At 38.4% G+C, this 57,671-nt stretch carries 55 protein-coding genes and 1 pseudogene; 19 read left to right on the forward strand and 37 right to left on the reverse strand.

Features of this window, described 5'->3' with window-relative positions; translation table 11 throughout:
- Both AC5KOD_RS00005 and AC5KOD_RS00010 read left to right on the forward strand, forming a co-directional pair.
- A pseudogene (locus AC5KOD_RS00005) lies at positions 1 to 663 on the forward strand (IS5/IS1182 family transposase); the annotation flags it as partial.
- Positions 664 to 970: 307 nt separating this feature from the next.
- On the forward strand, positions 971 to 1,336 hold the full coding sequence (locus AC5KOD_RS00010; RefSeq protein WP_496912497.1) for a hypothetical protein: 366 nt from the start codon (positions 971 to 973) through the stop codon (positions 1,334 to 1,336).
- A gap of 22 nt (positions 1,337 to 1,358) precedes the next feature.
- On the opposite strand, the gene AC5KOD_RS00015 is transcribed toward AC5KOD_RS00010, so the two are convergent.
- A complete protein-coding gene (locus AC5KOD_RS00015) occupies positions 1,359 to 3,023 on the reverse strand; it encodes a metallophosphoesterase family protein (RefSeq protein WP_496912498.1) in 1,665 nt (554 codons plus the stop codon).
- A 241-nt stretch (positions 3,024 to 3,264) separates the two neighbouring features.
- On the opposite strand from AC5KOD_RS00015, the gene AC5KOD_RS00020 reads away from it, so the two are divergent.
- The 8 genes from AC5KOD_RS00020 (at position 3,265) to AC5KOD_RS00055 (ending at position 10,707) form a co-directional block, all read left to right on the forward strand.
- The gene (locus AC5KOD_RS00020) at positions 3,265 to 3,555 is read left to right on the forward strand and encodes a hypothetical protein (RefSeq protein WP_496912499.1); all 291 of its coding nucleotides are present in this window, start codon (positions 3,265 to 3,267) and stop codon (positions 3,553 to 3,555) included.
- A gap of 200 nt (positions 3,556 to 3,755) precedes the next feature.
- On the forward strand, positions 3,756 to 4,085 hold the full coding sequence (locus AC5KOD_RS00025) for a PTS lactose/cellobiose transporter subunit IIA (protein WP_496912500.1): 330 nt from the start codon (positions 3,756 to 3,758) through the stop codon (positions 4,083 to 4,085).
- A complete protein-coding gene (locus AC5KOD_RS00030) occupies positions 4,078 to 5,472 on the forward strand; it encodes a glycoside hydrolase family 1 protein (protein WP_496912501.1) in 1,395 nt (464 codons plus the stop codon). Before AC5KOD_RS00025 ends, AC5KOD_RS00030 begins: the two co-directional genes overlap by 8 nt.
- Before the next feature lie 12 nt (positions 5,473 to 5,484).
- Positions 5,485 to 5,775: a PTS sugar transporter subunit IIB gene (locus AC5KOD_RS00035; protein ID WP_496912502.1), complete on the forward strand. Its 291-nt coding sequence runs from the start codon at positions 5,485 to 5,487 to the stop codon at positions 5,773 to 5,775.
- Between the two features lie 2 nt (positions 5,776 to 5,777).
- Complete coding sequence (locus AC5KOD_RS00040) at positions 5,778 to 7,070, forward strand: PTS sugar transporter subunit IIC (RefSeq protein WP_496912503.1); 1,293 nt, start codon at positions 5,778 to 5,780, stop codon at positions 7,068 to 7,070.
- Positions 7,071 to 7,112: 42 nt separating this feature from the next.
- Positions 7,113 to 8,960 (forward strand): BglG family transcription antiterminator, encoded by a 1,848-nt coding sequence (locus AC5KOD_RS00045; RefSeq protein WP_496912504.1) that lies wholly within the window; start codon positions 7,113 to 7,115, stop codon positions 8,958 to 8,960.
- A gap of 663 nt (positions 8,961 to 9,623) precedes the next feature.
- Positions 9,624 to 9,992, forward strand: a complete 369-nt coding sequence (locus AC5KOD_RS00050; RefSeq protein ID WP_496912505.1) for a helix-turn-helix domain-containing protein — start codon at positions 9,624 to 9,626, stop codon at positions 9,990 to 9,992.
- A 121-nt stretch (positions 9,993 to 10,113) separates the two neighbouring features.
- Positions 10,114 to 10,707, forward strand: coding sequence for a CPBP family intramembrane glutamic endopeptidase (locus tag AC5KOD_RS00055; protein WP_496912506.1), 594 nt, complete (start codon positions 10,114 to 10,116; stop codon positions 10,705 to 10,707).
- Positions 10,708 to 10,862: 155 nt separating this feature from the next.
- Here the strand turns inward: AC5KOD_RS00055 and mgsA are convergent, their stop codons facing one another.
- Positions 10,863 to 11,288 (reverse strand): methylglyoxal synthase, encoded by a 426-nt coding sequence (gene mgsA, locus AC5KOD_RS00060; protein WP_496912507.1) that lies wholly within the window; start codon positions 11,286 to 11,288, stop codon positions 10,863 to 10,865.
- A gap of 305 nt (positions 11,289 to 11,593) precedes the next feature.
- Between mgsA and AC5KOD_RS00065 the strand changes: the two genes are divergently transcribed.
- The gene (locus AC5KOD_RS00065; protein WP_496912508.1) at positions 11,594 to 12,697 is read left to right on the forward strand and encodes an ABC transporter ATP-binding protein; all 1,104 of its coding nucleotides are present in this window, start codon (positions 11,594 to 11,596) and stop codon (positions 12,695 to 12,697) included.
- Between the two features lie 112 nt (positions 12,698 to 12,809).
- Here the strand turns inward: AC5KOD_RS00065 and AC5KOD_RS00070 are convergent, their stop codons facing one another.
- From AC5KOD_RS00070 to metG, 5 genes are all read right to left on the reverse strand, one after another.
- Positions 12,810 to 13,388 carry a hypothetical protein gene (locus tag AC5KOD_RS00070; protein WP_496912509.1) on the reverse strand — a complete coding sequence of 193 codons (579 nt, stop codon included), beginning with the start codon at positions 13,386 to 13,388 and terminating at the stop codon, positions 12,810 to 12,812.
- Positions 13,389 to 13,528: 140 nt separating this feature from the next.
- Positions 13,529 to 14,404 carry a 16S rRNA (adenine(1518)-N(6)/adenine(1519)-N(6))-dimethyltransferase RsmA gene (gene rsmA, locus AC5KOD_RS00075; RefSeq protein WP_496912510.1) on the reverse strand — a complete coding sequence of 292 codons (876 nt, stop codon included), beginning with the start codon at positions 14,402 to 14,404 and terminating at the stop codon, positions 13,529 to 13,531.
- Positions 14,394 to 14,975: a ribonuclease M5 gene (rnmV, locus tag AC5KOD_RS00080; protein ID WP_496912511.1), complete on the reverse strand. Its 582-nt coding sequence runs from the start codon at positions 14,973 to 14,975 to the stop codon at positions 14,394 to 14,396. The genes rsmA and rnmV overlap by 11 nt, the downstream gene beginning before the upstream one ends.
- A gap of 2 nt (positions 14,976 to 14,977) precedes the next feature.
- The gene (locus tag AC5KOD_RS00085) at positions 14,978 to 15,745 is read right to left on the reverse strand and encodes a TatD family hydrolase (RefSeq protein ID WP_496912512.1); all 768 of its coding nucleotides are present in this window, start codon (positions 15,743 to 15,745) and stop codon (positions 14,978 to 14,980) included.
- Between the two features lie 74 nt (positions 15,746 to 15,819).
- Positions 15,820 to 17,829 carry a methionine--tRNA ligase gene (gene metG, locus AC5KOD_RS00090; RefSeq protein ID WP_496912513.1) on the reverse strand — a complete coding sequence of 670 codons (2,010 nt, stop codon included), beginning with the start codon at positions 17,827 to 17,829 and terminating at the stop codon, positions 15,820 to 15,822.
- Positions 17,830 to 18,082: 253 nt separating this feature from the next.
- Between metG and AC5KOD_RS00095 the strand changes: the two genes are divergently transcribed.
- Both AC5KOD_RS00095 and AC5KOD_RS00100 read left to right on the forward strand, forming a co-directional pair.
- Entirely contained in the window at positions 18,083 to 18,805 is a 723-nt protein-coding gene (locus AC5KOD_RS00095) for a gamma-glutamyl-gamma-aminobutyrate hydrolase family protein (RefSeq protein ID WP_496912514.1), read from the forward strand.
- A 99-nt stretch (positions 18,806 to 18,904) separates the two neighbouring features.
- A complete protein-coding gene (locus AC5KOD_RS00100; protein ID WP_496912515.1) occupies positions 18,905 to 19,588 on the forward strand; it encodes a metal-dependent hydrolase in 684 nt (227 codons plus the stop codon).
- 69 nt (positions 19,589 to 19,657) lie between these two features.
- Here the strand turns inward: AC5KOD_RS00100 and AC5KOD_RS00105 are convergent, their stop codons facing one another.
- Entirely contained in the window at positions 19,658 to 20,512 is an 855-nt protein-coding gene (locus AC5KOD_RS00105; protein ID WP_496912516.1) for an aldo/keto reductase, read from the reverse strand.
- A 200-nt stretch (positions 20,513 to 20,712) separates the two neighbouring features.
- On the opposite strand from AC5KOD_RS00105, the gene add reads away from it, so the two are divergent.
- Complete coding sequence (add, locus tag AC5KOD_RS00110) at positions 20,713 to 21,732, forward strand: adenosine deaminase (RefSeq protein ID WP_496912517.1); 1,020 nt, start codon at positions 20,713 to 20,715, stop codon at positions 21,730 to 21,732.
- A 108-nt stretch (positions 21,733 to 21,840) separates the two neighbouring features.
- Here the strand turns inward: add and AC5KOD_RS00115 are convergent, their stop codons facing one another.
- From AC5KOD_RS00115 to AC5KOD_RS00135, 5 genes are all read right to left on the reverse strand, one after another.
- Entirely contained in the window at positions 21,841 to 23,097 is a 1,257-nt protein-coding gene (locus AC5KOD_RS00115) for an ABC transporter permease (protein ID WP_496912518.1), read from the reverse strand.
- Entirely contained in the window at positions 23,090 to 23,989 is a 900-nt protein-coding gene (locus tag AC5KOD_RS00120; RefSeq protein WP_496912519.1) for an ABC transporter ATP-binding protein, read from the reverse strand. Before AC5KOD_RS00120 ends, AC5KOD_RS00115 begins: the two co-directional genes overlap by 8 nt.
- A gap of 135 nt (positions 23,990 to 24,124) precedes the next feature.
- Complete coding sequence (uvrC, locus tag AC5KOD_RS00125; protein ID WP_496912520.1) at positions 24,125 to 25,918, reverse strand: excinuclease ABC subunit UvrC; 1,794 nt, start codon at positions 25,916 to 25,918, stop codon at positions 24,125 to 24,127.
- 181 nt (positions 25,919 to 26,099) lie between these two features.
- The gene (locus tag AC5KOD_RS00130) at positions 26,100 to 26,981 is read right to left on the reverse strand and encodes a hypothetical protein (RefSeq protein ID WP_496912521.1); all 882 of its coding nucleotides are present in this window, start codon (positions 26,979 to 26,981) and stop codon (positions 26,100 to 26,102) included.
- A gap of 319 nt (positions 26,982 to 27,300) precedes the next feature.
- Complete coding sequence (locus AC5KOD_RS00135; protein ID WP_496912522.1) at positions 27,301 to 28,209, reverse strand: hypothetical protein; 909 nt, start codon at positions 28,207 to 28,209, stop codon at positions 27,301 to 27,303.
- A 142-nt stretch (positions 28,210 to 28,351) separates the two neighbouring features.
- On the opposite strand from AC5KOD_RS00135, the gene AC5KOD_RS00140 reads away from it, so the two are divergent.
- Positions 28,352 to 29,071 (forward strand): prepilin peptidase, encoded by a 720-nt coding sequence (locus AC5KOD_RS00140; RefSeq protein WP_496912523.1) that lies wholly within the window; start codon positions 28,352 to 28,354, stop codon positions 29,069 to 29,071.
- 52 nt (positions 29,072 to 29,123) lie between these two features.
- On the opposite strand, the gene AC5KOD_RS00145 is transcribed toward AC5KOD_RS00140, so the two are convergent.
- The 10 genes from AC5KOD_RS00145 to baiCD all read right to left on the reverse strand — a co-directional run bounded on the left by AC5KOD_RS00145 (position 29,124) and on the right by baiCD (position 41,081).
- Entirely contained in the window at positions 29,124 to 30,398 is a 1,275-nt protein-coding gene (locus tag AC5KOD_RS00145) for a C40 family peptidase (RefSeq protein ID WP_496912524.1), read from the reverse strand.
- A gap of 147 nt (positions 30,399 to 30,545) precedes the next feature.
- Positions 30,546 to 31,052 carry a rod shape-determining protein MreD gene (gene mreD, locus AC5KOD_RS00150; protein ID WP_496912525.1) on the reverse strand — a complete coding sequence of 169 codons (507 nt, stop codon included), beginning with the start codon at positions 31,050 to 31,052 and terminating at the stop codon, positions 30,546 to 30,548.
- Between the two features lies 1 nt (position 31,053).
- Entirely contained in the window at positions 31,054 to 31,917 is an 864-nt protein-coding gene (mreC, locus tag AC5KOD_RS00155) for a rod shape-determining protein MreC (protein ID WP_496912526.1), read from the reverse strand.
- A 184-nt stretch (positions 31,918 to 32,101) separates the two neighbouring features.
- Complete coding sequence (locus AC5KOD_RS00160; protein ID WP_496912527.1) at positions 32,102 to 32,989, reverse strand: ROK family protein; 888 nt, start codon at positions 32,987 to 32,989, stop codon at positions 32,102 to 32,104.
- A gap of 138 nt (positions 32,990 to 33,127) precedes the next feature.
- The gene (adhE, locus tag AC5KOD_RS00165) at positions 33,128 to 35,716 is read right to left on the reverse strand and encodes a bifunctional acetaldehyde-CoA/alcohol dehydrogenase (protein ID WP_496912528.1); all 2,589 of its coding nucleotides are present in this window, start codon (positions 35,714 to 35,716) and stop codon (positions 33,128 to 33,130) included.
- 222 nt (positions 35,717 to 35,938) lie between these two features.
- Complete coding sequence (locus tag AC5KOD_RS00170; RefSeq protein WP_496912529.1) at positions 35,939 to 36,223, reverse strand: post-transcriptional regulator; 285 nt, start codon at positions 36,221 to 36,223, stop codon at positions 35,939 to 35,941.
- Positions 36,224 to 36,471: 248 nt separating this feature from the next.
- The gene (gene yajC, locus AC5KOD_RS00175; RefSeq protein WP_496912530.1) at positions 36,472 to 36,861 is read right to left on the reverse strand and encodes a preprotein translocase subunit YajC; all 390 of its coding nucleotides are present in this window, start codon (positions 36,859 to 36,861) and stop codon (positions 36,472 to 36,474) included.
- An 83-nt stretch (positions 36,862 to 36,944) separates the two neighbouring features.
- The gene (gene tgt / locus AC5KOD_RS00180; protein WP_496912531.1) at positions 36,945 to 38,090 is read right to left on the reverse strand and encodes a tRNA guanosine(34) transglycosylase Tgt; all 1,146 of its coding nucleotides are present in this window, start codon (positions 38,088 to 38,090) and stop codon (positions 36,945 to 36,947) included.
- A gap of 267 nt (positions 38,091 to 38,357) precedes the next feature.
- Positions 38,358 to 39,119, reverse strand: coding sequence for an SDR family NAD(P)-dependent oxidoreductase (locus AC5KOD_RS00185; RefSeq protein WP_496912532.1), 762 nt, complete (start codon positions 39,117 to 39,119; stop codon positions 38,358 to 38,360).
- Positions 39,120 to 39,152: 33 nt separating this feature from the next.
- Positions 39,153 to 41,081, reverse strand: coding sequence for a bile acid Fe-S flavoenzyme BaiCD (gene baiCD / locus AC5KOD_RS00190; protein WP_496912533.1), 1,929 nt, complete (start codon positions 41,079 to 41,081; stop codon positions 39,153 to 39,155).
- Positions 41,082 to 41,265: 184 nt separating this feature from the next.
- Between baiCD and AC5KOD_RS00195 the strand changes: the two genes are divergently transcribed.
- Entirely contained in the window at positions 41,266 to 42,474 is a 1,209-nt protein-coding gene (locus tag AC5KOD_RS00195) for a helix-turn-helix domain-containing protein (protein ID WP_496912534.1), read from the forward strand.
- Between the two features lie 608 nt (positions 42,475 to 43,082).
- Here the strand turns inward: AC5KOD_RS00195 and queA are convergent.
- The 9 genes from queA to rhaB form a co-directional block, all read right to left on the reverse strand.
- A complete protein-coding gene (gene queA / locus AC5KOD_RS00200; protein WP_496912535.1) occupies positions 43,083 to 44,117 on the reverse strand; it encodes a tRNA preQ1(34) S-adenosylmethionine ribosyltransferase-isomerase QueA in 1,035 nt (344 codons plus the stop codon).
- Positions 44,118 to 44,200: 83 nt separating this feature from the next.
- Positions 44,201 to 45,058: a formylglycine-generating enzyme family protein gene (locus tag AC5KOD_RS00205; RefSeq protein ID WP_496912536.1), complete on the reverse strand. Its 858-nt coding sequence runs from the start codon at positions 45,056 to 45,058 to the stop codon at positions 44,201 to 44,203.
- Positions 45,059 to 45,179: 121 nt separating this feature from the next.
- Complete coding sequence (ruvB, locus tag AC5KOD_RS00210; protein WP_496912537.1) at positions 45,180 to 46,187, reverse strand: Holliday junction branch migration DNA helicase RuvB; 1,008 nt, start codon at positions 46,185 to 46,187, stop codon at positions 45,180 to 45,182.
- A 15-nt stretch (positions 46,188 to 46,202) separates the two neighbouring features.
- Positions 46,203 to 46,817 (reverse strand): Holliday junction branch migration protein RuvA, encoded by a 615-nt coding sequence (ruvA, locus tag AC5KOD_RS00215; RefSeq protein ID WP_496912538.1) that lies wholly within the window; start codon positions 46,815 to 46,817, stop codon positions 46,203 to 46,205.
- 165 nt (positions 46,818 to 46,982) lie between these two features.
- Complete coding sequence (fucO, locus tag AC5KOD_RS00220) at positions 46,983 to 48,134, reverse strand: lactaldehyde reductase (RefSeq protein ID WP_496912539.1); 1,152 nt, start codon at positions 48,132 to 48,134, stop codon at positions 46,983 to 46,985.
- Positions 48,135 to 48,313: 179 nt separating this feature from the next.
- Positions 48,314 to 48,628: an L-rhamnose mutarotase gene (gene rhaM / locus AC5KOD_RS00225; RefSeq protein WP_496912540.1), complete on the reverse strand. Its 315-nt coding sequence runs from the start codon at positions 48,626 to 48,628 to the stop codon at positions 48,314 to 48,316.
- 27 nt (positions 48,629 to 48,655) lie between these two features.
- Positions 48,656 to 49,477 (reverse strand): rhamnulose-1-phosphate aldolase, encoded by an 822-nt coding sequence (rhaD, locus tag AC5KOD_RS00230; protein WP_496912541.1) that lies wholly within the window; start codon positions 49,475 to 49,477, stop codon positions 48,656 to 48,658.
- A gap of 30 nt (positions 49,478 to 49,507) precedes the next feature.
- Positions 49,508 to 50,761 (reverse strand): L-rhamnose isomerase, encoded by a 1,254-nt coding sequence (gene rhaA, locus AC5KOD_RS00235; protein ID WP_496912542.1) that lies wholly within the window; start codon positions 50,759 to 50,761, stop codon positions 49,508 to 49,510.
- Between the two features lie 21 nt (positions 50,762 to 50,782).
- Positions 50,783 to 52,189, reverse strand: a complete 1,407-nt coding sequence (rhaB, locus tag AC5KOD_RS00240) for a rhamnulokinase (protein ID WP_496912543.1) — start codon at positions 52,187 to 52,189, stop codon at positions 50,783 to 50,785.
- A 179-nt stretch (positions 52,190 to 52,368) separates the two neighbouring features.
- Here rhaB and AC5KOD_RS00245 point away from each other — a divergent pair, with 179 nt between their 5' ends.
- Positions 52,369 to 53,229 carry a helix-turn-helix domain-containing protein gene (locus AC5KOD_RS00245; protein ID WP_496912544.1) on the forward strand — a complete coding sequence of 287 codons (861 nt, stop codon included), beginning with the start codon at positions 52,369 to 52,371 and terminating at the stop codon, positions 53,227 to 53,229.
- A 122-nt stretch (positions 53,230 to 53,351) separates the two neighbouring features.
- On the opposite strand, the gene msrB is transcribed toward AC5KOD_RS00245, so the two are convergent.
- The 3 genes from msrB to AC5KOD_RS00260 all read right to left on the reverse strand — a co-directional run bounded on the left by msrB (position 53,352) and on the right by AC5KOD_RS00260 (position 54,955).
- Positions 53,352 to 53,780: a peptide-methionine (R)-S-oxide reductase MsrB gene (gene msrB / locus AC5KOD_RS00250; protein ID WP_496912545.1), complete on the reverse strand. Its 429-nt coding sequence runs from the start codon at positions 53,778 to 53,780 to the stop codon at positions 53,352 to 53,354.
- Positions 53,781 to 53,796: 16 nt separating this feature from the next.
- A complete protein-coding gene (locus tag AC5KOD_RS00255; RefSeq protein WP_496912546.1) occupies positions 53,797 to 54,354 on the reverse strand; it encodes a Maf family protein in 558 nt (185 codons plus the stop codon).
- Positions 54,355 to 54,502: 148 nt separating this feature from the next.
- Positions 54,503 to 54,955 (reverse strand): GNAT family N-acetyltransferase, encoded by a 453-nt coding sequence (locus tag AC5KOD_RS00260; RefSeq protein ID WP_496912547.1) that lies wholly within the window; start codon positions 54,953 to 54,955, stop codon positions 54,503 to 54,505.
- Between the two features lie 170 nt (positions 54,956 to 55,125).
- On the opposite strand from AC5KOD_RS00260, the gene AC5KOD_RS00265 reads away from it, so the two are divergent.
- Both AC5KOD_RS00265 and AC5KOD_RS00270 read left to right on the forward strand, forming a co-directional pair.
- A complete protein-coding gene (locus AC5KOD_RS00265) occupies positions 55,126 to 55,782 on the forward strand; it encodes a GPP34 family phosphoprotein (RefSeq protein ID WP_496912548.1) in 657 nt (218 codons plus the stop codon).
- Between the two features lie 94 nt (positions 55,783 to 55,876).
- Positions 55,877 to 56,368 carry a cysteine hydrolase family protein gene (locus AC5KOD_RS00270; RefSeq protein WP_496912549.1) on the forward strand — a complete coding sequence of 164 codons (492 nt, stop codon included), beginning with the start codon at positions 55,877 to 55,879 and terminating at the stop codon, positions 56,366 to 56,368.
- Positions 56,369 to 56,470: 102 nt separating this feature from the next.
- Here AC5KOD_RS00270 and AC5KOD_RS00275 read toward each other — a convergent pair whose 3' ends face one another.
- Both AC5KOD_RS00275 and AC5KOD_RS00280 read right to left on the reverse strand, forming a co-directional pair.
- Entirely contained in the window at positions 56,471 to 56,653 is a 183-nt protein-coding gene (locus AC5KOD_RS00275) for a hypothetical protein (RefSeq protein ID WP_496912550.1), read from the reverse strand.
- A 76-nt stretch (positions 56,654 to 56,729) separates the two neighbouring features.
- Positions 56,730 to 57,554 (reverse strand): MBL fold metallo-hydrolase, encoded by an 825-nt coding sequence (locus AC5KOD_RS00280; RefSeq protein WP_496912551.1) that lies wholly within the window; start codon positions 57,552 to 57,554, stop codon positions 56,730 to 56,732.
- Positions 57,555 to 57,671: the final 117 nt, after the last annotated feature.

Below are 57,671 nucleotides of genomic sequence, written 5' to 3' on the forward strand. Positions count from 1 at the left end.
CGTACAATCAATCGTTTTCGTGTTGAGCCAACTACGGCTGCTCTTCTTGAAGAATGTTTTATTCAATTTCGGTCACAACTAGTCCATTCACAGCTTATCGATAACGAAGCTATTTATATCGATGGTACTAAACTTGAAGCGGATGCCAATAAATTTTCTTTCATTTGGCGGAAATCAACCAAGAAATATAATCAATCATTAAAAGAAAAGTCTCAACAATTTTATGAAGAACTATATCAAAAAGAGATTCTCCCATGTTTGAAAGAAGAAAACGATGAACTTGGATTAAACACCGCACAATTAGCAGAAGCACGTGATTATTTGACTAATGAAATTACTGAAGCGACTGATAAGATTGAGCAGTCAACGGACAAAGTTACAACTTCAAAGCTAAAAAGAAAGCGTCGAGCAGATAAAAAATACTTGAGAAAAATTAACGAAGATTTTCTACCTCGACGAACAACATATGATGATTATATGGCCACCTTTGGTGCTCGTAATAGTTTTTCAAAAACAGATACAGATGCGACGTTTATGCGAATGAAAGATGACTACATGAAAAACGGTCAGCTAAAACCTGGTTATAATTTACAAATTGCTACAGAAAAACAATTTACTTTAGCTTATAAACGGTATCCCAATCCAACTGACACGCGCACACTTCNCGTTTGCCAATATCAATACCGATAAAGAACATACAATCAACACCTTTCAACAAGAGTTTACAGATAAGGGGTTCCTCAACCTCTAGGGACGATATAGCCTCGTGAGAGATCCAGAAACTAGGTTCTATCCAGCTCATTCATATACAAGTCCGTAAAGAAGAGGCGTCAGTCTTTATTAGGAAGACAAAACTTCAAGAAGGAATTCTACGACCTCTATCTGTACGAAATAATCATACCCCTTATGGGGATGAAAAGGAACTATCAGAATAAATCTGATAACCTTATTATACGAGGAGGAAGTTAACATGTTAGAAAAAAATCGATATTTAAAAGAAGACTTCATAAAAAAAATAGAAAAGACTGACTTAAACAATGACGAATTAACCATTTCTTCAAAACATGACATTGTCATTTGTTTAGAGCCTTTTCAATTAGCCGAATTTAATCAATTAATCCCCTGGTTGGAAAAAATACGTAACGCTATCCCCTGGTTGGATAATCAGGTACAAACATATTTTGAGAAAAAAATGAGCATAACCGATTTCCCATATGACTTAGCCGTAATAACTTTTGAAGATAACACGATCTCTATGGATTATTGGGGGAGAAAGGTAAATACCCAATTCGATGTAACGTTTAACTTTGATGGCGGAAAATGGTCTCAAAGCTAGTGACATACACTCAGTCATTTCCCTATGTCTCCAACAAACTAGTCAGTTCAAAGCCTGTATTCATTTTAGAATAGATGGAGCACACAACAAATAGTTCCTTTCCAGCAAATTCCACTAGCTTATATCGCCCAGAAGATGCAGGTATCTGATGATGACCATGAATAGCACCAATTATATTGTGTGTCTCAACTAGTTGCTCAATCTTAGGATCTGAGCAGTTATAATCTCTATTGTATGACTTACTTTTTGGTGACAATAGGCTAAGCTCATTAAATAATGGCGCATGAGACACAATCACCGTTGGCATCTCTTCTTGATTAGCCAGTAATTTTTCTAGTGTTTTGCGGATAAAGGTCTGTTGTGCCTTCTTTCGTTTCGCCAATACGACAGAGATTGTTAGCCCGATATACCGAATCCCATCATGGATAATACTGCTATTATTTAATACCGCTACTTTAGGGAATCTTTTTTCAAGCTCCCCTTTTACAACGTTATAATAATCATGATCCCCTGTAGGTAATAGATACCACGACTCATCTGGCGCACTTAGAAGTATTTTGAACCATTCATCAGTTAAAAATGGCCGCCATTTATCCCACTGCTCCGTTTCCTTATTACGACTATCTGGTAATACATCGACCAAATCATGATTGCCAATTACATAGAGTCCTTTAATTTCATCATTTGTCACATGTGAATCCGATATATTTCCGCCTAGGATATTGAAATTTTTATTAGTAAATGGTAGCTTGCCATCGTTCACATGGCAGTCAGAGACCACATTCACTTTATTAGTATTTTCAGTTCCATGGACATTATCAAAATGCTGCTCCAACTCTCTAGGATTAACACTATGAGCCCGATAATTCTTCCGATTAGCAGATAATTCTTTACCGAACTCTGATCGTAAAAGAGGCTTCGTCGTCGGGATCATCGGTTGCTTAGCAGTCAGAATCGTCTGCTCCAACTGCTGTTTGATTTCTTGAGGAAGTAGCGCAAGCGCAAGCTCAATATTTGATTCAACCGTTAAGCGTTTAATTTCATCCTTAGGAACAGAACGACCACTCTCTAATAATTGTATCTGCTTGCCATCTGTCGTTAATGGTAAGAAATTAATCAATTCAACCACAAAGTTAAGATACTCTGCAATATAGCCTGATATCCCCGTTTTAAGATTCTCGCTAAATAAAAACTTCCCTGCCAAGTTGGCCGAAAGTGGGCCAGTTTCATCATGCTGTAACAATCGTCCCACAATTTGAATTTCAAACAACGGATTTTGAATAATCGCTTCATACGCCTGAGCCACTTCTAAAGAGTCCTCAGTCACTCGTTTGTTTGTCACTTGAAAAATACTCAGCACCAAGTACTTTTCTATCGTTGATCTGTGTGAGTCAATATATTGGCGAACCTCAGCTGGATGAAGTAGGTACTGAATCGCCGCCCGTTGGATATACGTTCTGGCAGTATCATAGGGGATCGCCGAATAAACAATATCTCCTCTGGAAGAGATTGCCAGTGTGTTGTCTTTTGTGTTATAAGTTAATTGAAAGTACGCATTTCTATACACTGTTTTGTTGACAGGCCGTCGCTTATTTTCTGGATAAAGGTCAACCCGGGTAGCTAGCTCGGTTGGCAATGCTGGTTGTGTTTCAACTACTGAGATATGATTCGTTTTAGTCGGTTTCATTCAAAACACCTCGCCCTTTACTCACTTTTCGAAACTCCATCTCATTACATGAAGATTTCCTCTTGGTACTTACACTATAACAAAAATAATCATTTATGGCGATTTGATTTTGAGAGCGTCTTTAATATAATACCACGCAAAAAAAGTGTTAAAAATAACGCTTACTGATATATGATATAATCACATCCGAACTCCCTACTACAGGGACTAACTTTTTTATTAACAATCGGAGAGAAACATAATGAACACATGGAAAATTACTCTAGTATGGCTATTTATTTTATCTATTCCAACTATGATCGTTGGCTTTTTTATGCAGACCATTTTAATCCCTATTCAAGACTTCCATACTTTTTTAGTTGCAGAACAAGCCCAAGCACAACGAGAATACGCAATAAATTATCCATTAGGTACTGCTCTCATGTACATTGGGTTAGTTGTTTTTATTTTAATAGGAACTTGTTTTATCTTTTGTTGTGTGAAAGTCATTAGTTCAGTTTGGCGAGCTCCTAACAACGATCGTATACAATGATCTTGCTACTATTTCAGTTACGTTAGTCTAAGCACTCCCCATCCTTCAATACATTAACCTTAATTTTATTAAGGGGTGAGACGTTGTCCCACCTCTTTTTTGTTTCCCTAACTTTTTTATAACATAGGGAAATTTATGATTTTTATTTTCTTGTTGTTTTTCCTATAGTTAAGTCATATCAAATGATATGGAGGGAAATCATGACAGATTCACTTAATAATGAATTAGAATCAATGGCCATTATTTTACATTCTGGTAATGCAAAAACATTAATTTGCAACGCGTTAAAAAGTGTAAAAGAAGGAAATGTGGCGGATTTTGATGAAAAATCAGCAGAAGCAAAGAAAGAAATAAAGCTGGCTCACAAGTCTCATGCAGAGCTATTAAGAAAGCTTTCAGAAGAAGATAGACTGGACCAAGTTGATTTACTACTGGTTCATGCAGAAGGACACTTGTCTTCAACGGATGTGGCAGTTCTTGTGATTGACGAATTAGGAGAAATTTATAAAAAGGGGTATGAACATGGATAAAAATTTTTTATGGGGTGGAGCAACAGCTTCTTATCAATGTGAAGGGGCTTGGAATGCAGATGGTAAAGCTGAATCAATGTGGGATCATTATTTGCATTTACATGATTTAGAAAATGGAGACGTGGCAAGTGATCACTACCATCGGTATGAGGAAGATATTCGAATGATGAAAGAAGGTGGCCAAACCTCCTACCGCTTTTCTCTTTCTTGGCCAAGAATTATTAAAAATAGAGAAGGTGACGTGAATCAAAAGGGGTTAGATTTCTATCATAAAATTATCGATACCTGTCATAAGTATGATATTATTCCTTTTGTTACGCTATACCACTGGGACTTGCCGCAATACTGGGAAGAAACAGGTGGCTGGCTCAATCTAGAGGTTTGCCAAGCCTTTGAGCATTTCTCAACTGTCTGTTTTGAGGAATTTGGAGATAAAATTACTCACTGGACTACCTTTAATGAGCCAAAATGGTTTGTCGCTAATGGGTACTTTATCGGTAACTATCCACCAGGGTTACAGGATGTTCAAAAGACGATGATTAGCGCCTATCACGTCATGTATGCAAATGCTCTAAGCGTCCGCGCCTTTAGAAAAGGAAACTACCCAGGACAGGTCGGCGTGGTTCATAGTTATACCCCCGTTAACGGCATAGATGACTCAATTGAAACAAAGATTGCCATGAGATACGCAGATAATTATTGTAATAATTGGGTACTTGATACAGCGGCTACAGGTGAGTTCCCCATTGATTTAATCGCCAAATTAAGTGCTTCTTATGATATTTCATTCATGAAGGAAGAACAGTTAGACATCATTAAAAAGAATACGGTTGACTTTATCGGTCTAAATTATTATGCTAGAACGTTAGTAAAGCCATACACAACAGGTGATACACAGTTAATCTTTAATCACACAGGTAAAAAAGGGGAAAGTAAAGTTGTGATTAAAGGCTGGTTCGAACAAGTGAAAGATCCCAATAGTGAATTCACTGCTTGGGACACTGAGGTTTATCCAAAGGGCTTAGAAGATGGATTAATTGAAGCCTATAAGAGGTATCAGTTGCCTATCTTTGTGACAGAAAATGGGGTCGGGGTCAGAGAAGATGTGACAGTTGATCGTGTAAACGATGATTACCGAATTTCATTTATGAATGATCATATCAACGCTATTATGAATGCACAAGAGGCTGGATGTGACATTAGAGGGTACTATACTTGGTCCCCTTTTGATCTATATTCTTGGAAAAATGGCTGTGAGAAACGGTATGGGTTGGTAGCCATTGATTTTGACAATAATCAAATCAGAAAACCAAAAGCCTCTTATTACTGGTTTAAGGAAATGATTGAGAGCAACGCCGCCTTAATTCAACGAAAAAAATACAATTAAAGGATGAGTATAATGAAAAAAATCATGTTAATTTGCAATGCTGGGATGTCTACTGGTATTTTGGCTAAAAAAATTGAAGCAGCCTCCAATCATACATTGGAAGTTAAGGCTTATAGTGAGGCCGAATATGAAGATTATTTAGACGGTGTTGATTTAATTTTAATTGGGCCGCAAATCGTCTTTTTAATGGATAACATTAAAAAGAATGTAACGGTGCCAGTTGAATCGATTGCACCTGTTAAATACGGTATTATGGACGGTCAAGGCGTTTATGAAGATATTATTAAACGATTAGGAGAATAGCCATGAACTTTAATAATTTTAGCAGCAGTATTAGCAAGCATCTCACACCTATCGCCAATAAATTGAGTCAACAGCGCCATTTAAAAGCGATTCGAGATGCGTTTATGTCACTACTTCCCATTACCTTATTTGGTTCCATTCCAATTATTATCAAGGCTTTGCCCTTGCCAGAAAATCCAAGCAATTCTTTTTTGATTGCTTGGAAAGGGTTTATTGAAAAAAATGATCTTGTCTTCAATTGGGTAAGTGGTGTCACCATGGGCGCGATGTCGATTTTCATTTGCATAGGCATCACATACTTTTTATGTAAACAATATAAGGAAGATTTTCTTCATCCAATTATGATCTCTTTGGCAGGCTTTATGATGCTTGTCTTAACGCCTCTAAAAATGGGCTGGGATGGTAAAGAGGCTGAACTGAGCTTCTTAGATGGAAGAGGTATTTTGTTAGCCATCTTTATTTCTATCGTGACGGTTGAAAGCTATCATTTCATGAAGAAGAATAATGTGGGACGTATCTCTATGCCTGACAGTGTGCCTGCGTCGTTATCGGACACTTTCGCCTCACTGATTCCAGCACTGATTATTTTAACAGGCTTTAGCGTATTATTTATTATCTTTTTTGCAATGGGCACAACGATGGCACAATTTTCTTATAGTATAATGGAAGTAAGTTTTAAAGCGGCTGACAGCCTACCGTTTACAATTATTAGTGTCTTTCTCATTCACTTATTCTGGTTCTTTGGCATTCATGATGCGGCTCTAGCGGGTGTTTTAGGGCCAATTAGAGATGGTAACTTATCGATTAATGCGGCTGAAAAAATGGCTGGTCAAGATTTAACTAACATTTTTACGACGCCCTTCTGGACCTATTTTGTTATTATTGGTGGCTCAGGATCGGTTTTAGCCCTATCCTTTTTAATGATGCGTTCTAAGAGTAAACAATTAAAAACGGTTGGAAGAATCGGCTTGATCCCATCATTCTTTGGTATTTCTGAGCCCTTAATCTTTGGAACGCCTTTAATGTTAAACCCTGTTTTCTTTATTCCGTTTATTTTTACATCCGTTTTCAATGCTATCGTCACTTATCTATGTATGTATTATGGACTGGTTGGAAAAACATTCGCAGTCTTTTCTTGGCAGATGCCTGCCCCGATTGGCGCTTTTTTAGCGACGTTGGATTGGCGCGCAGTTGTGCTAGTTTGTGGCTTGATTATTCTAAATGGCGTGATGTATTACCCATTCTTCAAGACATATGAAAAAACACTAGTGGAACAGGAAAAAGCAGCTGAATAATTGCCTGAGATAGCTGAAATATTTATATGAGGGGGGATAAATATGACTATATCAGACAGACAACTAACCATTCTTAAACTACTCGAAAAATCCAAAGGGACTCTTTCATCAGAGAGCCTCTCAGAAAACTTACGAGTTTCCACTAAAACGATTAAAAATGATATTAAAGCCATCAACGCCTTGTTTGACAGTAAAATAATTGACGCTAAACCGGGTGTTGGGTATTACTTAGATAGAGAGACGACTGATTTAAAACAATTCACCTACAAAAATGAAGATGTTGAAATTTTAAATTTATTAATCAATCAGTCTCAAATTGATTTGTACGACCTTGCCGATACGTTATTTGTCAGTGAAGCCACTCTTTTAAGAAGAGTGGCTAGTATGAATCAATTGATTGAAGCGGAGTATGGTTTTTCAGGTATTGAGCGAGAGAACAACAGGCTTTTCATCCGAGGTGAAGAGCATAAACGTAAGATTTTTAACTTGTTTTTAAACAAAGAACTAGATAGTCACACGCTGGATATTACTAAGTATGCGTTCTACTTTAAAAGCTGTGAGCTAGAGAAGTTAACCCAAGTAATCTTTGAGTTTCATCAGAAAATTAAACTAGAGCTCAATGATTTTTTAACGGTTTCTTTTGTGCTTCATATCGCGGTACTCATTGAACGCATCAATCAGGAACAATTTATACGTCTTCCCGAAAACATTCAACTAGATGACAAAAGTTATGAGTTAGCAGAAAAAATGATCCATACTCTCAATCAGCAGCTAGGAATTGATATTCCAGATAAGGAGCTCTATTACGTTGCTAAGCTCTACTCAACTAAAATCGTGGATTCTCATTTAAATCAATCTGACATCACTCAGCTAGTAGAAGCCATTATCCGTTCAATCGATGCCAATTACTTCATTCAATTTAGAGAAAATGACGCCTTTAAAAATTATTTGGCTCTTCATCTGATCTCTTTGCATGCTCGTGCAAAAGTAAATAAATTTTTACCTAATCCACTGACAGATGAGTTGAAAACTAAGTACCCGTTTATTTACACAGTGACGGTTTATGCTACCTCTATTATTCAAAAAGAATGGCAACTCCCTATTCCAGATAGTGAAATTGGCTATATTGCCCTTCATTTTTTATCTGCCTATAAGAGAATGACGGTTAAAAACAGTAAAAAAGTGGCCCTTATTTCATCTTTAGGAAAAGGAAATATGCTGTTAATTGAGCAGCAATTAAATCTAATGGATAAATTTTCATTTGAAATAGTGGCTCATCTGTCTATTTTTGATCAAGGGCGAGTGCCTGAAGGGGTTGACTTAATTCTTTCTACTGTTGAAATAGACAAGGCGGTAAATACTCCTGTCTATTATTTTGGACAGATGTTAACGGAGCAAAACATAGCCGAAATTGAACAGCTAGTGTCCACACAAACGAGCCTCACCATTTTTGACACGTATTTTTCTGAAGCATTATTTTTTAGTGAGAAAGTCTTTTCAGACAAAGAGGCAGTCATTACGTTTTTGTGTCACCAATTAGAAGCTAAAGGGTTTTGTGAAAAAAACTATGTCCATAAGGTGATTGAACGAGAACGAATTTCTAGCACTTCCTATGGTAATTATTACGCCATCCCACATGCGATAAAAAGAGAAGCTAAGGAAAATGCTATTGCTGTTTGCATATTAAAGCAGCCCATTGATTGGGGCGACTATAAAGTAAAAATTGTTTTCCTACTATCTTTAAAGGCCGAACGAGATCACTCATTTGAAGAATTATTTGAACAATTGTTTCATTTATTAGAAAAAAAGGAAAGGGTCAAAAAATTGGCCTCCCAAAAAAGCTATGCAACTTTTATTTCAATGTGTGACGATAGCGCCCAATCAAACTAAAACGCCTTTAAAATTCTAAAAAGAGTTTATAGGCGTTTTTAGTTGTTTAAAAAAACCAAAGAGGCAGAAAGATATCATTACTCATGATGATTAGAGGAATTTTTTGTTATAATATAATTAAATAAACGGATGTATAAAAAAGGATACCAAGATAATGGCAAATCAAATAAAAAAAATAACCAAGTGGTCAATAATAACCGTGTTAACAAGCTTTCCTCTTTTTTTCTTTATTATAGGTATCTCGTGCCCCTTTTTAATGCCTCCTATCATTGCAGAAAAGATTCCACAAGCAACCTTATTATGGCTAATATTTTCTTGGGCAGTTGCTATTGTATTGAGCAGTATTACAATTATTATCGACCTATTTCTGAAAATCATTTTCGAAAACAGAGTACGAACATCTATGGCGATTTTGACATTTTACTCATTCTTATTCTTTTGCTGGAGCTTATTTTGTCTGCTAATTTTTTTAAGTATTCGTCAACCAGGCCACTAGCTGAGTCTATTTGATGGAATAGGGATGAGCCTAGTGCGATCATGTTAAAATAGAAACCCACTAATACTGCGCATGTCAAAGGATTTTTCCACCAAAAACAAGCGATGTCCAAGGATTTTATCTAACAATTTATTGAGAGTTAACTTAAAGTGAAAGTAGGAGAGATTATGACTGTCGGACAAAAATTAAAAAAGCAACGCTTAGCTAATAAATTCACTCAAGAGTCTTTAGCAAGCAAAATAAGCGTCACACGTCAAACAATATCAAACTGGGAAAATGATAAAACACTGCCTGATATCGATAGTTTAATCAAGCTAGCTAGTCTGTATCATCTTTCAATGGATCAATTATTATATCAAGAAGAAAAGGAGCAGACAAAAAGCACCTCATCGCCTATCAAGCGCACGCTTTCTCTATTAGTAGTTATTATGTTGACCGTCCTAGTTAGTGTTGAAAGTGTCGCTATTTTTATTTCACTGCTGACAATCATTCTTATGTATCATTTAGTACATGACCTCTCCTATAAAAAAATTTAGAGGTAAAGGTGATTAAATGAATCAAAGTACCCCCACGTATTCCATTAAGTTAAACATTTTTCTTGTCGTCTATGTCTGTATATTCTTACTCAAATTTGCACGCATACCAAGACTTATTGGAATGAACCCGACTATTGGCTTAGGAGTATCCATCAGTTCCTATATTTTTTTGTTTTGCTTAGGGATGGTGGTATTTCGAGATGAGTTTAAGCGAGCTATTGAATGGATTATTTCAAATAAATTGAAGGCTCTTCTTGGTTTCATCGTTGGCAATGTGGCAAGTCTAGCTGCCACTTTTTTAGGCAGTTTCCTGTACACTTTTTTAATGACTCTAACTGGTAATCTGGAAGTGGCTTTAATCAATGACACGTCTATTATGGCGACTATTAAAATACTGCCACCATTTGTTGTTATCTTAGTCTTAGCGGTTTTGGGACCAACTGTTGAGGAAATGTTTTATCGTCTATTTTTACAATCTTATTTGACTAAGTATCTGCCATCTTGGTTAGCTATTTTAACTGCTAGTTTATTATTTGCCTTTGTTCATGTAGGAGCTTTTAAAATAAGTGAATTTATAAATGTCCTCCCCCATTTTACTATCGGGTTAGTATATGGGTATTTATATAAGAAGACAAAAAATATTATGTTACCAATCTCCCTCCATGTGATGAGTAATTTAAGTGGCCTCATCCCTCAAATAATGTCAAATCGTTGACAGCCTCATAATCAAATATAACTATAGCGGACTTCTGTGTGCTATTTCAACAGACAAATACCGACCTCCTAACATTAAATTTTTAGTCTAATGTTGGGAGGTCGGTACAATATGTCTTTCATTATAAACCTCACAAAATTACCATTCAATACTCGTTAAAACGTACTCAAAGGCTTATCGATTTCTTCTTTAACAATTGTTCTAAAATCAAGAAACCCTGCCTCTAAGCCACGTATCAACACCTCGGCAGACCCGACATTGGTCGCTAAAGGCACCTCATACACGTCACTTAAACGAATCAAGGCTGTCACATCTGGTTCATGTGGTTGGGCTGCTAGCGGATCACGTAAAAAAATAATTAAATCCATTTTATTCTCAGAAATTAATGCGCCGATCTGCTGATCGCCTCCAAGAGGCCCAGATTTGAATCGATGAACCTCTAAGCCCGTTGCCTCTATAATACGCTGACCGGTTGTTCCTGTGGCATACAGCTCATGTTCCTGCAAGATATGCTTATAGGCAGTCGTTAGATTAACCATTGTTTTTTTCTTTCGATCATGTGCGATTAATGCAATATTCATTCCTCTAGCTCCTTTTCTGTTTTTCTAGCTTTTTACCTATTGTAGCACAAAGTTCACCCAACTAATGTCGTTTCACTGATTAAATATTCATATATTTTCACCATTCTATCCACTCATAACAACTAAATCATTCGTCATTAGCCACGCTAGATCCCTTGATAATAAAAGAGTTTCACGATATCTCTGTCACTTTGACGAAAATTTGACTACTTTTCTTGTGCAACTTAACGTTGTCTGTCGGTATCGCTTTCACTTATACTTCATGTATCAACTAATAAAATTAAACAACGAAAGAGTGGACTATTATGGTAGAAATAGCTTTAAAAGGTATTCATAAAAAATATGACAACAATGACTTTTATTCAGTAACAGATTTTAACTTGGACATTCAAGATCGTGAATTTATTGTTTTCGTTGGACCTTCTGGTTGTGGTAAATCTACCACTCTACGGATGATTGCTGGGTTGGAAGATATTTCTGAAGGTGAATTATGGATTGGTGACAAACTGATGAATGACGTTGCACCTAAAGACCGTGACATCGCCATGGTATTCCAGAACTATGCGTTATACCCACATATGACTGTTTTTGACAATATGGCTTTCGGCTTAAAATTACGTAAATACGCTAAAGAAGAAATTCAAACTCGTGTTGACAATGCCGCAGAAATCCTTGGGCTTACTGAATACTTAAAACGTAAACCTGCTGCTCTTTCTGGTGGACAACGTCAGCGTGTTGCCCTAGGTCGTGCCATCGTTCGTGATGCTAAAGTCTTCCTGATGGATGAGCCTTTATCAAACTTAGATGCTAAATTACGTGTGGCAATGCGTGCGGAAATCGCTAAATTACACCGTCGTTTAGAAACAACTACAATCTACGTAACCCATGACCAAACAGAAGCGATGACAATGGCCGATAGAATCGTTATTATGAAAGACGGCTTTATTCAACAAATTGGCTCACCAAAAGAAGTATATGACACACCAAATAATGTTTTCGTAGCTGGCTTTATTGGTTCTCCTGCGATGAACTTCTTTAATGTCACACTTAACAACGGTGTTGTTTCTAATGAGCATGGTGTTAACTTAACCTTGCCAGAAGGTAAATATAAAGTTCTTAAAGAACAAGGCTATGAAGGTAAGAAATTAATCTTTGGTATTCGTCCAGAGGATATTCACAGCGAGCCAATCGTTTTAGATGCTGCACCTGAATCAGTGGTTAAATCTGAGGTTGTCGTATCTGAATTACTTGGTGCTGAAACAATGCTTTATACAGTTGTCGGTGATACTGAGTTTATCTCTAAAGTAGATGCTCGTGCTGCTTACCGTCCAGGAGAAATTATTGATCTTGCCTTTAACTTAAACAAGAGCCATTTCTTCGATACAGAAACAGAACAAGTTATTCGTTAATTTGCCCCCCTTTTCTAGGTCTCAAAATAAGTCAATGCCTATTTTGAGATCAGATTTTAAACCTAAAAAAGCAGACAGCCCATTTTGTGGCTGTCTGCTTTTTTTAGGTTAATTAAGCCTTAGAATGACTATAATGATTAAGTGCTAGTTGGCTACTGGCAAAAACTGGAAAATCGAATTGTTTACTTAAACGTTCACCTAGATAATAAGCAATCGTATAATCCACCATACTGTGAATAAAACCACCTACACCGACTGTCAAAAAGAACACCCAATACGTAGCGGCCGTTTGTTGACCAGCTGTTGCAAATAAGACGACAACAATAAATTCTGTTGTGGCATGAATTAACGCAATCATCATACTAAAGGCTTGAAATTGCCAAAAGGATGACACGATTGTTGGCTTCTTTTGTAAAATGTACGCGCCAATTACGGCAAAAACCACATGAGATAATGCTCGTAAGGCGATGATAGCTGGAAAGGATAAAAAGAACCCAAATGCGGTTCCTAAAGCAACGGCTGCCGCAACGCCTGGTGAGATGAACATTGCCAAAAAGACTGGTACATGACTAGCCAAAGTATACGAGGCCGGTCCAATAATGACTTTGATCGGCATCACCATAGGAATTAGAATTCCTAATGCAATCAAAATGGCTGAAAAAGTTAATTTTTTTACTGATGTAAATTTCATTAAACCCAACACTCCCTTTTATAAGCTCAAGGTGTCTTGACACCTTGATAACCTCTATTGTAAAGTAGTCCATCCAAGGTGTCAAGACACCTTGGCGAAAATAAAAAAAAGAACCAGTTTTTCAACTAGTTCAATCATGCTTAACGAGTTTCCAGTGCATTCGCTAAATCAGCAAACTCCTGTAAAGAGAGGGTTTCTCCCCGTCTTTTTGGATCAATCCCGGCAACCTCTAGAGCCTTTAATAACCACTCCTTAGTTGCCTCCTCTTTCCCAAAATTAGCTAATAAATTATTCCACAAGGTTTTACGGCGCTGCAGAAAAGCACCTTTTGTCAATTTAAAGAAGTTTTCTTCATTAATTACCTCAACGGCTGGCTTCGCTCGTTTAGTAAGCTTAATGATAGCAGAATCCACATTGGGCTGTGGTACAAAAGCCGTTTTTGGCACGATGAAAGCGACACTTGCTTCCATATAATACTGTACCGCAATCGAGAGTGAGCCATACGCTTTCGTACTTGGTTTCGCACTAATTCTATCTGCCACTTCCTTTTGCATCATGACAACCATCTCCTCAATCTCCAAATCTGATGCTAGTAGATGCATCATGATCGGAGTCGTGATGTAGTATGGTAAATTAGCCACTACCTTTAAGGGACGTTCTTCTTTAAAATTCTCTTTAACGGCTGTTACTAAATCCGCCTTTAAAATATCTTCATTTAACACCGTCACATTATCATAAGGGCTCAGCGTATCTGCTAAAACGTCAATTAACCGACCATCAATTTCAAATGCTAAGACTTCGTTAGCAGATCGAGCAAGAAACTCTGTCAATGCGCCGATACCAGGTCCAACTTCAATAACATTCATCTCTTGAGATAAGTCTGCCGCCGCTACAATATTGCGCAAAATATTTGGTTCTGTTAAAAAATTCTGGCCTAAACTCTTTTTCAAAGCAAAGCCGTGTTGTTTTAATATTTCTTTTGTGCGACTTGGTGTTGCAATATCTTTATAGGTCATTCTTTTCTCCTTTTAACGCGTCTTCCATTGCTGCAACTACTTCGGCCTCTGACACTTGAAACATTTTTAATCGTTTACGTAGTTGCTTGCCATTGGTATACCCAATTCTTAAGCGATCCCCTAATGCCTCTCGGCGCGCTTTAGCTGATTGCCCTGCAATTAAGCCATAATGGATCAACACTTCTTGTGAGATTTCCTCTACCTCACCTGCAGGTTTTGGCGTCATCACAAGCTTCAAAGCTTCAATAATTGCCTCGTCACTTGCATGTTCAACTCCTAAGCTAGCGCCACGCTTAGAAGGTGTTGCCAATCTGCGAGATATAAAAGCATGTTTGACAGTTGGAATTGCCTCAGTAATAATCTTACGAATTTTTTCACCAGAAAAATCTGGATCGGTAAACACAATCACACCACGAATCTCTTCCGCATGGGCGATTCGTTCTAAGATTTCCTCATTAATCGCAGAGCCAATGGTTTCAATCGTATCGGCCTCAACTACCTCTTGGATTCTCTTAGTATCATCTTTACCTTCTACCACAATTATTTCTTGTATTTTTATTTTTTCTTCCATAGTCATCCTATTCTAAATAATTGATGTGCATTCTCACAAGTTGCTACGGCTATTTCTTCAAAACTCTGGTTGCGTAACTCAGCCACACGTTCTACAACATAGCGCGTGTAGCCCGGCTCATTACGCTTACCACGATATGGGACAGGTGATAGGTACGGCGCATCTGTTTCTACCAGTAGTTTATCAAGTGGAACCGCCGCCGCGACCTCATGAACCTCCACAGCCTTTTTAAACGTCACAACACCGCTCATTGAGATATGTAGGCCTAAATCTAAGAAACGCTTCATCCACTCTACATCCCCACTAAAACTGTGCATAATCCCGCCAACTGTATGAATTTTTTCCTCTTTCAAAATCTGGTACGTGTCTTCAATGGCATCTCTCGTGTGTACACTGATTGAGAGGTTCATCTCTCGTGCTATTGCAATTTGGCGACGAAAAACCGCAGCTTGAACCTCTTTAGGATCTTCCATCCAATAATAATCCAAGCCAATTTCTCCCAAAGCTACAACCTTTGGCAACGTCAGTTTTTCTTGCAAGTCCCGCTCAATTTCCTTTGTGTAACTTCCCGCTTCTGTTGGGTGCCACCCAATAATGCTATGAATGTCCGTATAGTCACGGCTCAGCTCTAATGATTTTTCAATGGTCGCTGAATCAAATCCTACAACCGCCATCTCTGTTACCCCTAATTCTTGGGCCCGAGCAATTGTTTCAGGAATATCATCCTTAAATTGTTCCGTATTTAAATGAGTATGAGTATCAAATATCATCCCATCAGCTCCTTTCAATATACAGACGAAAACGACTGAAAACAGCTGTTTCCAATCGTTTACGCTCTTTTTAACTAGGCAATAATTGAGCCATTTGGAACACCTTTTGGCGCTTCAATCACTTCTAATTTACCATCAAACTCAGCAGATAAAATCATGCCTTGACTGATCTCTCCACGCATTTTACGTGGTGACAAATTCGCTACAACTAACACTTTTTTACCAATTAAGTCTGCTGGATTAGGATAGAATTCTGCCACACCAGATAGGATTTGACGATGAGCCTTATCTCCAGCATCTAGTCTGAATTGTAATAATTTATCAGCACCCGCAACTTTTTTACAATCAATTACTTCTGCTACTTTTAATTCAACTTGATCAAAGGCATCATAGTTAATTGGCTTTTCCTTAACCGAAACTAATTCCGTTTCTTCTGGATTCCAAGTAAAGTCTTCTGCATTTAGTGCTGCTGTCGTTTCGTTCATCTTTGTCTTAATATAGTCAACTTCTTGCTCAGTGTCCAAGCGTGGGAAGATCGGCGTGCCTTTACTTGCCACTTGTTTTCCTTCTGGAAATTCACCAAAACGAATGTTAATCATGTCTAATTTAGTGTCACTTAGACCCAATTGCTTGAAGATTTCTTTTGGCGATTCAGTCATAACCGGCTGCAATAGGATTGCCGCAATTCTCAATGATTCTGCCAAGTGAACCATCACACTGTCTAGTTCCTTTTTCTTTTCAGGGTCTTTTGCTAAAACCCACGGCTCAGTTTCATCAATGTATTTATTAGCACGAGAAATTAAGACCCAAATCTCTTTTAAAGCCACGCTAAATTCCATATTTTCCATGGCTTTATGATAATTGCCAATCACATTAGCCGCTGTTGTTGATAGCTCACTATCAAAATCCGTCACTAATGAAGCATATTTAGGAACAATTCCATCGCAATATTTATTAATCATTGCAACCGTTCGATTAAGGAGATTTCCTAGGTCATTCGCCAAATCATAGTTGACCTTCGCAACGTAATCTTCTGGTGTAAAGACACTATCATTGCCAAAAGGTACTGCGCGCAACAAATAATAACGCAAGGCATCTAAGCCGTACCGTTCGATCAACATATCAGGATACACGACGTTTCCTTTTGATTTTGACATCTTGCCATCCTTCATAACAATCCAGCCATGAGCATAGATTTTTTCTGGCAACTCGATATCTAAGGCCATCAGCATAATTGGCCAGTAAATAGTATGGAAACGAACAATCTCCTTCCCAATCATCTGCACATTTGCAGGCCAGTATTTTTGGAACATACTGTCGTCATCTAAGCCATAGCCTAGAGCCGTAATATAGTTAAACAACGCATCAATCCACACATAAACCACATGTTTAGGATTGCTCGGAACTGATACACCCCAAGAAAAGGTCGTCCGTGTTAAAGCCAAATCTTCTAAACCTGGTTTAATAAAGTTATTTAACATTTCATTTTTACGTGATTCTGGTTGGATAAACTCTGGATGTGACGCATAGTGTTGCAATAAACGCTCAGTGTATTTACTCATCTTGAAGAAATAGGTTTCCTCTTTGACTAAGATCACTTCATGGCCACTTGGCGCTTTTCCGCCAATCATCTTACCTTCATCATCACGATAAACTTCTGCTAATTGGTTTTCTGTAAAATATTCTTCATCTGATACGGAATACCAGCCTTCGTACTCGCCTAAGTAAATATCACCTTGAGCAAGTAACCGCTCAAAAACTTGTTGAATTTGTTTAACATGATCCTCACTCGTTGTGCGAATAAAGAGCTCGTTCGTAATCGCTAAATCTTTCCACAGCTTTTGAACATCAACTGCCATCTCATCCACATATTGTTGTGGTGTAATTCCCATTTCCTCAGCTTTTGATTCAATTTTTTGACCATGCTCATCAAGCCCTGTCAAAAATAGAACATCGTAGCCAGTCAGACGCTTATACCTCGCAACTGCATCACATGCGATGGTTGTATATGAACTACCGATGTGTAATTTTCCACTTGGATAGTAGATTGGCGTTGTTATATAAAATGTTTTCTTTTCTGCCATAACACAAAAATCCTCCTTCAAATAGAAATTAGCTCTCTCAGCTATTTCTGTCCGCAATTTACTTATCAGTATACCATATTTTCCTCCCTTTTCTCAAAATTTTTCTTTTCCTAATTGCAGTTCTAGCAAGGACTCTCATCAACTCTTAATCCCCATTTTCCTCTAGTTATGTCAAAATCACAGACACTTAATTATTGTTCTGTCTTAAATAAGTGTTACAATGTAATTATTCTATTTCACTGGAGGTTTTTTTATGTCCAAACCAATTATTGGAATTGCGGCTAATCAGCTAGCTGCTGGTTCATCTGAATTTCATGGAAATCCTGTTACCTATACGCCTCAAGGCTTTGTCAATGCGACTGAAAAAGTAGGTGGCCTGCCTATATTACTTCCTATTACCCAGCCTGAAAATGCTAAAGCTTATATCTCTAGTGTAGACAAATTACTCCTTGCTGGTGGACAAGATGTGGACCCCTTTTTATATGGAGAAGACCCCCATCCGCTACTTCAAGGAACCGCTCCTGATCGTGACACATTTGAGCAAGCTTTGATAAACGAAGCTTTAGCTCAAAATAAACCAATCTTTGCTGTCTGCCGTGGCATGCAGATTCTTAATGTAACCTTAGGAGGAAATCTGTATCAGGATCTATCACAATACAGTGATTGGAGTGTCCGTCACGTCCAAGAACCAACCTTACCAAAGGACCCTTCACATTCTGTTTCAGTAGTAAAAGGTAGCTTACTATCCTCTCTTATCGGGGAAAACTACCGCGTTAATAGTTACCATCATCAAGCGATCAAACGACTTGCTACTTCACTTAAAGTCAGTGCTCTAAGTCCGGATCAACTGATTGAAGCCGTCGAGTGGCATGATGATAGTCAACGTGTCCTTGCTGTACAGTGGCACCCTGAATTAAGTTTTCAAGCTCATCCATCTGAACTAGCACTCTTCGATTATTTTGTTAATCAGCTGTAATTCTTACGTCTGCGTTTTCTTCGCAAGACGTTTTTTTGTATCTCTTACTACCATCAGGTATACTAGAAATAACTGTTAATCAATAGGAGGATATCGACAATGAAACTATCTTGGCACGGACAATCATGTGTAAAAATTGTGACAGCAACCAATCAAACGATCTTAATTGATCCCTTAATCAGCGAAAATCCTAATAGTGATCTTGATGCAGACACGGTAGCAGCTGATGCGATTATTTTGACTCATGCTCACAATGATCATGTTGGTGACACTGCGGCTATAGCTCAGCGAACAGGAGCATTGATTATTGCAAATGTTGAATTAGCCGGGTACTTTGAAAAAAGAGGCTACCACACTCATGGGATGCAGCCTGGTGGCCAATTTACGTTTCCTTTTGGAAACGTAAAATTTACTCCAGCCATTCACAGCTCTAGCTACGTTGATGAGCATGGACAGCTGCACGCTTTAGGTATCGCAGCTGGTGTTGTTTTAACCATCGAAGATAAAGTTATTTACCATGCTGGCGATACTGCGCTTTTTAGCGACATGAAATTAATTGGCGAACAGCAGGCGATTGATTTGGCCTTGCTTCCCATTGGGGATAATTTTACTATGGGACCAAAGGATGCTGCCATTGCAACAAGCTGGCTTAAGCCTAAAAAGGCTGTGCCAATTCATTACAACACGTTTCCCATCATACAGCAAAATCCGGAAGACTACTTCAAGCTTTTACCTGAAGAACAGCGATTGCCTGTGTCAATTGGGGAAATTATTCACTTATAAAAACAGTGACTGGGGCCATATCACCTCAGTCACTGCTTTTATCGTCTTTTTTCAACCGTCTACACGCTACTAAAAGACTCGTTTTTCATCAAATTCATTCGGATTTGTTCCAAATCGTTCCCCAGTATGAAGCTCATCGATGGCCTTCATATCTTCTGCGGTCAACTCAAAGTCAAAAACATCGGCATTTTGCTTAATTCGTGATTCTGTCACTGATTTAGGGATGGTGATAATACCATGTTGCAAGTCCCAACGAATAATCAATTGGGCAGGCGTTTTATCGTATTTTTTCCCCATCTCAACTAAACGTTCGTCAGTCAATAAATGTCCTTGACCTAATGGCGACCACGCTTCCACTGCAATGCCATGTTCTTCACAGAAGCTTCTTAATGGTAATTGATTTAATAATGGATGAAGCTCAATCTGATTGACCATTGGCTTAATTTCGGCATCTGCTATTAAATCACGTAAATGATGATCATGGAAATTACAAACGCCAATAGCTTTTACACGACCGTCCTTATATAATTTTTCTAGGGCACGCCATGTATCTTTGTACTTACCAGCTACGGGCCAGTGAATCAAATACAAATCAACATACTCTAATTGAAGTTTTTTCAAGCTCTCATCAAAAGCAGCCAAAGTTGTCTCATAGCCTTGATCATCATTCCAAACCTTGGTCGTCACAAAAATATCTTCGCGCTTCACAGCGGATTCTTTCAAGCCAATTCCCACGCCGCCTTCATTTTTGTAGATTGCCGCCGTATCGATTGATTTGTAGCCTGTCTCAATCGCCCATTTAACCGCATTGATAACTTCTTCATCATCCTTAGCCTTCCAAACACCTAAACCTAAACGAGGCATCTCAACCCCGTTAGCAAGTTTCTTCGTACTTGTGATATTCACAGCATCCATTCCTTTCATTAGTTACTTACTCCATTTTACACTTTAAATTTACTAACTGCCAATCATAGAGCCTTTCTTTAGCCCTCATAGGTGAGAAAAAAAGGTAATTTCCTCATTCTTTTCCCATTTTACTCATTTCCACTAGCTTTCTTCCGCAATTACCTGTATCTTAGTAAGTAAACTTTTTAAATCGTTCATCACAGATTGGGAGGTCTACAATGAAAAGAGAAACTGTTAAAGGATTACCAAAAATTGAATTACACTGCCATTTGGACGGTGCTGTCCGTCCTCATATTTTAGAGCAATTGGCGGTCGACCAAGGAATTTCTTTGGGGGCAACAGGGGATGCCCTAGCCAATAAACTAATCGCCCCAGAAAATTGTCAGAGCTTACTGGAATATTTAGAAAGATTTGATATCGTTTTACCACTTTTACAGGAAGCGTCAGCTCTTGAACTTATTTCTTATGATTTAATTGCTCAGGTAGCAGAAGAAAATGTACGCTACATTGAAGTGCGTTTTGCTCCAATGCTTTTTACTAGAGGCGGTTTAAGCATTACTGACATCGTTGAAGCTGTTCTAGCAGGCCTTAAACGTGGTGAAACAGATTTCGGCGTTAAAAGCAACGCCTTGTTATGTGCCATGCGTCATCACTCAGCTGAGGATAATACGACCGTCATTGAATCTGCTAACACCTTTCTTGGCGAAGGAGTCGCTGGCTTTGATTTAGCTGGGGATGAGGCTAGCTATCCAACACATCTATTCGAGGATATTATTTCTTTAGGCACCTCTCATGGAATTCCTGTTACACTTCATGCAGGCGAATGTGGCTGTCCGCAAAATGTTGCCGAATCCATTCGACTAGGAGCAACACGGATTGGGCACGGGATCGCCATTGCCAAAGATCCCGACGTACTCCAAACCTGCCTAAATAACCAGACGCTAATCGAAATGTGTCCCACTAGTAATTTTCAAACAAAAGCGGTTCTGACACTAGAGGATTACCCCTTTAAAGAGTTTCTGGATGCAGGAATGAACATTTGCATCAATACCGACAATCGAACCGTCTCAAACACCACTCTAACAGATGAATACCTTAAATTACATGACTGGTACGGAATCGACTACGCTTGTCTTGAAACGCTTAATCACAATGCCGTTGACGGTGCCTTTATTACTTCCGAAGCCAAAGATATCCTTCATAGTGAACTCACACAGGGCTATAAGAATTATCGTTAAAAATAAAAACGCCAGCATTTTTCGCTAGCGTTTTTTTACTTTTTAAAAATAAGAGTCAACAACGTTTCCGTAATGCTCGAAGCAACACGTCTTGATGCCCCTGTGATCTTATCGCTTTTCACTTTTCATAATTGAAACTGATTTCTTTAACGCTTTCCACATACCGTCATCGCTATAGACAAGTGCCGTTGAACGATACATCGAAGCAGATATTTTTAGTAGGACTAGTGTTGAAACAGCTAAAATTAATAAAGAAATCATCACACCCATATCTGATACCGTGCCACTTGCTATGCGTGAAGGCATCGTAAAGGATGATAAAAATGGGATATAAGACGTCACTCGCATTAATATATGCTGTGGGTCGCTCATTCCGAAAATCATCGTTAGGAAAAACCCAATCATTGTCAAATAGGTCACAGGTGCAACAGCTTTTCCTGCATCTTCTGCTTTCGAGACCAATGACCCACAAAAAGCAGATAAAATAGTATAAATCACTACACCTAGTAACAGATAAATTAAGTTATACCCTAACAAACCAGCGACGATATCTTTAAGTGAGACAGTGTCCAATATATTTTTAACCATGTCCGTGTCCTTCATCACAACAAAAACACCAACACCAATCACAAAATAAACTAATACCTGAGTCAAGATGACCATAAAAATCCCCATAACCTTGCCGTAAAAATGCTTAGCCGCTGATGTACTCGAAAGTATAATTTCCATAATTCGAGTTCCTTTCTCAGACGCCACTTCTGACGAGGTCACCTGTGCATACATCAGAATAATCATGTACATCGCAATCCCGATAAATAGTGAACTGACCATTACTACAATCCGATTCACGCCTTTATCTGTCATCTTACCTTCCTTAAACTCAACCGTTTTCGCATCTAAGGTAGCAGGTTGACTAAGCTGTTGGATATCTTCAGCTGAAAGACCCAATTCCTGAGAAACAAATCCTAACTGAATCCCAGTCAAAATTTGTGTAATCCCCATTTCATCCGATGTTCCTAACGTCGTATCGCTAAAATACTCACCAGAAACTTGGGACCCCTCTTCATTAGTATCAATCACTAAAAAGCCATCAATCTTTTCCTCTTCCAAGGCTTTTTGAGCCCCTTCTTCTGTGTCGATTTTCTTAGCAACCTCAAAATCCGTTTGCTTAATAAACGCTTGGCGAATTGTTTCATTTTTTGAAACCACTGCAATATTCGATGTTTTTTCAAAGTTATTGCCGACAAGTCCAGCAACAACACTAAAACCAACCATCAAAAATGGCGCTAAAATCATGACGATAAAGGTCACACTTTTCACATTTCGTTTGTAAGTTTCCAAAGCGACTATCCAAAATTTATTCATACCCCTCACCTACTTTCATTTTAAAGATTTCTTCAAGAGTAGGCGGCAACTGATTAAAGATCGGCATATAACCAAAAGCAATCGCTTGATTAAAGAGATCCTTCCCAACTTCATCATCCCGCAACGTTGCTTCTACCACTCCGTCATTTCTCAAAGTGGCTGTCAAAACACCATCCGTTTGTTGAATAGCTTCAAGTGACAACTCTGATTCAATAAACATCTTCGTCCGACCAAAACTTTGACGAATATCATGAACGGTTCCATCCAGAACAATTTCACCATTTCGTAACATAATTAGATGGTCACAAATTTTTTCGACATTATCCATATTATGACTAGAAAAAATAACACAAGAACCCTTTTCCTTCAACTCTATAATGCCATCCTTTAATAATTCTGCGTTCACTGGATCCAATCCACTAAAAGGTTCATCCAAAATAATTAACTCTGGCTCATGAATCAAGGTCGAAATCAATTGTACTTTTTGTTGATTCCCTTTAGATAAAGCTTTGACTTTATCAGTTTTTTTACCTTTTACTTGAAATTTTTCCATCCATTCATCAATTTTCGGAACAATTTCCTTTTTTGTTTTACCACGCAAGCGAGCAAAATAAATTAATTGCTCCTCAATACTAATCTTCGGGTAAAGTCCACGTTCCTCCGGTAAATAGCCGATAATATTATAGTCTTTTTCTGTTAATTTACGGCCCTTCCATAAAACCTCACCTTGATCCGCTGTTAAAAAATCTAGAATTAAACGAAAAGTGGTCGTCTTCCCCGCACCATTTTGTCCAATTAACCCTAAAATTTTCCCTTCTGGAATAGTGAAAGACACCTGATTGACGGCTGTCATATCACCAAAGGTTTTAACTAACTGCTTTACTTCTAACATCCTTTAACCTCCATCCTTTTTTGAATAACTCCCCCGAGTCTTCCTTAGTAAAATCATACCACACTATGGGAGATAAAAAAAAGGGAGATAAAAGTAATCCCGTTGGATTTATGTCCTTTTATCTCACCTTTTTATTCAATCATCATTCTGAGTGACAGGTTCTTTAAAATGTTCAAATACATTTAACGCGACATTTTTTGGTAGGCCTGAGGCCTCAAGATCATCAATAGTCGCCGCTTGAATATTTTTTAGCGATTTAAATTCTTTTAACAACTGTTTCTTCCTTTTTGGTCCTAATCCCTCAATTCCATCTAACTTGGAAGCAAAACTCGTTTTACTCCGCAACTGACGATGAAAGGTAATCGCAAAGCGGTGGACCTCATCTTGTATTCGTTGGAGCAAGAAGAACTCTGGCGAATTCCGTTTTAATGGAATCACACTTAAATCTGGGCCAAAGAGCAGTTCACTTGTTCGATGTTTGTCATTTTTAGCCAAGCCCGCTATCGGTATCTCCAAGCCTAGCTGATTTTCCAACACATCTTTTGCAACATCAACCTGTCCTTTCCCTCCATCAATTACGATCAAATCTGGGAAAGGTAAGCCGTCTTTTAGCACCCGTGAATAACGTCGATAAATCACTTCTCGCATCGATGCATAATCATCTGGCCCCTCTACCGTCTTAATCTTATACTTACGATAATCGTTTTTATGCGGCTTACCATCAACAAAAACGACCATCGCTGAAACGGGATTTGTCCCCATAATATTAGAGTTATCAAATGCCTCTATTCTAACAGGCGTTTCAATTCCCATCGCTTCGCCAAGTTTTTCGATGGCACCAATTGTACGCTCTTCTTTCCGTTCGATTAAATCAAACTTTTCGACTAAAGATACACTGGCATTTTTACTTGCTAGCTCAACTAATTTTTTCTTTTCCCCTCGTTTTGGCTGGAAAACTTTTGATTTTACCAGTGCTTCAACGCTAACCAGATCAATATCATCTGGAATAAAAACTTCTTTTGGCACAAAGTTCTGACTTTCCAAATAGAATTGACCAATAAACGTCAAAAAGTCTTCTTGGGCTTCATTATAGAATGGAAAAATTGACACTTCACGTTCAATAATTTTCCCTTGACGTACAAAGAATACCTGCACACACATCCAACCTTTATCTACTGCGTAACCAAAAATATCACGGTCAACAAAATCTGTATTAGTCATTTTTTGACGTGTCATCACCGTTTCAATTGAACTAATTTGATCCCGATACTCGGCTGCCTTTTCAAATTCCATATTTTCTGCTGCCGTCATCATTTTCGCCTGTAAGCCCTCTTGGATCTCTGTATAGCCACCATTTAAGAAGCGTTTAATTTCTTCTACCATTACTTGATAAACTTTCGGATCAACATCAAAAACACTTGGACAGAGACACTGACCAATATGATAATATAAACAGGGTTTTTTTGACGATAAACTACACTTTCTTAAAGGATATAAACGATCTAATAACCGCTTAGTCTCATTGGCCGCTTTAACATCTGGGTAGGGACCAAAATACTGTGCTTTATCCTTTTTCACCTGACGAGTAATGGTTAATCGAGGGTATTTTTCGTTCGTTATTTTGATAAAAGGATAGCTTTTATCATCCTTTAACATAATATTGTATTTAGGGTTGTTCTTTTGAATCAAGTTAATTTCTAATAGCAATGCCTCAATATTGGATTCTGTCACAATGTACTCAAAATCCTCAATTTCACTTACTAACCGCTCAGTCTTTGTATCATGACTTCCCGTAAAATAAGATCTCACACGATTTTTTAAAATTTTGGCTTTCCCAACATAAATAATCGTGTTATTTTTATCTTTCATTAAATAACAACCTGGCTGATCAGGTAATAGAGCTAATTTATTTTTTATCCGTTCATTCATGGTTACTCATTCCTTTTTATCCGAACTCTGCAAACTACTCCACTATTAGTATATCACTAACATTGCCAAATGTTGACCATTCACTCTTTTGAAACAAAATAAAACAGCTAGGAAATCCATCCTAGCCGTCTTCTTACATTCTTATTACATGTCGCAAATTTACATTTTTAAATTATTTTTATTAATGCTTCGCATCTACGCTCTCAACATAGGTTCGTAATTCTTTTACATCTGTTTGAGCTTGTTGCAGTTTTACATCTGACTCACTTTTTTGTGCTAATAATTGATCTCGTTCTTGCTTCAATTGATTAACATCTTGTTGAAGCTGACTCACGGTACCTTCTTTGATCGTTAACGCATCCTTCACTTTGTTATACTCCGTCTGCTTTACCTGCAATTCAGCTTCTTTAGCCGTTAACTCCGCTTTTTTTTGTGACAACTCATTGGATAAATTCGTCACGTTTGTTTGAGCTGCTGTCAGCTCTGCTTGCTTTTGTGTTACTAACGATTTTTGTTGATCAACTTCTTGTTTCCAGCGATCAATTTCTTGTCTTAGTGCATTATTCTCTTGATTCTTTTGATTAATCTCTGTATTCTTATCAGCTACTTCTTGTTGCTTACGATTCACTTCATCTTGTTTCGAATTAAGTTGCTGTTTAAATTGAGCTTCATTTTGCTTAATCAGCTCATCCTTTTGACGAATTGTATCTGTTAGCCGAACAATATCATCTTTCAGTCCAACAATCGTTTGATTCAAACTATCAACTCGACTTGATGTTTCTCGCAACTGCTGATTTTCAGTTTGTAGCTTCATAACCTCAGCCTGAGCTGCTTTTAAAACAGTCTCTGCCCCTTCAAGTTTATTGGATAAACCTGTCACTTGTTGCTGACTTTCCTTTGCTAATTGTTCTTTTGCTGTCAATTTTCTATCTAAACTGTTGACTGAAGTTCTGATGGCTGCAACATCCTCTTCGCCACCCCATCTTGCCATAGCCGATGCCCCAACCACACCACCAATCATTATGACTAGTCCGACAATCAACACAACCAAAATCTTCTTCATTACATTTCTCTTCATTTTTCTGCCTTTCTTTGCGACGCCTATAATCTTAAGCCATATCCCCCATTACTTTCTGCTCATAATTTGCTCATCGATGAGCAAATTTAGCTACTTTATCCAGTGACAATTATATTTATCCAAACTTTGTGAAACGAATCAAACTAAGCTTACTTCCAAATAAGCATATTTCATCAAGAAAACTGTTGTCGCGCCTATTTCTTTTAAAGGTAGACACTAAAACAAAATGAATTAAATCACAAAAAAATTGATTAGCTCAACAACACTTTCGTGTATTTATCTGTCAAGCTAATCAATTATTTAATTATTTTTTATCCTTATCGTCGTAGGTTTCAATTGTTTCAACCGTCTCAACGGTTCCTTCTTTTTTTTCTTTTGCTTTCTTCTCGGCTACTGCCTTTTCAGCATCCGTTTGCTTATCAGACACATCTTTTGCATTTGCTTTTTTCGTTTCGCCTTCTTTAGTTGGCGTTGCAGAGAATTCCTCATCAACTTGCTTAGACGCCTCAGCGATTGCTTCACTCACTGCTGTACTCATATTAGTTGCGTAGGTATCTAGGTCTTTTACACCTGCCATGAAACTTAGTAACAAATTAGCCGTTTCGGTTTCTCGATGTGTCTCGACTAATTGCCATTTCTTTTTAACCTTCTCCATTGTTACAGACACTTTAATTGGCTTATCAATAATTTCAGATTCCTTCATCGACTCCATTAATAACTGGACTGTGAGATCACCTAATTTAACATTATTTTTCATTAATTCGGTATCGGACATCATACGCTCAACTAGCTTCTCCATAGTGGCTTTATATACTTTCTGAAAATCGATTCCTCTAACACTGTATGTGATCGTAACATTTTTTTCCTTGCGATTCTCTTTTACATTAGTGACGTCATATTTGGCATTGTCCTGAACCATCTCAAGCCATTGCTTCAAAAAGGCCTCTGTCTGTTTAGGGGAAATCACTCCACCAAATTCACTAAAGCTCGTAACTAAATCGTCAATTAAGTCTTTCCGTTGCTCTTCTAATTTTATATCTAATTCCATGCCTTGCGCAAAATTCTTTTCAAAGCGTTCATCTTTCGACTCATAAATAAACCGATTAGCAAACAAAACGCCTGCTTCTTTTGGTTCTATCGCCTTTTGACAGCCTGTTAAAAAGACCACCAGCCCAACTAAAGCTACTAATAGATATTTTTTTGATTGTTTCACTTATGTATCACCTTTCTTAATCACTATTCCCACTCAAACAACCACTCTCAGTATTATTATCCTTGATTATCTGAAAAATTTCAAAGTTTTTCGTCTTTTATTCGTATATTCTTAGTATAGGAACCTTGAAAGGAGTTATCTTATGTTTGGTTACTTTTTCTTTTTTTGTCTAGGGAGTTGTTTTGGCTCATTTTTTACCGTTATTAGTGAGCGTCTTCCACTTGGCGAATCACTTATTTCGCCACCTTCACACTGCTCTAATTGTCAACACTCACTCAGTATATTGGAATTGATCCCCGTCATTACCTACCTCTATTTAAAAGGTCGCTGTCACGTTTGTCAACTGCCATATCCCAAAACCTCATTTTTTGTTGAACTTGGAACAGGTATCCTCTTCTTATTACTGTACGCATTAAATCTCTGGCAACTCGCGTTTATTCCCATCCATTTACTTTTACTCACAGCCCTTTTACTTAGTCTAACCGATCTTCTTTATATGATTGTAGAGCCTTTAATCTTTTATCCTATGACGATGCTAATACTTTTCAGTATTCTGTGTCTCGATACACCTTTTAGTTTAAAACCCCTAGACAGCTTAATTATCCTTGGTCTACTGTTCTTACTCTTAGCTATTCGTCCGAATAGCTTGGGGAATGGAGACGTATTACTCTTAACCTCTTGGGGACTCTTTTTAGGCCTTTATGCCATTAACCTAATCCTTTTATACAGCAGCGCTTTAGCGCTTATCTACGCCTTTACAAGGGGGCGACAGAACAAAATAATCGCCATCCCCTTCGTTCCCTTTCTCTCAATCGGCTTATTAGTCTACTTAATCGGGGAATTTACCTCTTTATCCTTATAAAATGATAAAGAAAAAGCGAACTCACTAACGAGTTCGCTTTGATTAATTAATATTACATTCTTACTGCAAAACTTGGTGCAAAGTAAGGTGATGATGATCCGTAACTAACTGTTTGTCCAGATGTTGGTGCATGGATATAGCTACCGCCACCAGTAGAAATCGCTACGTGATGAGTCCCACCAGCGCTTCCCCAGAATAGTAAGTCTCCCGCTACTGCTTGAGAAACTGGAATTTTAGTACCAGCGCCCTCTTGAGGAACTGTATAACCACCAATTTCACGACCTGTTACAACTCGGTAAACATAAGATGTAAAACCAGAACAGTCAAATGAATCTGGGCCTTTAGCACCCCATACATAAGGTTTGCCAATGTGTTTAGCAGCTTCTGCTACAATTGCTGCGCCTGTATTACTTGGTGCAGGTGCTGGAGCTGGTGTAACAGGTTTTTCAATCGTATCGTCTGGCGTTGGAGCCGGTGTTACTGGATTAACTGGACTAGTACCAGGTCCATTTGTACCGTCACCTTGTGGTGTATTAGGAGTTTCGCCTGGAGTCTCAGGTTGATTTTTAACTGCCTCTTCTTGTTCTTTACGATCTGCTGCTGCTTTTTCTTCAGCTACTTTAGCTAAACGAGCTTGTTCAGCACGTGCCGCTTCTGCAGCTTCTTTTTCTTTAACAAAGCCAGCTTTTTTGCCTTCTTCAGTTGAACGCTCAGCTGCAATTTCACTTACAAGAGCTTGTTGTTGTAATTCTTGATCAACTAATTGACCTTTTTTACCTTCTAGCTCTGTTGCTGTTTCGTTTAATTCTTCTACTTTAGTTTCAGTCGTTGTTTTTTTCGTTTCAACAGCTTTTTTGTCTGTTTCTTGTTGTTTCATCATGTCATTGCTTGCATTAACAATTGTAGACGCAGCGAAAACACGTGTAACTGCTGCAGAAATAGAATCAGCTGACAATACCGCATCGATGTAATTAGTTGCTTTACCATCTACTTGTACTGAACGAGCCTGTTCTTTAATCGTAGCATCACGTTTATCAATCTTAACGGTTAAATCTTCGATTTCAGTTCCTAATTTTGTTACTTCTTGGTTCAATTTAGCTTGTTGTGCTTGTAACTCAGCTGCTTCTGCTTTAATTGTTTCAATGTTAGCTTGAACAGATGCTAATTGAGCTGAAGCCGCTGCTTCTTGTCCACTTAGTTCGTTGATTTTAGTTTCAGATTGTTTAATTTTTGTGTCAAAATCATCTGCTAATGAGATTGTAGGTAAAGCTACTGACCCTAACAAGATTGTGCTTACCATAATTGCAGATATAATGCGCTTTTTCACTGGTCATTCCCCCGAATTGTTTTTTATATTTATTAAAAATTTAAGTTTAGTCATTTCATCAATGAATGAATTGTATCATAGTAACATGTCAGCGAGATAATATCTATGTTACAAAAATGTTTCAATGCTTCATAAAAGGTGATTAAATTACAGCTTAGCTATTTTTTTGATTGGATAGCTTAAAATAATGAAAAGAATAATGTTCATTATCAAGGTCGGCCCAAGGTTTCTTGTAATAAAATCTAATAAATTACCGTCTATTAATTCAAATATCGCTTGAATAAAATAAGCACTGCCATCCATTATCGTAATAAAAATAACCAGACTTAATAGAATAGACAAGACTGAGGGCTTTACGTAATCAAATACAACGTAAATCAGCATAACTGTTAGTGGCATCGACACCATGTTAATTCCAATAATACTATAGTAGTAAACATCAAATATCACCCCTAAAACAATCGATAGGCTAACGAGATAACGTTTATCAAGATTTAAACAGCCTAATATCAACCCGATTAATAATAAATGACTATTGAGATACACCGCATTATGAGTTGACACACGGAGTATATTGCTCAGTTGGCCATCTACTAGCATGAGTGTAATCAAAATGAATGGCAGCGCGATTTTCATCATGGTTTTTTTTTCCATATTACTCATCACTTCCCGCTAAACGCTTCACGACTGTTACAAATGGAATGTCATACATAGACGAAACTGGTGTGACATAGACTTCTTTATCCAAACCAAACCCTGTTTCCCTAACCTTTTTAACTTCTCCCACAAGCAGGCCTTTAGGAGAGCCCCCACCTAGACCTGAAGTTGTCACCTTATCTCCTTTTTTAATACCAGCTAAGGTCGAAATTCGAGTCACAATAAAAGCTTCTTCTTCCTCATCATATTCTTCCATTAAGCCATAGCCCATTTCACCTTCTTGCGGAGTGATCATAACTGGGAAATGATTCGAATTTTGATTAGTTGAAGTAAGCAACTCAACCTTTGCAGAGGCGGCATTCGAGACAATCACACGACCAATTAAGCCTTTACTACCAAGCACTGGCATGTTGACTTCTACCCCATCATTTTTTCCACGATCAATAATTAAAATATCCTGCCAAGTATCAGGTGAGCGGCTAATCACACTCGCCGTAACCTTATCATAGTTGGACACTGTCGCATTCAGATTAGCCTGTTCTTTCAGCGCTTCATTTTCTTTTTTAAGAGTTTGATTTTCACTATCTAACGCCTCAAACTCATCAATTCTTTTTTTCAGACGATCATTTTCATCATACGTGCTAAATAAATTACCGATCGAACGAACGCCTCCCTCAACGGCGCGTAAAGGAAAGGACACGATCTTATCGACAGTGGCCGTAATATCACTGGTTATTGACTGCGCTGCACCGGACTCTTTTGATTTATTCCGTTGTTGAGAGCTGAATGTCACCACAAAAACCACGACAATCACGATAATTATGGCAATGATTATATTTTTACTAGAATTGAACTTCTTCACTGTTCCACCTCAAGTTACTTTCTGTTCTTATGTACACACGATAAAAACTATTTTACCATTAAATCGAGGTATTTTCTATAAAGTTATTCAAGATTCACATTCTATTTTGCCAATCTTATCATAATTTTATAGTTATCATAAAAACCTTACTAACAGAGGTCAAGCCGATCGCTATACTCACAAGCTATTCAGTATGCACAGCTTGGTAATTCGCTACTGCCCCAATCAGATTAGCTTCATTTTTAAACTGACATAACCTAATATCTGGCCAAATTGCCATCTTCTGCCCACGATTAAAAATTAGCTTCATCTGCTCCTCGATTTTTGGTAATAAATCCTTGCGGGCAGAAATGCCTCCGCCAATCAGAATAACTTCGGGATCAATACTCGTCTGTAAATTATATAACCCCACTGCTAAGTAGTAAAACAAACGGGCTACTTCTTTAGTGGCAATCTCATCACCCGCTTCGGCTAGCTCAAAAACATCCTTACCTGATAAGGTCGTTTCTGATAAGGCCTTCATCACAGATACTCTCTTTGCCATCGCAACAGGGGTCGCAAGCTGACTAAAGTTCCATTTACCTTCTAAAAGCATAAAACCAAACTCACCACCAAACAAATGATGACCTTTTTCGATTTTCCCTTGCTTAATAACAGCTCCGCCAATCCCTGAACCAATCACCACTACAAGTACATCCCGTTTGCCCATAGCAGCACCGTAAGCTACTTCTGCTAAAGCGGCGCAATTTGCATCATTTTCGATTTCCACAGGTAGTGCTAGCGCTGTTTCTAATGACGAATAAAAAGCGGTGTCGTGAATGAAGCGAATAGCACAATTCCCCTCAATGATTCGTTTTTCTTGATTGACCGCTCCTGGCGCACTGCACGCACAGCCACTAAAATGATACTGTTCAGCTAGCTTCTCTTTAACCTCAACCACAACTTGAAGGCATTCTTCTAGTGTTTTAGGTGTCATAACTTGTCCAGTCGCTCGTAATTTTGCTTCATGCCAGACTCCGTATTTAATTGCTGAGCCTCCAAAATCCAACACTAATAGTGCCTCATTTTTCATGACGCTATCTCCCTCGTATTATATATAGTAGCTAAAGTTTATCACATCAATCACTAGAACAAAACAAACATCATAATCTTTATGGAGGTTGGCTCATAAAAAAAGCTGCCAGAGTTTTCTCTGACAGCTTCCCTTTAATTATTTGATTCCGTTATACGCTTGAACAATGATTTCTTTCAACTCGCTAATTAGTGGTTCTTTTGGATTAGCCGTTGTACATTGGTCAGTGTAAGCTAATTCAGCTAAGTTATCAGCCGTTTTATCTAATTGCGCTTTAGTCACGCCTTGTGCTTTAAAACTCATATCAATTCCTACACGCTTACCTAAGTTACCTACTTCAACAGCTAAGGCCTCAACTAATTCCTCAGTTGTATTGCCTTTAAGTCCGATGAATTTCGCAATATCTGCATAGTCTTCATGAGCACGGAAGTAATCATATTTAGGGAACATCGCATGTTTAGATGGATCTTTCGCATTGTAACGGATAACGTGAGGCAATAGAATTGCATTAGTACGGCCATGAGGAATATGGTACTCAGCCCCACATTTGTGAGCTAGTGAGTGGTTAATTCCTAAGAATGCGTTGGCAAATGCCATACCTGCAAGAGCTGATGCATTATGCATTCTTTCACGGTTATCTTCGTTTGGTGTATCGCAAGAAGCTTCTAAGTTTTCAAAAACTAATTTGATGGCTTGTAAACTTAAGCCACGTGTATAATCTGATGCCATAACTGATACATATGATTCTAACGCATGAGTCAATACATCCATTCCAGTATCGGCTGTTACTGATTTTGGTACTGACATAACAAATTGTGGGTCAATGATTGCCACATCTGGTGTCAATGCATAATCAGCTAATGGGTATTTAACACCTGTTTCACTGTCAGTAATAACCGCAAATGGCGTTACTTCAGACCCTGTACCTGATGTTGTTGGAATACATACAAATTGTGTTTTTTCAGCTTTTTGAATCTTGTAAGTACGTTTGCGAATATCCAAGAATTTTTGTTTCGCTCCGAAGAACTCAGTGTCTGGGTGTTCAAAGAACATCCACATTCCTTTAGCGGCATCCATTGCAGACCCACCACCTAAAGCGATAACTGTATCTGGGTTAAAGGCAACCATTCTTTCTGTTCCTTTGTAAACAGTGTTACTTGAAGGATCTGGTTCAACATCTGAGAAGACTTCGATTTGAACTTTGTTTTTACGTTTTCTTAGAGTGTCCATGACACGATCAGCGTAGCCAAATTTGACCATACCTTCGTCACAAACTAGGAAGACACGTTCAACGTTTTCCATTTTTTCTAAGTACGCTAATGAATTTTTTTCGAAATACATTTTTGGTGGAAGTTTAAACCATTGCATATTATTTCTCCGTTTCGCCAATGTCTTAATGTTGATCAAGTTAATTGATGACACATTTTTAGAGACTGAGTTTTTACCGTAAGAGCCACAACCTAATGTTAATGATGGAATCATTTCGTTGTAGATATCACCAATTCCTCCTTCAGAAGCTGGAGTATTGATTAACACACGACATGCTTTCATCTTCATACCAAATTTAATTTGTAAGTCTTGGTCTTCAGAGTGAATAACCGCTGTATGGCCTAAACCAAATTCTAACATTTTTTCACACAATTCAAAGGCATGCTCTTGGCTATTAGCCTTAAACATAGCTAAAACTGGTGATAATTTTTCAAGTGATAGTGGGTAATCAAGTCCAGCGCCTTCAAGCTCGGCAACTAAAATCTTCGTTCCAGTTGGCACTTTAATACCTGCAAGTTTTGCAATAGCATCTGCAGAGTGACCTACAATTGCTGGATTAACAGCTGTTTTAGCTTCATTCATCACTGTTTTTTCCAATTTTTTCAATTCAGCAGGCTTCACAAAGTAAACTTGGTGAGCTTGGAATTCAGCTTTTACTTCATCATATATTTCTTTATCAACGATCATCCCTTGTTCAGATGCACAAATCATGCCGTTATCAAAAGTTTTAGAAACAATTAAGTCATTAACTGCACGTTTAATTTTAGCTGTTTTTTCGATATAAGCTGGTGTGTTACCAGGACCTACACCTAAGGCTGGTTTACCAGTTGAGTACGCTGATTTAACCATCGCACCACCACCTGTTGCTAGAACGATTGCAACACCTGGGTGATTCATCAATCCGCTAGTTGCATCTAATGATGGATGTTCAATCCACTGGATACAATTTTCAGGAGCCCCAGCCGCTACAGCTGCTTCCAAAACGATGCGAGCCGCTTCGGCAGACGATTTTTGCGCACTTGGATGGAAAGCGAAAATAATAGGATTACGTGTTTTAATTGAGATCATCGCTTTAAAAATAGTTGTTGATGTTGGGTTAGTTGTTGGTGTTACCCCACACACGACACCCACTGGCGTTGCAATTTCAATAATACCTTTTTGGTCATCTTCATTGATGATGCCGACTGTTTTATCATCTTTAATGCTGTTCCAGATAGATTCTGATGCGTACATATTTTTAATTGCTTTATCTTCATAGATTCCACGGCCTGTTTCTTCAACTGCTAATTTTGCAAGAGGCATATGTGCATTTAAAGCTGCCATTGCCATTTGGTGAACGATGTTATCCACCTTTGCTTGATCAAAATCCTCCATAATCGCTAAAGCCTTGTTCCCTTTAACAACTAAATCATCAATCATTTTCGGGACATCAATTGTTTGTTCTTTTTTCGCTACCATGTTATGTAAATCCTCCTTGAAAATTTCTTTTGTTATATCTTTCACAATTATCATACTATATTATTTTTTATTTGTAAACACATTTATGTGATTTTTTTCACATTTATTTATAAAACACTAAACAAACGTTGATATATAAACATTTTTACATTTATCAAAAATAAAAAAAGTATGGATAAAACATTATCCATACTTAAAAAAAAGATTGTGATTATCATCACTTTATAGTATATCCTCAATATCGTTCCAATCAAAACGTTTGACGTCTCTTGTTTGGGCTTTAATTCGCTGAAAATCAAAATACTCGTTAAACGTTATACTTAGAACATCCTGCTTCTTCTCTGCCAACGTTAACTTTTCACTTTTAACCCACCGATACGTTATTAAATACTCCCAAACATCCAGCTCCTGAACGCTTGGATAGCCCTTTTCATGAAACTCTTTGCATTTACTTTTCACTGCTTTATTAAAAAAAAGTTTATCTTTCCAACTTCTGCTATCATCCATTATGTGTTTATCCATTCACTTAAAATAACGATTGCCTTTTCTCTATAAAAACAACCAGATTAATGTCACCATTGCTAATCCTGTTCAAAATTAAGTCACCAGACTAACTATTTTCACTTCTGTAATTTGGGCCGTTTCACTCGTATTTCAGTCCCCCATAGCGACATCTATTCTCAGTGTCTCCTAGCCCCTTGTTTACTATGCCTCAAAGTAAAAAGGAAAATCTTGACGATTCTCCTTTAGTTTGATTAATTTTCTTCTTTTGATGTTTCTTCATCTACTTTTTCAGTTTCGTCTTCGATTTCAACCTCTTCTGACTCAACTTCAATCGCTGGCGCTTCTTTCATGATGCCATCAGCAACAACTGTTTCAGATGCTTCTGGTGGAGTTACGCTTGAGATTGCTGATCGGTTAAATTCTAGGAAAATACCTTCACAATCTAATACTACAGTACTCTTGTCTGTATTGACTTCAGAAATAACACCGTGTAAGCCACCAATTGTTACAACTTTACTCCCAATATCCATTGTGTTTAATAAATCTTGACGTTTTTGTTGTTGTTTCTTTTGTGATCTTGACATAAAAAACATCATTCCACCTAAAATAATTAGTGGAAATAACATACTAATACCGCCCATTTTCACTTCACCTCATTTTTCTAATGTCTCTACATAACTCTATCAAATATTAAGTCAAACTACTAGTATTTTCTCTGAATTCATTAAAATTTCTTAGGATTTTTATCATTAAATCCATACTCATCGAAAAAGGCTTGTCTGAACTCCAATAAATTATCATCCATAATCGCTTGACGAACTTGTTTCATCACATTTAACAAGAAGTATAAATTATGAAAAGAAGTCAAACGAATGCCAAAGGTTTCATCACACTTAATTAAATGGCGAATATACGCACGTGAGTAATTGCGACAAGTGTAGCAATCACATTTTTCATCTATCGGTCGGAAATCTTCTGCAAATTGCGCATTTTTAACAACTAAGCGCCCTTTACTCGTCATACATGTTCCGTTACGAGCAATTCTTGTTGGTAAGACACAGTCAAACATATCAACACCATTAATCGCTCCATCAATTAGTGAATCAGCTGTCCCTACCCCCATTAAGTAACGTGGTTTATTTTCTGGGATAAGTGGATTTAAATACTCTAATACATGATTCATCTCTTCTTTAGTTTCACCTACTGATAACCCACCAATGGAATACCCAGGGAAATCTAAGCTGACCAAATCTTTCGCACTTTGAATCCGCAAATCTTTATAACCTGCTCCTTGAATAATACCAAATAACCCTTGACGGTCAGGATTCGCATGTGCGTTTAGCCCACGTTCTGCCCATCTTGTTGTCCGTTCAATTGAGCGCTTCACATAATCATGACTTTCATAAAATGGCGCGCATTCATCAAAGCTCATCATAATATCTGGCCCTAGTTTATTTTGAATTTGAATAGCTTTTTCAGGTGACAAGAACATTTTTGATCCGTTTAGATGGTTTTTAAAATTAACCCCTTCTTCGGTAATGTTTCGCATGTCCGCTAAAGACCAGACTTGGAAGCCGCCAGAATCCGTTAGAATCCCTTGATCCCAATTCATAAATTTGTGTAGACCACCAGCTTTTTCAACTAAATCTTCCCCTGGTCGTAACCACAAATGATACGTGTTACTCAAAATAATCCCAGCGCCCATTTCTTTTAATTCCTCTGGCGCCATTGTTTTTACCGTTGCTAATGTTCCTACAGGCATAAACATTGGTGTTGGAAACGTGCCGTGAGGTGTAATAATTTCACCTAATCGTGCCCCTGTATGCTTCTCTTTCTTTATTAATCGATAACGAATGGCTGGTTCGGTCATTTCGTTGCCCTACTTTCTCTCAATGTACTGTTGACGTGTGCATCCTGATTGATAAGGTTTTCCTCATACATCAAGAATTATATACGTTAAACATCATACTCTGGATAAACCATTTTAGCAAGTCTTTCTACCGCTTCCTAGAATAAAGAAGAATGGTTCGATACTTAGTTCCACTGTAAAATTCTTTCTTTTCCTTCGCTGCAGCTATAAAAAAAGCTTCCCACTGAAACATGTTCAGCTAGGAAGCTTTTTAAAATCATGATGTTATTATTGTGTATTTCCGCCATCCACGCTAATAACAGACCCTGTCATATAGCTGGAATTCTCAGAAGCTAATAACGAAATCATGCCGGTAATTTCACTTGTGTCTCCCATTCGAGCAGGTCCCAACAAAGAGGTAGATGGTTTTGGTTGCGCATAATTGTGTTCCTGCATGTACTTTCCAACTTCCATCGTCATTGGTGTGACAAAGCCACCAGGACAGATACAGTTTACACGAACGTCATATCTTGCATACTCAATAGCCGCAACTTTACTCATCCCAACAACACCGTGTTTCGTGGCGGAGTAAACACCAAAACCTGATTCTGGACGAATCCCTGAAGATGACCCCGTATTCAAGATATGCCCATAATGTTGGTTTTTCATTACTTTTAACACGTGCTTCATTCCAAAGAAACATGCCTTAAAATTGGAATGCAGCACATAATCCATATCTTCCTCTGTTAAATCTTCGAAATCCTTTGGCATGTGCAACACGCCTTGATTATTAAAGAAAAAGTCAATCTTTCCGTATTTTTCCGTTGTAAATGCCACAAGTTTTTCTACATCTGCTTCTTTTCCCATATCAGTCAAGACAAAATCGCAGTTTGGCGTTACTTTTTTACATTCAGCTAAGGTTTTTTCTCCTTCTTCTTGCTTCCAATCTGCTAGTACCAAACAAAAACCATCTTCTGCTAAACGAATGGCACTGGCACGTCCAATTCCTGTCGCTGCTCCACTAATAATTGCAATTTTTTGTTCTGTCATGTTTTTTTCCTCCAATATTATTTTAGTTTAAAATTAAATACTTCTGGCAACTTGTGCCGCCTCAGCAGTTGCATCAAGTGCTCGTCTTGGTTTAAAGGCATCACCGATTACATGATACTTAATATGAGCTTGTTGACAGTAGTTTTCCACCTCGTCAAAGGCACGACTTTTCGCCCCAACTGCAATAACAACATGATCACAGTCAATCACTTCACGGTATCCGTCTCTCATAACGACAACACCGTCCGTCTGAATCCCAGCGCAAGTAGTATTTGTATAAATTTCTACTTGATCAGCTGCAAGATGCTCCATGACTTCTATTTTTCGAGTCGTTCCCAAATCCTTCGCTACCTCATCCTGCATTTCAATAACAACCACTTGATTGCCACTTTTGGCAAGTGTTTCAGCCACTTCTAACCCAACTAAGCCACCACCAATCACAACAGATTTTCCTGATAATTTAATCTTTCTATTCAAAATCTCAACATAATCATAAACATTTTCCTGCTCAATCCCAGGAAGTTTTAGCTCAATAGGAGCAGCACCTATTGCATTAATCACACTATCAGGTTTAATACTTGCAATCAGCTCTTTATCCACGACTGTATTCAAATGGATCGTCACCCCAGCTCTTTTCACTTGCTCGCCTTTTAAAATGGCTGCCTCTTTCATCTCAGCTTTTCTAGGCGCCATTCCTGCCAGTAAAAATTGCCCTCCTAAATGATTGCTACCTTCATAAAGAGTCACATCATGCCCACGTTGTTTCAGTACCATGGCTGCTTCCAATCCAGCTAAGCCACCGCCTGCAATGAGCACCTTTTCAGGTTTTTCAGTTGGCATCAAAGCATATTCTCTTTCTTTTCCGACAGAGGGATTACGTAAACACGTTATATGGGGAATATCCGCACGCTCACACGCATCATAACACCCTTGATTACACGCCACGCAGTAAACAATATCCTCCAACTGCCCCGCTTTAGCTTTAGCTAAAAAATCCGGATCGGAAATTTGGGCTCGACCAATTCCAACTAAGTCAACTTCTTCTTTTTCCAAAATCTCATTTGCCAACTCGGCAGTGTTAATCCGGCCAACACCCATTGTAAGTAGGCCCGTTTCCTTGCGAATTCTTGCAGCATTATCAATATTAAACCCTTTGGGGATATCAATCGGAGGAACCTCATACTTTAAGCCGCTTGAAATGATATTCCCTCTTGAAACATCAACCACATCAACCCCACATTCTTTTGCGAGGTTTGTAAACTTGATTACATCTTCAATAGACAAGCCATTTTCTAAGTAATCATCATGAGCATCAATTCTCATGAATAATGGCATATCATCTGGAATGTTTGAACGAACTTCCTTAATAACTGCCAATGGAAATCTAGCCCGATTTTCAAAACTACCACCATAGTCATCTGTCCGATAATTTATCCCAGCAGATAGGAATGAATGCAGAATATAATTATGGGCAACATGAATTTCAACACAATCAAAATTTGCGCTGACAGCTCTTTTTGCTGCCTGACCATAGCAATCAATCAACTCACTAATCTCTTCCTTAGTGATACCTGGAATGGTATATTCTGCTGAAATCGGCATATCACTTGCAACAAATACTTTTGCATTGGGGTCGGACATAACCGCAATACTTCCTTGCCACAATTGAACACCTGCCTTTCCGCCATGCTCATGAATAGCAGCTGTTAGCTTTTTTAACCCTGGAATAAAACGATCCTCAGCTAATGATAGATAGTGAGCTGGAGTTGAGCCTGCATGAACTCCAGAAACTTCCACTATATTTAGCGCCGAGCCACCTACTACACGAGCAACATGATAATCAATTAACTGTTGCGTCACTTCATTATTTTTAGGAAATTTAGTTCCCATCGCAGGTAAAATAGCTCGATTCTTTAAAGTCATGCCCCGTATCGTCAGGGGAGAAAATAAATGTTGAAACATCTAATGACATCCTTTCCAATTGAATTGTGATTTGTTTAACAATAGTTTATCAGATATACTTCGTCATTATTGGTCAAATTAAAGGAAAACACTACCAAAAAGTTACTATCAGCATAGCTAACGGCTTCTTCATGTGATAATATGAACTTAATAAGTTCCCCCCCTCGAAAGGAAGTCTGTGCAGATGAAACACTTTGAAACATTCCATACTTTCTCATACGCTGAATATACTCATAACGACCTCACTCTCAAAGAATTTTCTTCAGGTAAAGAAACCTTAATGACCTCTGAATTGATTCATAGTCATGATCTCATCGAATTTATCTATATTCTGTCAGGAAGTGGTGCGATTCAAATCAATGGAAAAGATTTCCCTATTAAAAGCGGCTTACTCATTCAACTCTTTCCTTATCATATTCATGCCTTAAAAAAGCTAGATAGAAATACAAACAATATTGACTATTTATTTTGTCGTTTTCCTCTTTCTTTATTAATGATGATGGATATTAGCAGAGCATATCGTTATAGTAGTTATTACATTCTAGAAGAACATTCACCTGTTGTTTCTTTCCCCGCAGAGGTTCTACCCGAAGTCAGTCGTCTTTTCAACACAATTGTCAACGAAAACCAGAAAAAAGAAAGTCACTATGAAAAAATGATTTTGGCAGAACTAGCAAAAATATCTATTTTATTTGAACGTTATTCTCAAAAAAATGAATTTGATGAGCGACAATTAGTATGGAAAATTATCCAGTTTATGCATTTTCATTTCAACCAAAAACTGGATGCCGAAACGGTCGCAAAAGAATTCTCGATAAGCGTCGTTAAACTGAACCGATTGCTCCATCAATTGACCGGAAAAAACTTTGTCACCAATCTTCATGAAATTAGAATTCGGAATGCTTGCGCCATGCTGCCTTTCAGCGACTTATCAATTACTTATATTCATCACTTCGTAGGGTATTTTTCCCAAACGACATTTTATCGAACCTTTCGTAAACTAAAGGGAATGACACCTGAAGAATTTCGACAACAAAAACAAACAGATACCTTTTCTATTACTAAACAAGCCGATATTGTCTGGAAAATTATTGTCTATATGCTAGATCATTATCAGGAAACGATTAATGCTGAAATAGTTGCCCAACAATTATTTATTCAGCCAGACGCTATCGCAGATCTCTTAAAAAATAATCTTGATATCAGTTTTCACGCCTTACTTACTCAAATCCGGCTAATCTATGCGTGTTCATTGTTGCAGACAACAACCTTAACAATTGGTGATATTGCTTTTCAAGTAGGGTTTAACTCTATTCGAACATTTAATCGTTTATTCTATGACTATTTGGGCATTTCTCCAAAAAGTTATCAAACAAAACAAAAAATTCAATGATGGCTTGGAACTGCCCTGCCATATATATTCAGTTAAAGCTTTGCAACAGCCCCCCCCCCCTAATCAAATAAACGAATAATTGTCAATTCAATACAGATTAAGTCTGTCGCATAAAAACCTATAATGTATGAAAAGAAAAGCCAAGTGACATATTAGAGACGAAAAACTTGCAAACGCTTCATTTTAATGGTTTAATAAGAGTATAAGAAAGGAGCAAAGACAGAAGATAGCAGAATTTCTCGATAAAAGTGTAACACGAGCTTTAGAAGGTAAACAATAATGTTGAAAATGTGCAAGATTCACACTGTTAGTTGACACATGTAAAGTATTAAAACTGTTGTATAAGAAAATAGTGAATGCGTGTTTAAATCAAACAATTAATTAATACATGTAAAAAGAAAATGCGTAAGATACAGAATTGTTAGCTTAACTAAAACAAATGTAGAGAAGTTGTATAGCAGACAAAAATTTTTGTTTAACAAAAAAGAAATTCACCATACTTTACATGACTTAAAAATCAAAAAGTATCCAAAATCTATCTCCTGTCTCCTTTCAAAAGCACCAAAGAGCCAAGCTAGTCGAGAAGCTTGGCTCTTTTTCTGTTTCGCTTATTTAACAAACATCGCATCACCAAAGCTAAAGAAACGGTACTGTTCTTCAATCGCATGGTGGTATGCTGCCAGCGTTTGTTCCCGCGTTGCAAATGCACTAACTAACATTACCAAGGTTGACTTAGGTAGATGGAAATTAGTCGAAAAAGCATCGACAAGCTTAAATTGATATCCTGGCGTGATAAAGATATCCGTCCAACCACTATCCGCTTGAATGTCACCCGCAAATTTGGTTCCAATTGTTTCTAAGGTCCGTATCGAAGTCGTACCAACAGCAATAATTCGACCACCAGTTACTTTTACCTGACGTAAAGCCGCTGCTGACTCTTCTGTTAGCTTATAAAATTCACTGTGCATTTCGTGTTCCTCAATATTATCCACACTAACAGGTCTAAAGGTACCTAATCCCACATGTAGAGTTAAATAAACTAGCTTAACACCTTTGGCTTCGATTTTAGCTAATAGTTCTTGAGTAAAATGCAAGCCAGCTGTCGGGGCAGCCGCCGAACCATTTTCTTTAGCGTACACCGTTTGATAGCGATCGGGGTCCTCTAATCGCTCCTTGATATATGGAGGTAAAGGCATTTCACCCAATGACTCTAAAATCTCTAAAAAGACGCCCTCATAGCTGAACTCTACAATTCGACCACCATGTTCCAACTCTTCTTTAACTTCAGCCTTTAGACGGCCATCACCAAAAGAAATCATGGTACCAACCTTCGCACGCTTAGCCGGCTTAATTAACGTTTCCCATGTGTTCCCCTCCGTATTAGTTAATAATAATACTTCCAAATGTCCACCAGTTTCAGGCTTCTCTCCATAAAGACGAGCAGGAAGCACCCGAGTATTATTCATTACTAAGGCGTCGCCTTCTTCTAATTCATCTAAAATATCATAAAAATGTCGATCTTGAATTTCCCCCGATTCCTTATCTAATACCAATAAACGCGACGTTTCGCGATCTGTTAGAGGTGTCTGGGCAATCAATTCTTCTGGCAACTCAAAGTCAAAATCTTCTGTAGTTAATGTCATCTACTACTCACTCTTTCTCCATCAATTTACTCTTGTTAGTTTATCATTTTTCTGCTATTTCTGCTAATTTTCAGAATCATTTCTTAGTCATTACGAACACAACGAAATCCCATGTTATTACTTGCAGAGTCTGCTGTATTGCCGTTACGCGACGCAACTCGGTATCGATTACAGTAAGAGGAGTGGCATAAAAATGAGCCACCACGAATCCCGTATTCTCCAGTGCTATAAGTTTGATGAGACTGCCAAATCACTTTTCCACTTTGCTCGCGAAAGGCCTCTAATGGCATATAACGCGGATTCGCGCACCACTCCCAGATATTACCTGCCATCTGATACAGCCCATACCCATTCGGTTCATAGCTCTTTACTGGCGCTGTGCCTAGATAGCCATCTGCTAAAGTATTAGTTTGTGGAAAATCTCCTTGCCAAATATTACAGCGATGCTGCCCTTCTGCTAATAACTCATTTCCCCAAGGATAAATCTGATTGGCTAAACCACCTCGAGCGGCTACTTCCCATTCAGCTTCTGTTGGCAGTCTGAGCCCCGCCCAACGACAATATGCCACTGCATCATTACGAGAAACATGGACGACTGGATGATCCAAACGATCGACAACAAAAGATCCCGGCCCCTCAGGATGACGCCAGTTGGCCCCTCCAACCGCATACCACCACTCAGTTCCAGCCATCTTTTGCGCAAGTTGTTGTTGCTTTGCTGTTAAAAATGCATAAAAAACAAAGGACCAGCCAAAGCGCTCCGAGTCTGTTTGATATCCCGTCTCTTCAACAAAATTGTTAAACTCTTGATTAGTCACTGTTGTCGCAGAAATTGAAAAAGTAGGTATGATCAATTCTGTAGCTGGCCCTTCCAAATCCGTAGCAAATCCATCCTGGCTATTCGTTCCAATCACGACTTGTTTCCCCAAAATTTGTATCAAACAACGTCTCCTCATTTCCTTAACCACTAATTAGCCCACAAAAGAAGATGAAAATCATCGATTAAATCAATAACTTTCACCTTGCTATTTTTATTACCTCATACTTTAAGGCTTGTCATTATTAGTCGCCAAAATATTTATAGCCCAAGTGCTCATAAGCAATCTGGGTCGCTACTCGTCCTCGTGGGGTCCGCTTGATGAACCCCTTTTGAATCAAATAAGGCTCATACATATCTTCTACCGTTTCCGTTTCCTCACTAATATTGACTGCTAAGGTGCTTAGACCAATTGGCCCTCCTTGATACAACTCAATCATTGTCCGCAAAATCTTTTGGTCAACATAATCCAAGCCTTCATGATCAACCTGTAACATCTCCAGTGCTCGGTCAGCGACTGAACGATTTACAACGCCATCGCTTTGAACTTGGGCATAGTCACGTACGCGCTTCAACAGACGATTGGCAATCCGTGGAGTGCCACGAGAACGACGCGCAATTTCATAGGCTCCGTCGTCGACAATCTCCGTATTAAAAATAGCTGCTGTTCGCAAAACAATTTCCCGCAAATCAGCTGTTTCATAATATTCCATATGTGACACAATGCCAAAACGGTCCCGCAAAGGAGCCGACAGCATCCCCGCTCGAGTAGTCGCTCCAACGAGGGTAAACGGTGGCAACGCAAAATGAACAGGATGAGACGTCGGTCCTTGCCCAACCATAATATCTACGTAAAAATCCTCCATCGCGGAATAAAGCATCTCCTCTACCATTCGAGGTAGACGGTGAATCTCATCAATAAACAGGACATCACCTGGCTCTAACTCGTTTAACATGGCCACTAAATCTCCTGGTCGTTCAATTGCTGGTCCACTTGTTGTACGAATCTGAACCCCCATTTCATTTGCAATAACCATAGCCATCGTTGTTTTTCCCAAGCCAGGTGGGCCGTATAAAAGTACATGATCTAATGACTCTGAGCGGCTACGAGCAGCTTGAATGTAAATACTCAGTTCTTGCTTTACCTTGTCCTGTCCGATATATTGTGACAAGGTTTGCGGGCGTAGAGAGGTTTCAATGATCTCTTCATCAGAGGTAGCTTCACCTGCTAATAAGCGTTCTTCTTCTGTCATATCCGTTTCACCTCTCTATTTTTTCATCAATAATTTTAACCCATGACGCAAGTAACCATCTGTCGTATCAGCCTCTAGCGCTTCAAGCTCTTTGCTGATGCGTTTAAGCTCACGTTCACTATAGCCTAGCGCACTTAAAGCTTCTAGCGCTTCTTCTAAGACCTGATTTTGGTTCTTCACTGCCCCCTCATTCGCTGCCATCGCTTCAACTGCTAGTTCACTCATTGCCAAGTCACCTAACTTGCCCTTTAAGTCTAAAACCATCTGTTGAGCTGTCTTTTTACCGACACCAGGGAACTTAGTTAAATACTTAAAATCTTCCGACTCAACGGCATTAACTAACCCACCGTGATCATCACCCGCCATGATTGCTAGCGCACTTTTTGGCCCAATCCCTGACACGCTAATCAACTTAATAAACAACTGCTTTTCTTCTAGACTTGCAAATCCATATAAAGTCAATGAATCTTCTCTAACTGCCTGATAAACGTAAATTAATGTTTCTTTGCCAAAATCAGCTGAATGACGAAAGGGATTTGCTACTGCCACTTGATAGCCAATTCCTGCTGTCTCCACTACAATATAATAAGGACTAATGTGGGTAATTTTCCCACGAATATATTCGTACACGTCTTTTTCCTCCAGTATCCATGCCTCTGACTTTTTTCATCACCGATGAGCACATGCGTTCCCTTTGATTGTACCATATATTTTTATGAGAGAGAACGGTTAGACTTTCAAAGATTACAAAAAAGAGGCCGAATAAATCAGCCTCTCCCAACTTCTATTTTTTCTTTACAGCATCTCTCTGTAGATACTCTCAATCTCAGCTAAAGTCGTCTCCCGTGGATTACCACCTGTACAGACATCAGCTAAGGCATCTTGGGCAATCGCGGGAATATCGTCTGCTTTAACTCCCAGTTCACCTATAGACTGTGGGATGCCAACTGCGTTTCCTAGTTGACGAACAGCGTCTACCGCAGCCTCGCGAACCTCAACTAAACTCAAGTCTGACGCATTTTCAACGCCCATCACGCGAGCAATGTCTCGGTATTTTTCACCTGTTTCTTCCTTGTTATACGCCATCACATCTGGCAACAACGACGCACAGGCGACACCATGAGGGACATCATACCACGCACTTAGCGGATGAGCCATTCCATGAACTAAGCCAAGGCCAACGTTAGAGAAGCCCATTCCCGCTATATATTGGGCCAGTGCCATTTCTTCACGAGCGCTCTGATCTCCCTCAACCGACCGTTTTAAGGCGCGACCAATAATCTCAATCGCTTTAAGGTGCATCATATCCGTTAATTCCCATGCCCCTTTGGTAATATACCCTTCAATCGCATGAGTCAACGCATCCATCCCTGTTGCAGCACAAAGGGCGGTCGTCATTCCCATCATCATGTCGCTGTCCACAAATGCTACTACTGGAATATCATGAGGGGCGACACACACAAATTTGCGGTTTTTTTCCTTATCAGTAATCACATAATTAATCGTGACCTCCGCTGCTGTTCCAGAGGTCGTCGGAATAGCTAATATCGGCACACTTGAATTTTTTGTTCCGACTTCGCCTTCTAAACTCCGAACATCGGCGTATTCTAGATTGGTGATAATAATCCCGATGGCTTTGGCCGTATCAATCGGTGACCCGCCTCCAACTGCTACAATATAGTCGGCTTCGGCCTTTTTGAAAGCCGCTACCCCTGCCTGAACATCCTCAATACTTGGGTTTGGCACGATGCCATCAAAGACCTCATAAGCTAAATCGGCTTGATCTAAACTAGCCGTTACTCGCGTGGCAACTCCCGCCTCCATCAACCCTTTATCCGTCACAACTAGCGCTTTTTTAAAGCCTCGTTTCAGCACTTCCTCTGATAATTTTTCCACAGCTCCCTTACCAAAGTACGACGTTTCATTTAAAATCATTCTGTTTACCATAATTTTTAGCTCCTATCCTTTCATTGTTACCACTTTCACAAGCGGTTGTACCAGAATTAATTCACACCAGCTATCAACTATCTGCTTAATAGAACTATTTTGACTAAACTAGACAAAATAGTTGAAGTAACACCGCTCGCTACCTCACTATTTTGTTAGTTCGCCTTCTCTCACTTAACTTAATCTAAGTGAAATACTTCCCGTAAAACTACTGACTTCGGCTGATTATCCGCATAGCATACCATCAATGGTTCCATATAAGCCCACCACTTTTGACAGCTATCGGTCTTTGCTAATTCCTCATATCGCTCTTGATCTGGAACCTCTAAATAAGCAAACAATTGATCCGTTTCACTATTTAGAAAAATCGAGTAATTAGTTGCTCCATGAGCCTTTAAAGCCAACACCATTTCCGGCCATAGTTCAGCATGTCGCCGTTCATACTCCTCTTGATTTCCTGATTTCAGATACATAATTGACGCAAGTCGTTTCATCCCTATCACCTCACCATCTACCTAATTCTAATTGAGATAGCCCGCTCGTGGTGTCACTCCAAACCCTACTGCCAATGCACGAAGTTGCTCATCAGTAATCGTTTGTTTAACGCCACCTTGAGCCATCACATAAGTGTAAACTTGAGCCGCTTTTTCAGCTGTTTCAATTAATCCAAATACCTCATCCATATTTGTTCCCGCCCCATAAATCCCATGATGAGGCCAGACAACTAAACGAAAATCATGCATTTTGTTTGCCGTAACTTCGCCAATTTCGTTAGTTCCCGGAACAACCCAAGGGATAATGCCAACCCCTTCTGGGAAGACCACTAAACACTCTGTGCACATTTGCCAAAGAGTCCGAGTAAACTCTCGCTCTGTCAACTCATGAGTAAATGTCATTGCCAATAAATGGGTCGCATGATTATGCATGACAACTCGATGATTCGGATCCACTTTTAGACGTTCAATATGGCTCATAAAATGGGCAGGAAGTTCACTCGTCGGCAAACACCCCTCACTAAATCCCCAAAGTACTTCTAATGTTTTACCATCGGTTTTAATTCTCACTACACCTAAACATTCTTCGGGGAAGGTCGCAACATTTTTAAAATACTTACCTGAACCAGTTACAATAAAATAACGCCCTGCGAGGTCACTTGCATCAAAAATCATCGGAATTTCTCGCGATACTTTTGCGACGTCTAGAAAAGGGATGACTTCTTCCTCTTTCAATAGATAAGAAATATTACCACCATTACGCTCATCCCAACCTAGTCGATAAAGGTTAGAGGTGGTTTCTATCATTTCTTGGACAAATGGAGCTTGTAACATCTCAATTTTTTTCATCATTCTGCCTCTTTCTTTTAACAAAACTGTCTAGCGTTTTGCCAAGACTTCTGCTTCATACTGTTTTACTTCAGCTAACCAATCCATTCCAACAGGAACACCTTTTTCTTGGCAATAGTAATTCCACACATCAGCAAACGGGAAGTCCTTTAATTCTTCTACAAAGGCAAGACGAGTGGTAAAGTCTCCTTCATTTTCAAGTTTCTTCAACTCCATAATTGGCTCTAACATCGCTTTAAGTAGTGCCTTTTGTGTATTACGCGTACCAATAACCCAAGCAGCTACACGATTGATCGTAGCATCGAAGAAATCTAATCCCACATGAGTTCGATCTAGTAAATCGTTACGTACAAGTTCACGGGCAATCTCCATTAGCTCATCGTCCATAATCACCACATGATCACTATCCCAATGAACTGGACGGCTAACATGCAATAAGATATCATTGCCGAATAACGATAGAGACGACAGCTTATTACTGATTACTTCTGTTGGATGAAAATGACCTGCATCCATACAAATCACTTTATCGCGAGTTAAGCCATAGCCCATATAAAACTCATGGGAGCCGACCGTATACGCCTCTGCACCGATACCAAACAACTTACTTTCCACGGCATCTAGCGTGTGGGCTTTATCAAGCGATTCGCTAAAAATTTCATCCAAAGATTCCATCAAACGTTTACGAGGGGCCAAACGATCAATCGGATTATCCTTAAATCCATCTGGTACCCAAAAGTTATTGACACTCGTTTGCCCTAGTTCTTGTCCAAAGTAGTCCGCAATACGACGCGCACGTTTCCCGTGTTCAATCCAAAATTGGCGAACCTCATCATCAGCTGATGCTAATGTAAAGCCATCTTTAAACATCGGATGAGAGAAGAAGGTTGGGTTAAAATCAAGTCCTAATCCTTGCTCTTTAGCCCAATTAACCCAATTTTGATAATGCTTGGGTTCAATTTCATTTAATTCTACTTTCTCCTCTGTATCCATATAAATAGCATGCAAATTTAATTTATGCTGACCTGGAATAAGCGAATATGCTTTTTCTAAATCTTGTCGAAGTTCAGCAGGTGTCCGTGCCGCACCAGGGTAATTCCCAGTCACAGAGATACCGCCAGTCAATTCTCCTTCTGGATTCATAAAGCCTTTCACATCATCTCCCTGCCAACAGTGCATGGAAATCTTGACTTGATCAATTGCAGTTAACACCTGATCCGTATCAATCCCAATACTTTGATAGATTTCTTTTGCTGCTTGATACTTTTCTGTTATCTTATCCACTAAACTCATTCCTTTCTATTTTTAACTAACAATCGGTTGATAAATCCGCAGGTCAAATGACTGCCGAATTATCTCACGTGCGTCCACTAACGAATCAATCTCACCTGTGGTCAAGAGCTGCATGATAATATTACCAATTGCAGTCGCTTCTATTGGTCCCGCCTCTACCTCAACCCCTGTCGCATTGGCAGTCAATTGATTAAGTAAACTAGCGTTAGCTCCACCACCAACAATTTGTAAACGGTCAATTGATTTGCCAAGCAAGTCTTCCAGTTTTTTTAACTCTCGACTATAACAAGTGGCTAAATTTTGATAAATAGTCAATGCTATCTGCGCAGTTGTTTTCGGTATTATCAGTTTGTTTTCATCGCAATAGCCTTGAATCGCCTCAACCATATTAGTTGGATTCAAGAAACAAGCCGCATTAACATCTATCTCCGGAACAACAAAATCTGATTGTTCCGCCAAATCGGCCAACTCCGCAAAGGTATAGCGATAGTCCTCCATCCGAGCGACTTCTTGAATTAGCCACAGACCCATGATATTTTTCAAAAATCGAGTCGTCTTAAATGCGCCACCTTCATTAGTATAATTAGCTTTCATCGTGTTCTGATTAATCAGATTATGAGGCAATTCCGCGCCTAAAAGCGACCATGTCCCACTACTAATAAAGGCCCAGCTATCGCCATTCCCTGGTGTTCCGACCACTGCTGAGGCAGTATCATGACTTGCAACAGTAATGACCGTTGCCTCTGGTAAATCAAACTCTAGAAACACCTCACGTTTCAACTTCCCTAGAGGTGTACCGGCTTCTACCAGAGTTGGAAACTGCTCAGTAGTCAATCCTACTAGTTCTAATAATTCTTCATCCAATTGTCCAGTTTGGGCATTAATCAACTGAGTCGTTGATGCGTTAGTCGCTTCTAACACAGCCTTCCCTGTCAAAACATATCCTATATAATCAGGAATCAATAAAATTTTCTTAGTCGCTTTTAACCGCTCGCGGTCCTCAACAAACAGCTGAAACAATGTGTTAAATGGCTGAATTTGAACACCTGTCTTTTGATACAGCCTCTCAAGTGTCATCACTTCGGCAAACTTTTCTATTGCCTCATCTGTGCGACTATCTCGGTAACACATCGGCTGTCTGAAAAGATTGCCATCAGCATCAAGCAAGCAATAGTCAACACCCCATGTATCAATTCCAATCTGACAGTCAGTAATTCCCATTTTTTTAAGCTTCTCTAAACCACACAGAACCTCATGGATCAACTGATCAATGTCCCAATAATTACCGTCTTCTTTTTCAATGTAACCATTCTTAAAACGATGAACTTCTTCAAGTGTTAGACACCCATCAATTAATTGACTTTTCATCAAACGTCCACTTGAAGCGCCAATATCGACAGCTACATAAGTTCTCCCCACATAACTCAACTCCTTCCATTCGCTCTTATTGTACAAATTAGTTATCATTTACTAATACTGACAATCGCGTTACAATATCTTTATATACACAGTGTAATCGGTAGCATAATTAATTACATCTGCAAATATTGGTAAATAATTGTACTTTCTTGGTTATCCTAAAAGGAAAGGAGTTTAGCATGAACCATTTTTGGCAAAAAGCAAAACATTCGTGGACAACTGATTCCAGTCGATACATTTTAACCCCATCAAAAAAAAGCCAAGAAATGTTCTATTTCATTCAAGAAATCGGACATTTCAAAGCTCTTAAGCCTTACTTTACTGAACGCGCTCACCTGACTTCTTACTTAATGAAATACACCATCAGTGGAAAAGGTCACTTACGCTACGAGGATCAAGACTATTTTTTAGAAAAAGGTGACGTGTTTCTCATTGATTGTCAGAATTATCAATACTATGAAACAATTAGCGATGATCCCTGGGAAATGGCCTGGATTCACTTACACGGAGGGGCTGCCCCTCTCTTTTATCAAGAGTATCTAAAAAATGGTGGGCAGACTTTTCACACCCAAACCAAACGAATTGGTCGAATTATGGATAATCTATTAACATTACAGGAAAATCGTAATGCACGAACAGATTTCACCTGTTCTCTAATTATTCATGATTTATTAAATGAGTTAGTCATTCAAAAAAATCAATTAGACTTCGAGGATAAAGATATTCCCTCTTATATTTTCGAGCTGCAAACTTTCTTGGACAATCATTTTCAAGAAGAGGTGAGCTTGGCTGACTTAGAAAAGCAATTTATGATCAATAAATATCAATTAAACAAGGAATTTTCTAAATTTATCGGGACGCCTCCCATAGAGTACCTAATCGCCAAACGAATGAACTTGGCTAAAGATTTATTGCGCTACACAACTAAGCCAATCAAAGAAATTGCGATAGAGATCGGGATCGGCAACACCCCTTATTTTTCTCGGTTATTTAAACTGAAAACTGGGGTCACGCCTAATACTTATCGTAAAAATGGCTAACCTGACTAAACGTCATCCTGAAAAAAATTGAATCACTTCGACTACTGTCTACTATCTACATTCGCAATGGATAAAAAAAACGATCACAGTAGTCCACTAAGGACAGCTGTGATCATTTTTAATTAATCAAATAACACTTGATAGTCACCATAACCCTCTGCTTCCAGTTCGCTAACTGGAATAAAGCGCAATGCCGCACCATTGATGCAATAACGCAGGCCACCTAACTCCTCAGGTCCGTCAGTAAAGACATGGCCTAAATGAGAATCCGCTTCTTTACTTCTAACTTCCACTCGAGCACGACTCAAGCTTAAGTCCTCTAATTCTTTAATCGTTGCAATCGGCTTTGTAAAAGATGGCCAACCACAACCTGCATCGTATTTATCCTTAGATGAAAATAAGGCTTCACCACCCACGATATCGACGTAAATCCCTTCTTCATAAAGGCCGTCATATTCACTCGAAAATGGTCGTTCTGTGCCGTTTTCTTGCGTCACTTCAAATTGTAGCGGTGTCAAATTCTGACGTAATTCATCTTCTGATGGTTTCATACCCATTTCCACTTCCTTAGTCTTGGAATTTAGCTAACATTCGTTTGACTTGAGCTACAGGAAAACCGACAATTGCGTAGTAATCACCTTTAATTGATTCAACTAATAATGAACCTTGTCCTTGAATCCCATAAGCTCCTGCCTTATCCAGGTGCTCCCCAGTGGCAATGTACTCATGAATTTCAGCATCAGTTAACTCAAAAAAAGTTACTTCAGCAGATACAATCTGTTGTTCGATTCGTTTGGGATTCATCATATAAACACTCGTATGAACCTGATGTTTTCTACCGCTTAACTTGCGCAACATCTCGAATGCTTCTTGATCGTTCTTAGGTTTTCCTAGTATTTCATCGCCAACTACTACGATTGTATCACTCCCAATGACCAAATTGTGAGGATTTTGCTTACAGATTAATTGCGCCTTTTTTTGGGCCATCTCAAGGACATAATCCAAGGGCGTTAATTCGCCAATGACGCTCTCGTCAATGTTGGCAGGCATCGCTTGAAACTCCTCGATAATTTTTGCTAATAGCTCTTTTCTTCTTGGTGATTGTGACGCAAGTATAACAGTCATCATTAATCCTTCTTTCTATCTCATTGGCATGTGTAACACAACCAATTACTTCTCAATATTTCTGCTAACGTAGCTACTATACTCCTATGTCAGCTAAAAATAAAGGGTTTTACGAGATATTGTGAAAAAAATAATTAACTATAAGTTTTTATTTATCGTTGCTCTCCGTACTATAAAAAAAGTATTGACTTTTTTCACGAACAAACCCGATTTTTTCATATAAATGTTGAGCATCCAAATTCTCTTGAGCTGTTTCTAGTAATATTCCTTTACTCCCTGTTCCCCGAGCAAATTCGATCGCCTCTTGAATTAGCGCTTGAGCTACCCCTTGTCGACGAGCCTCTCTATCCACATATAAATCATTTAAAAGCCACTCTTGCTGCATACTGACAGATGAAAAAATGGGATATAGTTGCGTAAAGCCAACCACTTCATCTTCAATAATTGCTAACCATATATACGATTCCTGATTCTCTATTCGCTGACGTAAAAAAGCCTCTGCGCCTGACACATCACTTTCTTGTTGATAAAACACTCGATACGCATCAAATAGACGACTCAAATCTGGTATATCCTCTAATTCAGCCACAACTATTTCCATTTTCTAACGCCTCCTTATCGGTTCTTTTATAATGATACCATTTTCTTTATAACGACACTAACTTACATGGTCTGACAAAAATGTAAGGCTGTGTCATTTGATTCGATTTTTATTACGGACATTTATTGATATATTAGAAACATCAAAAAGAACACAGGAGGAACACCACCATGACACACCTATCACTAACTCAAACATATTTTGCTCTAGCTTTAGGAGACAAAAAGAAAAAAACAATTTCGATTAATTCAAGACAAGGGATTTGCTTCATCGCTAGCCAAATTTTAGAGTTACTCTCAGACAACACTATCGCTTTGAATAGTCATCATAAATTAATTACGACTCAAGCATTACCCTCAGAAAAAAAATACCTAGCAGCTATCTATGACTTTATTAAGAAAAAAGAACCAGTTAAAATGACTGCTATTACAGATTACTTAACAATGGGATTAAAAAATAGGCTACATCCAATTGTCGAAGAGACTGCTCAGTCACTCATCACCTCAACTCATATCAGTCAATCAACAAAAAGACACTTGATGGGAACAACAGATTTTTATGAAGTAAACACTACGACCTTAACTGCTTTAACAAAGTCGATCAACGATACAATCGAAAACTCCGACAACTGGTCTGATAAAGAAATCAGTTTAATGCTGCTATTAGATAATGGTAAGTTACTTAAAAATTATGTATCAAAAGACAATCATAAACGCGCTAAACAACAGATTAAAGTCTATAGAAATCGTGAAGAGAGACACATTATTACTACACTGATCTCTCATTATGAAAATAGCGCGGCAGCAGTTGTAGCCGCAATTGCCTAACCCAATCAAAAAGACTGTCGAAATTAAGAAATTGACCACAAATCCTTTACTAAGAAATTTATACCCCTTATACTAAAAAAAAGGAGTGATCTTAATGGCAGACTGCCTCATTATTATTGATTTACAAAATGGTCTACAAACAGAAAACAAGCGCCTCTACGAATTAAACCATGTACTTGCAGTAGTCAATAGTCGAATCGCTGAGTACCGTATCCAAAAACGACCGATTATTTTCATTCAACACGAAGATCATGAGTTAGTTCCTACCACTGAGCCATGGAAGCTGATGCCAGAACTTGATAACCGAGGCTCTGATTTTTATGTGGGGAAAACTCATGCAAACTCGTTCTATCGCACTACTTTAACCAGTCTACTAACTGACTTAAACATCAAAGAAATTGAATTTTGTGGTGCTCAAAGCCAATACTGCGTTGACACAACTGTGAGATTTGCTCATGGTTTGGGCTATAAGCTAACAATGGCAAAAGGGAGCACAACAACTCTCGATTCTCCTGACTTAACAGCCAAACAAATTATTGATCATCATGAAGCTATCTGGGATAAACGATTCTTAACGTTTATCTAGTTCCAAAAATAACTATAAATAGAGAGTCTGGAAACTAATTATTCCAGACCCTCTATTTATCTTTGACTCCCTACTTCTTATCTTAAAGACTCCCTAAAACAATCACTCTGGTTCAATAGTATCACTAACACCACTATCGTATATTTCAGGTAATTGGTCAAAATAGATCACGTCAGAATCAATTGTTTCAATTATTTCTGGTGCCTGTTTTTTTATAGGATATGAACAAGCTGCGATACCAACTAAAACAAGAGTTAAGCTAAACAAAATAAAACACTTTTTCATCAAGTCCTCCTAAACAATGTTTCTATCATTATACCACAAACATTCATTAATAGTAGCATATACGAACCTAGGTAAGCTAGTTCAATTCAATCGTTTGTCCTGCTTGTATATTCTCTAGCTTAGATCCCAACTCTTTTTTCAAAAGTCTGAATGCTTTGGACCCGGTACAATGACAGGTCAAAATCTTTTCTATTTGAGGGGTATTTAAACTCTTTCCTATTGTTAAGACTTCCTTTCTACTCATCCCTAGATTATTTATGTAAGGTATCCCAATCATATGAAATCCACCAATTAAACATTTTATCGGCTTGCCAGGAAATAAGCGTAACGCTTCATTTGTCATATTGATAATCCCATGATGACTGCAACCAGTGAATACTATTAGTCCGTCGCATTGCTCGATCACAACCATCACCTCGTCTGAAAAATCATCCAAAATAAATTGGTGATGTCTCTTTTTATACAAATTTTCTGTGAGATTGACCGATCTACCCAATGGAATGATATGAAAGTTGGGTTGAATCTCCATTTGACTCGTAATCAATCGAAGATTATCCGTTATTTTAGCTATCGAATTTACAGGTATTCCCACGTAAAGAAATTTTGATAACACTTTTAAATAATGAGACTCTTCCACTCCTTTTAAAGCATAAACCGGTGTCTCTTTGAATGGCAAATGCTGAAGTCCTCCTGTGTGATCTGAGTGTCCATGGGAAATAATCACCCCCTCTAAATCCGTCAACGACTCTCCTAGCTCTGAGGCGTTATGAATGATTTTTTTATTTGCACCTGTATCAAATAAATACTTTTTCCCTGAGTCATTAATTAGAAGTGAAAGACCATGTCCTTTTTTAAACCGTGAACTTATTTTTGAGTTTTCAAATAGCACCTTAATAATCATCAAATCGCCCCTACATATGTTTATTTATTCATATATTATATCATAAAACTAGTTCACACAACTGCGCTAAACTTAAAAAACACTCTATTCTTAACATGATTGTGCCTATATGTTAGA

The organism is Vagococcus sp. WN80Y (genome assembly GCF_059621045.1).

Bases quoted from the DNA above. Each gene is read 5' to 3' on its own strand.
- AC5KOD_RS00010 (WP_496912497.1), top strand. From the start codon at position 971: ATGTTAGAAAAAAATCGATATTTAAAAGAAGACTTCATAAAAAAAATA.
- AC5KOD_RS00015 (WP_496912498.1), bottom strand. From the start codon at position 3,023: ATGAAACCGACTAAAACGAATCATATCTCAGTAGTTGAAACACAACCA.
- AC5KOD_RS00020 (WP_496912499.1), top strand. From the start codon at position 3,265: ATGAACACATGGAAAATTACTCTAGTATGGCTATTTATTTTATCTATT.
- AC5KOD_RS00025 (WP_496912500.1), top strand. From the start codon at position 3,756: ATGACAGATTCACTTAATAATGAATTAGAATCAATGGCCATTATTTTA.
- AC5KOD_RS00030 (WP_496912501.1), top strand. From the start codon at position 4,078: ATGGATAAAAATTTTTTATGGGGTGGAGCAACAGCTTCTTATCAATGT.
- AC5KOD_RS00035 (WP_496912502.1), top strand. From the start codon at position 5,485: ATGAAAAAAATCATGTTAATTTGCAATGCTGGGATGTCTACTGGTATT.
- AC5KOD_RS00040 (WP_496912503.1), top strand. From the start codon at position 5,778: ATGAACTTTAATAATTTTAGCAGCAGTATTAGCAAGCATCTCACACCT.
- AC5KOD_RS00045 (WP_496912504.1), top strand. From the start codon at position 7,113: ATGACTATATCAGACAGACAACTAACCATTCTTAAACTACTCGAAAAA.
- AC5KOD_RS00050 (WP_496912505.1), top strand. From the start codon at position 9,624: ATGACTGTCGGACAAAAATTAAAAAAGCAACGCTTAGCTAATAAATTC.
- AC5KOD_RS00055 (WP_496912506.1), top strand. From the start codon at position 10,114: ATGAACCCGACTATTGGCTTAGGAGTATCCATCAGTTCCTATATTTTT.
- mgsA (WP_496912507.1), bottom strand. From the start codon at position 11,288: ATGAATATTGCATTAATCGCACATGATCGAAAGAAAAAAACAATGGTT.
- AC5KOD_RS00065 (WP_496912508.1), top strand. From the start codon at position 11,594: ATGGTAGAAATAGCTTTAAAAGGTATTCATAAAAAATATGACAACAAT.
- AC5KOD_RS00070 (WP_496912509.1), bottom strand. From the start codon at position 13,388: ATGAAATTTACATCAGTAAAAAAATTAACTTTTTCAGCCATTTTGATT.
- rsmA (WP_496912510.1), bottom strand. From the start codon at position 14,404: ATGACCTATAAAGATATTGCAACACCAAGTCGCACAAAAGAAATATTA.
- rnmV (WP_496912511.1), bottom strand. From the start codon at position 14,975: ATGGAAGAAAAAATAAAAATACAAGAAATAATTGTGGTAGAAGGTAAA.
- AC5KOD_RS00085 (WP_496912512.1), bottom strand. From the start codon at position 15,745: ATGATATTTGATACTCATACTCATTTAAATACGGAACAATTTAAGGAT.
- metG (WP_496912513.1), bottom strand. From the start codon at position 17,829: ATGGCAGAAAAGAAAACATTTTATATAACAACGCCAATCTACTATCCA.
- AC5KOD_RS00095 (WP_496912514.1), top strand. From the start codon at position 18,083: ATGTCCAAACCAATTATTGGAATTGCGGCTAATCAGCTAGCTGCTGGT.
- AC5KOD_RS00100 (WP_496912515.1), top strand. From the start codon at position 18,905: ATGAAACTATCTTGGCACGGACAATCATGTGTAAAAATTGTGACAGCA.
- AC5KOD_RS00105 (WP_496912516.1), bottom strand. From the start codon at position 20,512: ATGAAAGGAATGGATGCTGTGAATATCACAAGTACGAAGAAACTTGCT.
- add (WP_496912517.1), top strand. From the start codon at position 20,713: ATGAAAAGAGAAACTGTTAAAGGATTACCAAAAATTGAATTACACTGC.
- AC5KOD_RS00115 (WP_496912518.1), bottom strand. From the start codon at position 23,097: ATGAATAAATTTTGGATAGTCGCTTTGGAAACTTACAAACGAAATGTG.
- AC5KOD_RS00120 (WP_496912519.1), bottom strand. From the start codon at position 23,989: ATGTTAGAAGTAAAGCAGTTAGTTAAAACCTTTGGTGATATGACAGCC.
- uvrC (WP_496912520.1), bottom strand. From the start codon at position 25,918: ATGAATGAACGGATAAAAAATAAATTAGCTCTATTACCTGATCAGCCA.
- AC5KOD_RS00130 (WP_496912521.1), bottom strand. From the start codon at position 26,981: ATGAAGAAGATTTTGGTTGTGTTGATTGTCGGACTAGTCATAATGATT.
- AC5KOD_RS00140 (WP_496912523.1), top strand. From the start codon at position 28,352: ATGTTTGGTTACTTTTTCTTTTTTTGTCTAGGGAGTTGTTTTGGCTCA.
- mreD (WP_496912525.1), bottom strand. From the start codon at position 31,052: ATGGAAAAAAAAACCATGATGAAAATCGCGCTGCCATTCATTTTGATT.
- AC5KOD_RS00160 (WP_496912527.1), bottom strand. From the start codon at position 32,989: ATGAAAAATGAGGCACTATTAGTGTTGGATTTTGGAGGCTCAGCAATT.
- adhE (WP_496912528.1), bottom strand. From the start codon at position 35,716: ATGGTAGCGAAAAAAGAACAAACAATTGATGTCCCGAAAATGATTGAT.
- AC5KOD_RS00170 (WP_496912529.1), bottom strand. From the start codon at position 36,223: ATGGATGATAGCAGAAGTTGGAAAGATAAACTTTTTTTTAATAAAGCA.
- yajC (WP_496912530.1), bottom strand. From the start codon at position 36,861: ATGGGCGGTATTAGTATGTTATTTCCACTAATTATTTTAGGTGGAATG.
- tgt (WP_496912531.1), bottom strand. From the start codon at position 38,090: ATGACCGAACCAGCCATTCGTTATCGATTAATAAAGAAAGAGAAGCAT.
- AC5KOD_RS00185 (WP_496912532.1), bottom strand. From the start codon at position 39,119: ATGACAGAACAAAAAATTGCAATTATTAGTGGAGCAGCGACAGGAATT.
- baiCD (WP_496912533.1), bottom strand. From the start codon at position 41,081: ATGTTTCAACATTTATTTTCTCCCCTGACGATACGGGGCATGACTTTA.
- AC5KOD_RS00195 (WP_496912534.1), top strand. From the start codon at position 41,266: ATGAAACACTTTGAAACATTCCATACTTTCTCATACGCTGAATATACT.
- queA (WP_496912535.1), bottom strand. From the start codon at position 44,117: ATGACATTAACTACAGAAGATTTTGACTTTGAGTTGCCAGAAGAATTG.
- ruvB (WP_496912537.1), bottom strand. From the start codon at position 46,187: ATGACAGAAGAAGAACGCTTATTAGCAGGTGAAGCTACCTCTGATGAA.
- fucO (WP_496912539.1), bottom strand. From the start codon at position 48,134: ATGGTAAACAGAATGATTTTAAATGAAACGTCGTACTTTGGTAAGGGA.
- rhaM (WP_496912540.1), bottom strand. From the start codon at position 48,628: ATGAAACGACTTGCGTCAATTATGTATCTGAAATCAGGAAATCAAGAG.
- rhaD (WP_496912541.1), bottom strand. From the start codon at position 49,477: ATGAAAAAAATTGAGATGTTACAAGCTCCATTTGTCCAAGAAATGATA.
- AC5KOD_RS00245 (WP_496912544.1), top strand. From the start codon at position 52,369: ATGAACCATTTTTGGCAAAAAGCAAAACATTCGTGGACAACTGATTCC.
- msrB (WP_496912545.1), bottom strand. From the start codon at position 53,780: ATGAAACCATCAGAAGATGAATTACGTCAGAATTTGACACCGCTACAA.
- AC5KOD_RS00255 (WP_496912546.1), bottom strand. From the start codon at position 54,354: ATGACTGTTATACTTGCGTCACAATCACCAAGAAGAAAAGAGCTATTA.
- AC5KOD_RS00260 (WP_496912547.1), bottom strand. From the start codon at position 54,955: ATGGAAATAGTTGTGGCTGAATTAGAGGATATACCAGATTTGAGTCGT.
- AC5KOD_RS00265 (WP_496912548.1), top strand. From the start codon at position 55,126: ATGACACACCTATCACTAACTCAAACATATTTTGCTCTAGCTTTAGGA.
- AC5KOD_RS00270 (WP_496912549.1), top strand. From the start codon at position 55,877: ATGGCAGACTGCCTCATTATTATTGATTTACAAAATGGTCTACAAACA.
- AC5KOD_RS00275 (WP_496912550.1), bottom strand. From the start codon at position 56,653: ATGAAAAAGTGTTTTATTTTGTTTAGCTTAACTCTTGTTTTAGTTGGT.
- AC5KOD_RS00280 (WP_496912551.1), bottom strand. From the start codon at position 57,554: ATGATTATTAAGGTGCTATTTGAAAACTCAAAAATAAGTTCACGGTTT.